The sequence below is a fragment of the Novacetimonas pomaceti genome, assembly GCF_003207955.1.
Classification (GTDB): domain Bacteria; phylum Pseudomonadota; class Alphaproteobacteria; order Acetobacterales; family Acetobacteraceae; genus Novacetimonas; species Novacetimonas pomaceti.
The window spans coordinates 1-57671 of record NZ_NOXG01000016.1; the positions used below are offsets into that span (position 1 = coordinate 1).

General features: G+C 65.3%; 54 protein-coding genes and 1 tRNA gene (1 of these 55 running past the window's edge). 26 read left to right on the forward strand and 29 right to left on the reverse strand.

What is annotated here, in order from left to right; genetic code table 11:
- The first annotated feature begins 292 nt into the window (after positions 1–292).
- Positions 293–628, forward strand: coding sequence for a hypothetical protein (locus tag CFR71_RS11505; protein ID WP_408891849.1), 336 nt, complete (start codon positions 293–295; stop codon positions 626–628).
- A gap of 163 nt (positions 629–791) precedes the next feature.
- On the opposite strand, the gene CFR71_RS11515 is transcribed toward CFR71_RS11505, so the two are convergent.
- Positions 792–1139, reverse strand: a complete 348-nt coding sequence (locus CFR71_RS11515; protein WP_110531247.1) for a DUF3147 family protein — start codon at positions 1137–1139, stop codon at positions 792–794.
- A gap of 97 nt (positions 1140–1236) precedes the next feature.
- On the opposite strand from CFR71_RS11515, the gene CFR71_RS11520 reads away from it, so the two are divergent.
- The gene (locus CFR71_RS11520) at positions 1237–2700 is read left to right on the forward strand and encodes a cryptochrome/photolyase family protein (RefSeq protein ID WP_110531249.1); all 1464 of its coding nucleotides are present in this window, start codon (positions 1237–1239) and stop codon (positions 2698–2700) included.
- Between the two features lie 12 nt (positions 2701–2712).
- On the opposite strand, the gene CFR71_RS11525 is transcribed toward CFR71_RS11520, so the two are convergent.
- Positions 2713–3630 (reverse strand): ion channel, encoded by a 918-nt coding sequence (locus CFR71_RS11525; protein WP_110531340.1) that lies wholly within the window; start codon positions 3628–3630, stop codon positions 2713–2715.
- A gap of 254 nt (positions 3631–3884) precedes the next feature.
- On the reverse strand, positions 3885–4301 hold the full coding sequence (locus tag CFR71_RS11530; RefSeq protein WP_110531251.1) for a hypothetical protein: 417 nt from the start codon (positions 4299–4301) through the stop codon (positions 3885–3887).
- Between the two features lie 490 nt (positions 4302–4791).
- Here CFR71_RS11530 and CFR71_RS11535 point away from each other — a divergent pair, with 490 nt between their 5' ends.
- Positions 4792–5175, forward strand: coding sequence for an SPFH domain-containing protein (locus CFR71_RS11535; protein ID WP_206057813.1), 384 nt, complete (start codon positions 4792–4794; stop codon positions 5173–5175).
- 269 nt (positions 5176–5444) lie between these two features.
- Positions 5445–5654, forward strand: coding sequence for a hypothetical protein (locus CFR71_RS11540; protein ID WP_110531253.1), 210 nt, complete (start codon positions 5445–5447; stop codon positions 5652–5654).
- 3 nt (positions 5655–5657) lie between these two features.
- On the opposite strand, the gene CFR71_RS11545 is transcribed toward CFR71_RS11540, so the two are convergent.
- The 3 genes from CFR71_RS11545 to CFR71_RS11555 form a co-directional block, all read right to left on the reverse strand.
- Positions 5658–6293: a hypothetical protein gene (locus CFR71_RS11545; RefSeq protein WP_110531255.1), complete on the reverse strand. Its 636-nt coding sequence runs from the start codon at positions 6291–6293 to the stop codon at positions 5658–5660.
- Between the two features lie 277 nt (positions 6294–6570).
- Positions 6571–6647, reverse strand: a tRNA-Arg gene (locus CFR71_RS11550).
- A 57-nt stretch (positions 6648–6704) separates the two neighbouring features.
- On the reverse strand, positions 6705–7790 hold the full coding sequence (locus CFR71_RS11555; protein WP_207781380.1) for an alpha/beta fold hydrolase: 1086 nt from the start codon (positions 7788–7790) through the stop codon (positions 6705–6707).
- Positions 7791–7861: 71 nt separating this feature from the next.
- Here CFR71_RS11555 and CFR71_RS11560 point away from each other — a divergent pair, with 71 nt between their 5' ends.
- Genes CFR71_RS11560 through CFR71_RS11575 form a run of 4 tightly spaced genes read left to right on the forward strand, consistent with a single transcriptional unit; the run spans position 7862 to position 13213 of the window.
- The gene (locus CFR71_RS11560; RefSeq protein ID WP_110531257.1) at positions 7862–8089 is read left to right on the forward strand and encodes a zinc-finger domain-containing protein; all 228 of its coding nucleotides are present in this window, start codon (positions 7862–7864) and stop codon (positions 8087–8089) included.
- A 14-nt stretch (positions 8090–8103) separates the two neighbouring features.
- Entirely contained in the window at positions 8104–10890 is a 2787-nt protein-coding gene (gene polA / locus CFR71_RS11565) for a DNA polymerase I (RefSeq protein WP_110531258.1), read from the forward strand.
- Positions 10890–11510, forward strand: a complete 621-nt coding sequence (locus CFR71_RS11570) for an SCO family protein (protein ID WP_110531260.1) — start codon at positions 10890–10892, stop codon at positions 11508–11510. Before polA ends, CFR71_RS11570 begins: the two co-directional genes overlap by 1 nt.
- A complete protein-coding gene (locus tag CFR71_RS11575) occupies positions 11510–13213 on the forward strand; it encodes an ABC transporter substrate-binding protein (protein WP_110531346.1) in 1704 nt (567 codons plus the stop codon). The genes CFR71_RS11570 and CFR71_RS11575 overlap by 1 nt, the downstream gene beginning before the upstream one ends.
- 371 nt (positions 13214–13584) lie before the next feature.
- Here CFR71_RS11575 and CFR71_RS11580 read toward each other — a convergent pair whose 3' ends face one another.
- From CFR71_RS11580 to CFR71_RS16915, 7 genes are all read right to left on the reverse strand, one after another.
- Positions 13585–14034, reverse strand: coding sequence for a DUF2501 domain-containing protein (locus CFR71_RS11580; protein ID WP_110531262.1), 450 nt, complete (start codon positions 14032–14034; stop codon positions 13585–13587).
- 439 nt (positions 14035–14473) lie between these two features.
- Positions 14474–16639, reverse strand: coding sequence for an EAL domain-containing protein (locus CFR71_RS11585; protein ID WP_239020387.1), 2166 nt, complete (start codon positions 16637–16639; stop codon positions 14474–14476).
- 197 nt (positions 16640–16836) lie between these two features.
- Positions 16837–17103, reverse strand: a complete 267-nt coding sequence (locus tag CFR71_RS11590) for a hypothetical protein (RefSeq protein WP_133251141.1) — start codon at positions 17101–17103, stop codon at positions 16837–16839.
- Between the two features lie 10 nt (positions 17104–17113).
- Entirely contained in the window at positions 17114–18085 is a 972-nt protein-coding gene (locus tag CFR71_RS11595; RefSeq protein WP_408891850.1) for a metal ABC transporter substrate-binding protein, read from the reverse strand.
- Positions 18082–18945, reverse strand: coding sequence for a metal ABC transporter permease (locus tag CFR71_RS11600; RefSeq protein WP_110531266.1), 864 nt, complete (start codon positions 18943–18945; stop codon positions 18082–18084). The genes CFR71_RS11595 and CFR71_RS11600 overlap by 4 nt, the downstream gene beginning before the upstream one ends.
- Positions 18942–19757, reverse strand: a complete 816-nt coding sequence (locus CFR71_RS11605; protein ID WP_165832098.1) for a metal ABC transporter ATP-binding protein — start codon at positions 19755–19757, stop codon at positions 18942–18944. The genes CFR71_RS11600 and CFR71_RS11605 overlap by 4 nt, the downstream gene beginning before the upstream one ends.
- Positions 19754–19906: a hypothetical protein gene (locus CFR71_RS16915; protein ID WP_165829154.1), complete on the reverse strand. Its 153-nt coding sequence runs from the start codon at positions 19904–19906 to the stop codon at positions 19754–19756. The genes CFR71_RS11605 and CFR71_RS16915 overlap by 4 nt, the downstream gene beginning before the upstream one ends.
- Before the next feature lie 177 nt (positions 19907–20083).
- Between CFR71_RS16915 and CFR71_RS11610 the strand changes: the two genes are divergently transcribed.
- The 3 genes from CFR71_RS11610 to CFR71_RS11620 all read left to right on the forward strand — a co-directional run bounded on the left by CFR71_RS11610 (position 20084) and on the right by CFR71_RS11620 (position 21558).
- Positions 20084–20272, forward strand: coding sequence for a YqaE/Pmp3 family membrane protein (locus tag CFR71_RS11610; RefSeq protein ID WP_110531270.1), 189 nt, complete (start codon positions 20084–20086; stop codon positions 20270–20272).
- Positions 20273–20442: 170 nt separating this feature from the next.
- A complete protein-coding gene (gene grxB, locus CFR71_RS11615; RefSeq protein ID WP_110531272.1) occupies positions 20443–21087 on the forward strand; it encodes a glutaredoxin 2 in 645 nt (214 codons plus the stop codon).
- 132 nt (positions 21088–21219) lie between these two features.
- The gene (locus CFR71_RS11620; RefSeq protein WP_110531274.1) at positions 21220–21558 is read left to right on the forward strand and encodes a hypothetical protein; all 339 of its coding nucleotides are present in this window, start codon (positions 21220–21222) and stop codon (positions 21556–21558) included.
- 48 nt (positions 21559–21606) lie between these two features.
- Here CFR71_RS11620 and CFR71_RS11625 read toward each other — a convergent pair whose 3' ends face one another.
- Positions 21607–21819 (reverse strand): hypothetical protein, encoded by a 213-nt coding sequence (locus CFR71_RS11625; RefSeq protein WP_110531276.1) that lies wholly within the window; start codon positions 21817–21819, stop codon positions 21607–21609.
- A gap of 174 nt (positions 21820–21993) precedes the next feature.
- On the opposite strand from CFR71_RS11625, the gene CFR71_RS11630 reads away from it, so the two are divergent.
- The gene (locus CFR71_RS11630) at positions 21994–22833 is read left to right on the forward strand and encodes an acid phosphatase (protein WP_110531278.1); all 840 of its coding nucleotides are present in this window, start codon (positions 21994–21996) and stop codon (positions 22831–22833) included.
- Between the two features lie 158 nt (positions 22834–22991).
- Here CFR71_RS11630 and CFR71_RS11635 read toward each other — a convergent pair whose 3' ends face one another.
- A complete protein-coding gene (locus CFR71_RS11635; protein ID WP_239020388.1) occupies positions 22992–25082 on the reverse strand; it encodes an AAA family ATPase in 2091 nt (696 codons plus the stop codon).
- A gap of 41 nt (positions 25083–25123) precedes the next feature.
- On the opposite strand from CFR71_RS11635, the gene CFR71_RS16565 reads away from it, so the two are divergent.
- The gene (locus CFR71_RS16565; RefSeq protein ID WP_165832099.1) at positions 25124–25282 is read left to right on the forward strand and encodes a hypothetical protein; all 159 of its coding nucleotides are present in this window, start codon (positions 25124–25126) and stop codon (positions 25280–25282) included.
- Between the two features lie 665 nt (positions 25283–25947).
- A complete protein-coding gene (locus CFR71_RS11640) occupies positions 25948–26655 on the forward strand; it encodes a preprotein translocase subunit YajC (protein WP_110531280.1) in 708 nt (235 codons plus the stop codon).
- Between the two features lie 96 nt (positions 26656–26751).
- Here CFR71_RS11640 and CFR71_RS11645 read toward each other — a convergent pair whose 3' ends face one another.
- Positions 26752–28002 carry an MFS transporter gene (locus CFR71_RS11645; RefSeq protein ID WP_110531282.1) on the reverse strand — a complete coding sequence of 417 codons (1251 nt, stop codon included), beginning with the start codon at positions 28000–28002 and terminating at the stop codon, positions 26752–26754.
- Between the two features lie 363 nt (positions 28003–28365).
- Between CFR71_RS11645 and CFR71_RS11655 the strand changes: the two genes are divergently transcribed.
- Both CFR71_RS11655 and CFR71_RS11660 read left to right on the forward strand, forming a co-directional pair.
- Entirely contained in the window at positions 28366–29001 is a 636-nt protein-coding gene (locus tag CFR71_RS11655) for a MarC family protein (RefSeq protein WP_110531286.1), read from the forward strand.
- A gap of 161 nt (positions 29002–29162) precedes the next feature.
- Complete coding sequence (locus tag CFR71_RS11660) at positions 29163–30323, forward strand: aminotransferase class I/II-fold pyridoxal phosphate-dependent enzyme (protein ID WP_110531288.1); 1161 nt, start codon at positions 29163–29165, stop codon at positions 30321–30323.
- A gap of 111 nt (positions 30324–30434) precedes the next feature.
- Here CFR71_RS11660 and CFR71_RS11665 read toward each other — a convergent pair whose 3' ends face one another.
- The 3 genes from CFR71_RS11665 to phoU all read right to left on the reverse strand — a co-directional run bounded on the left by CFR71_RS11665 (position 30435) and on the right by phoU (position 33393).
- Complete coding sequence (locus CFR71_RS11665) at positions 30435–31787, reverse strand: sensor histidine kinase (protein ID WP_239020389.1); 1353 nt, start codon at positions 31785–31787, stop codon at positions 30435–30437.
- Positions 31788–31849: 62 nt separating this feature from the next.
- On the reverse strand, positions 31850–32599 hold the full coding sequence (locus tag CFR71_RS11670) for a winged helix-turn-helix domain-containing protein (RefSeq protein WP_110531356.1): 750 nt from the start codon (positions 32597–32599) through the stop codon (positions 31850–31852).
- 65 nt (positions 32600–32664) lie between these two features.
- Entirely contained in the window at positions 32665–33393 is a 729-nt protein-coding gene (phoU, locus tag CFR71_RS11675) for a phosphate signaling complex protein PhoU (protein ID WP_110531358.1), read from the reverse strand.
- 206 nt (positions 33394–33599) lie between these two features.
- Here phoU and CFR71_RS11680 point away from each other — a divergent pair, with 206 nt between their 5' ends.
- On the forward strand, positions 33600–36101 hold the full coding sequence (locus CFR71_RS11680; RefSeq protein WP_110531290.1) for a TonB-dependent receptor: 2502 nt from the start codon (positions 33600–33602) through the stop codon (positions 36099–36101).
- On the opposite strand, the gene CFR71_RS11685 is transcribed toward CFR71_RS11680, so the two are convergent.
- Both CFR71_RS11685 and panB read right to left on the reverse strand, forming a co-directional pair.
- Positions 36050–37510: an MFS transporter gene (locus CFR71_RS11685; protein WP_110531292.1), complete on the reverse strand. Its 1461-nt coding sequence runs from the start codon at positions 37508–37510 to the stop codon at positions 36050–36052. The genes CFR71_RS11680 and CFR71_RS11685 overlap by 52 nt on opposite strands.
- Positions 37511–37578: 68 nt before the next feature.
- Positions 37579–38394: a 3-methyl-2-oxobutanoate hydroxymethyltransferase gene (panB, locus tag CFR71_RS11690; protein ID WP_110531294.1), complete on the reverse strand. Its 816-nt coding sequence runs from the start codon at positions 38392–38394 to the stop codon at positions 37579–37581.
- A 237-nt stretch (positions 38395–38631) separates the two neighbouring features.
- Between panB and CFR71_RS11695 the strand changes: the two genes are divergently transcribed.
- Positions 38632–39801: an acyl-CoA dehydrogenase family protein gene (locus CFR71_RS11695; protein ID WP_110531360.1), complete on the forward strand. Its 1170-nt coding sequence runs from the start codon at positions 38632–38634 to the stop codon at positions 39799–39801.
- 211 nt (positions 39802–40012) lie between these two features.
- Positions 40013–40936, forward strand: a complete 924-nt coding sequence (locus CFR71_RS11705; RefSeq protein WP_110531298.1) for a glucosamine inositolphosphorylceramide transferase family protein — start codon at positions 40013–40015, stop codon at positions 40934–40936.
- Between the two features lie 333 nt (positions 40937–41269).
- On the opposite strand, the gene CFR71_RS11710 is transcribed toward CFR71_RS11705, so the two are convergent.
- Positions 41270–41476, reverse strand: a complete 207-nt coding sequence (locus CFR71_RS11710; protein ID WP_133251142.1) for a hypothetical protein — start codon at positions 41474–41476, stop codon at positions 41270–41272.
- A 78-nt stretch (positions 41477–41554) separates the two neighbouring features.
- Here CFR71_RS11710 and CFR71_RS11715 point away from each other — a divergent pair, with 78 nt between their 5' ends.
- Complete coding sequence (locus CFR71_RS11715; protein ID WP_110531302.1) at positions 41555–42541, forward strand: hypothetical protein; 987 nt, start codon at positions 41555–41557, stop codon at positions 42539–42541.
- 124 nt (positions 42542–42665) lie between these two features.
- Here the strand turns inward: CFR71_RS11715 and CFR71_RS11720 are convergent, their stop codons facing one another.
- Complete coding sequence (locus CFR71_RS11720) at positions 42666–43313, reverse strand: TetR family transcriptional regulator (protein ID WP_110531304.1); 648 nt, start codon at positions 43311–43313, stop codon at positions 42666–42668.
- Between the two features lie 108 nt (positions 43314–43421).
- On the opposite strand from CFR71_RS11720, the gene CFR71_RS11725 reads away from it, so the two are divergent.
- Entirely contained in the window at positions 43422–44108 is a 687-nt protein-coding gene (locus tag CFR71_RS11725; protein ID WP_110531308.1) for an O-methyltransferase, read from the forward strand.
- 172 nt (positions 44109–44280) lie between these two features.
- Here CFR71_RS11725 and CFR71_RS11730 read toward each other — a convergent pair whose 3' ends face one another.
- The 4 genes from CFR71_RS11730 to hmpA form a co-directional block, all read right to left on the reverse strand.
- Positions 44281–45183, reverse strand: coding sequence for a LysR family transcriptional regulator (locus CFR71_RS11730; protein ID WP_110531310.1), 903 nt, complete (start codon positions 45181–45183; stop codon positions 44281–44283).
- A gap of 146 nt (positions 45184–45329) precedes the next feature.
- A complete protein-coding gene (locus CFR71_RS11735) occupies positions 45330–47873 on the reverse strand; it encodes an excinuclease ABC subunit UvrA (protein WP_110531312.1) in 2544 nt (847 codons plus the stop codon).
- 116 nt (positions 47874–47989) lie between these two features.
- Entirely contained in the window at positions 47990–48367 is a 378-nt protein-coding gene (locus tag CFR71_RS11740; RefSeq protein ID WP_110531314.1) for a DUF488 domain-containing protein, read from the reverse strand.
- The gene (gene hmpA, locus CFR71_RS11745; protein WP_110531316.1) at positions 48364–49584 is read right to left on the reverse strand and encodes an NO-inducible flavohemoprotein; all 1221 of its coding nucleotides are present in this window, start codon (positions 49582–49584) and stop codon (positions 48364–48366) included. The genes CFR71_RS11740 and hmpA overlap by 4 nt, the downstream gene beginning before the upstream one ends.
- An 83-nt stretch (positions 49585–49667) precedes the next feature.
- Here hmpA and CFR71_RS11750 point away from each other — a divergent pair, with 83 nt between their 5' ends.
- The gene (locus CFR71_RS11750) at positions 49668–50123 is read left to right on the forward strand and encodes an RrF2 family transcriptional regulator (protein ID WP_110531318.1); all 456 of its coding nucleotides are present in this window, start codon (positions 49668–49670) and stop codon (positions 50121–50123) included.
- Between the two features lie 234 nt (positions 50124–50357).
- On the opposite strand, the gene CFR71_RS11760 is transcribed toward CFR71_RS11750, so the two are convergent.
- Both CFR71_RS11760 and CFR71_RS11765 read right to left on the reverse strand, forming a co-directional pair.
- Positions 50358–50840, reverse strand: a complete 483-nt coding sequence (locus CFR71_RS11760; protein ID WP_110531362.1) for a MucR family transcriptional regulator — start codon at positions 50838–50840, stop codon at positions 50358–50360.
- Between the two features lie 491 nt (positions 50841–51331).
- Positions 51332–52513, reverse strand: coding sequence for an OprO/OprP family phosphate-selective porin (locus tag CFR71_RS11765; protein WP_239019169.1), 1182 nt, complete (start codon positions 52511–52513; stop codon positions 51332–51334).
- 415 nt (positions 52514–52928) lie between these two features.
- On the opposite strand from CFR71_RS11765, the gene CFR71_RS11775 reads away from it, so the two are divergent.
- The 4 genes from CFR71_RS11775 to pstB form a co-directional block, all read left to right on the forward strand.
- Complete coding sequence (locus CFR71_RS11775) at positions 52929–54905, forward strand: FUSC family protein (protein WP_110531324.1); 1977 nt, start codon at positions 52929–52931, stop codon at positions 54903–54905.
- A 302-nt stretch (positions 54906–55207) separates the two neighbouring features.
- The gene (gene pstC, locus CFR71_RS11780) at positions 55208–56185 is read left to right on the forward strand and encodes a phosphate ABC transporter permease subunit PstC (RefSeq protein ID WP_110531326.1); all 978 of its coding nucleotides are present in this window, start codon (positions 55208–55210) and stop codon (positions 56183–56185) included.
- A 16-nt stretch (positions 56186–56201) separates the two neighbouring features.
- The gene (gene pstA / locus CFR71_RS11785) at positions 56202–57122 is read left to right on the forward strand and encodes a phosphate ABC transporter permease PstA (RefSeq protein ID WP_110531328.1); all 921 of its coding nucleotides are present in this window, start codon (positions 56202–56204) and stop codon (positions 57120–57122) included.
- Positions 57122–57671, forward strand: partial view of a phosphate ABC transporter ATP-binding protein PstB gene (pstB, locus tag CFR71_RS11790; protein ID WP_110531330.1) — the 5' portion only. 248 nt of this gene lie beyond the right edge of the window; only the first 550 of its 798 coding nucleotides appear in the window; the start codon lies at positions 57122–57124; the stop codon falls past the right edge of the window. The genes pstA and pstB overlap by 1 nt, the downstream gene beginning before the upstream one ends.

Here is a 57671-nt window from a genome sequence, read left to right on the forward strand (position 1 = left end):
CGCATACAACTGCAAAAGAATGGCACGGCTTCAGGCAGCATAAGCCGGGTCAGCCTCGGCGTTATCAGCCGCAAAATGCCCAACCCGACAGGCTGCTAGGGTTTTCCGTAATAATGACGCAACTTGTCAATGCGTGGCGCGTTACGGCGACAGCCCTTATCCCCGGACTTCCGCCTGTCGGGGAAGTTTTTCGGGCGCGCGATTCCACGCGCCACTGATGGCCACTGACGATGGGTCGTGTCCAGATGCCCTCTGGCACCCATGCCCATCCAGCATGATGGAGGATCGAGAAATGTTGCGTCATTACCGGACCGGACCACACGCCCTGCGCATAATGGCATGCGCGGCCGTCGCGATGGTCGGGGGAATGACGCAGGCCCCCCTGGCCCATGCCGCCGGGCGGGAGGACCAGACCTCGGCCTGCAAGAAGGATGTCTTCCGGCTGTGTTTCATGGATATTCCCAATGAACAGCTGATGGAGGAATGCCTTGAAAGCAAGCTCGACAAGCTGTCCCCGAAATGCCGTGCCATGTTCGAGGAACCCGACAACGCCGCCGACCGGACGCCCGCGCCGCAGGAAACGCGCAATGCCACGTCCGATCCCGCGCCCAGCCCGCCGGCGCGGTAACTGCTGGCAGTTTGAAAATAATAAGAGTTTTTGGTGAAGCTTTTTGCAAAAAGCTTCATGAAGACGTCACCTTTTTAAAAAAGGGCGACACCCAAAAACTTTTATCATCATTTATAAATAACTTATTTTCATGCCGTCTTTACATACGATCGGGTGAGTGCGCTCACAGGTTGATGCCCATGCGCGCCGCGCACCATGTCATGAGCAGGTAAAGTGCCGCCGTCAGCACGCATCCCGCCAGCAGGGCCGGGTAAAAGCCGACGCCGTGGCGCATCAGGTACGGGATCAGCAGGAACATCGGCAGGGAAGGGATCACGTACCAGAACGTGGCTTCCACATGGGTTTCCATGCGTACCGGATCCTTCGTTTCCGCCCACAGCCACAGCATCCCGAACACCGAAATCAGCGGGAGCGAGGCCACAAGCGCCCCGAACGCCGGATATCGCCGGGCGATGGTCGAGACGAGGGCGATGATCAGTCCGGACAGGACGGTCTTGATGATAAAGAACATTCAGGTGCGACGTTCATTCAGTGGGGGAAGGTTTCGCTTGCAACGGTTCATGGCGGTATAGCACATCAGGGGGCCCCGCCATCAGTCTGGAACAGATATGCCCCCATCGTCTTCGTCCCCCGCTTCGGCTTCTGCCTCCGCGTCCGGCGCCGCGCCGGTCATCGTCTGGTTTCGCGATGACCTGCGGCTGGCCGACCATCCGGCCCTGTCGCATGCCGTGGCGTCGGGGGCGCCGGTCCTGTGCCTGTTCGTGCATGACCCGCGCACGGCCCCGTCCGGCGCGGCGCAATGGTGGCTTCATGGCGGGTTGTGCGCCCTGCGTGACGACCTGTCGCGCATGGGGGCGACGCTGCATGTCGCGCACGGGGATGCGACGGTCCTTGTCCCGCGCCTTGCGCAACAGGCGCATGCGGCGCAGGTGGTGTGGAACCGGCGTTACGATCCGCAGGGGCGTGAAACCGACACCACGATCAAGGCGGCCCTGAAACAGGATGGCGTTGCGGCGCACAGCTTTGCCGCCAGCGTCATGCATGAACCCTGGACGGTCCGCACGCGCGCGGGCGATGCGTTCCGGGTCTATACCGCATGGTGGCGCGCCGCACGTGCGATGGGGGACCCGCCGCCGCCCCTGCCCGCGCCTCGGCGGATCGGGGACGCCGGGATGCCTGACGGCTGGCGGGCGGAATGCGTGGGGATCGATGCGCTCGGCCTTCTGCCGGTTGCGCCGGACTGGGCTGGGGGTCTGCGCGCGACGTGGCATCCGGGCGAGGCCGCGGCGCGCGCGCGCCTGCGCGAGTTCGTGCAGGACGACATGGCGGGATACGCTACCGCGCGCGACAGGCCGGACCTGCCGGCGACATCGATGCTGTCGCCCGCCCTGCGTTTTGGCCACATCTCGCCTCGGCAGGCATGGCATGCGGTGGCGTGTGATGGCGCGGCGGGGGCGGAGGATCGCGCGAAATTCCTTGCCGAGCTGGGATGGCGGGATTTCGCGGTGTCGCTGCTTTATGAGCAGCCGGAACTGGTGCGCAGCAATTTCCGGACGGAATTCGACGCCATGCCGTGGCGCGACGATGCGCGCGACCTGCATGCGTGGCAGCAGGGGCGCACGGGGTATCCCATCGTGGATGCGGGCATGCGGCAGCTGTGGCAGACGGGGTGGATGCATAACCGGGTCCGCATGATCGTGGCGTCCTTCCTGACGAAGCATCTGCTGATGGACTGGCGCGTGGGGGAGGGCTGGTTTCGCGATACGCTGGTGGATGCCGACATCGCCAGCAACGTCGTCAACTGGCAATGGGTCGCGGGATGCGGTGTGGATGCCGCGCCCTATTTCCGCGTGTTCAATCCTGTCCTGCAGGGGAAGAAATTCGATCCCGATGGCACGTATGTGCGGCGATGGGTGCCGGAACTGGCGCATCTGCCCGCATCGCGCATCCATTGTCCATGGACCTGCGCCCCGGCGGAGGTCCCGCGCGGGTATCCGGCCCCGATTGTCGGGCTGGACGAAGGCCGGGCGCGTGCCCTTTCGGCATGGCGGGGCCTGTCGGGTGCGACGTAAGGGCCGGGTGGCTCAGGGCTGTTTTTCCATCTGGTCGAACCGGGTGTAATCGACCGTGATGCTGCCGTCGGGATTTGTGTTGATGATATCGACGAAATGGTGGTCGTACAGCATGCGGTCGAACCCGTAGGCCGTGCGGGCAAAGACCGTCTGCCCCGATGCCTCGTCCGTGCCGGTGATCGTGACGATGATTTCCGCCTCCTCCGATTTCAGCATGTCCAGCGTGACGCCATGCAGGGGACTGTTTTCATCGATGACATGCACCGGCAGGCACGCGAAACGCAGCACCGGCATGTGCGACTGACGCAGCGGGAGGGAATCGAACTGCCGCGTGACATGCCCGTCGGGCTGCGGGATCAGGCGGGCGAGGGAAAATTCGATATCCGCGCTCAGGATCGGGCTGCGCCGGCAGTTGGCGATGCGGACGTCCAGGTGGGGCTGCGCCTGATTCTTTACGATGACGGCGCGCTTGCTGAACATGATGCGGGCGCGGGGACGCGAAAACCGCGCAAAGACCAGGCCCGTCGCGACGGCGTTGATCATCATGCCGCCCAGAACCTCTGTCGTCGCCAGCAGGTTCGCCACCCGCCCCACGGGGGCCATGACGCCGTATCCCACGGTGGACAGGGTCTGCACGCTGAAGAAGAAGTAATCGAGGAAATCGCCCGGCCGCGCGCCTGACACCTGCGTCCCCACCACCATGTAGGCCAGCGCGAAGACAACGTTGATGACGATGTAGAACGCGATCGACCAGTAGAAGAAGACGCCCCATGGCGCGATCAGGGCATGGTGATAGAAATCGGACCAGATGCGGTCCGCCTGTCCCACGCGCACGACGGCATCGTGTCCCTTGTCCTCCAGCACATGGGGATGGCGCAGGATCGGGGGGGCGGGTGCCTCGGCAGGGAGGGGGCGGGATGGCTGGGGCATGGGATGGGTTACCGTGACAGGAATATTACGTAATGTGTCATGCCTGTCAGCATCATGCCAGCCAGCGTCGATGCCGGGGTCCCATGCAAATATTGCGGTACGGATCCGTCCTGCCGTAGTCCCCGGGGGGAAGACAATCAGGAGTTTTTTGGAAAAAGCATCGCCAGGAACGTCTTCGACGGGATGTCTCGGGGCAGCCTGCCGCATATCCTGCCCGATGCCCGTGATGTCCAATCGTTCCCGCATGGCGGGGATCATGTAGCGGAGGCTGCCTTTTTCCTGATCTGCTGGCACAGTTCGCGCCGTTGCGGGATGTCGAGGTCCGTCAGGCGCGGGCTGTTCCGGCTTTCGGGATGAAGGAGGCCCACCGTGCCATAAACGTAATCCATGTTGCCCGTATGATCCTTCGACACCGCATTTGTCTGCGCGATGAGATGGTCGAGCACGGGGGTCGCGTCCTCATGTGGCAGCAGGTGATTGCCAATGCAGAAATTCAGATACCCGGCAAGGCGCGCGCCCGGCGCACCCTCGATGGCGGCCGCCGTCGTCGATGTCGCCGGCATTGCGGGCGGCGGCGGGGCGGCGCGTGTCTGCGCCATGGCCGCCAGCAGGAAACCGGCCGATACTGTCAGAACCATTGGCGGGACCAGCCGTAGCGAAGGTGAGCGCATTGTTCTTCATCCTTCCGGGGGATATCAGCTTTGTCATGCCGGATTTTCGTGGCCATCCGGGGGATGTTTTTCCCGCTTTCCCAAGTGCATGCGCGAGGGGAAGTTGCATGGATGCGGACGTGAAATTTCAGTGGTGGTGCCGCTGCCGGCGCGACGGGTGGTACAGGCCCCGCCCATGAAGCATCCCGCATGCTGCAAGGATGTTTCCGGGAAGGCTTTCGCTGCCATGGGGTCAGGGGGATTTGAAAAGATAGGCCCGACAATGTCCTGAAATTTTAGAAGTTTTTGGGTGTCGCCTTTTTTCAAAAAGGCGGCGTTCTTCGAAGCTTTTTGGAAAAAGCTTCACCAAAAACTTTTATTGTTTTTTATCAATGGGTTGTTTTCAAACAATCTCCCACGTGGTCCGGTCCTGATCGTGTTCGCCAATATGGCTTGCGGGCAATATGTTTCGGTTTCAATATGATTGCGCCATCACCATGGAGATCAGGCAGTGAAGACGGGTTTCTCGACGAAAGAACTCCTGGCGATCGGGATCGTCGCTGTCACCCTTATCGGGGTGGCCGCCTATGCCCTTCCGCAATATCAGGTCTATTCCGCCAGGATGCATGGCGAAGCCGAACTGGCGCGCGCCACGCAGAACCGGCAGGTGCTTGTGCAGACCGCGCAGGCCGAACGCGATGCGGAAATCCTGCGCGCCGAAGGCACGGCCAAGGCCAACAAGATCATCGGTGAAAGCCTGAAGGAAAACTCGGAATACCTGCGTTGGCTCTGGATTAGCAAGCTGGATAACCAGACCAACAAGACGGTGGTTTACGTGCCAACCGACGGCATGGTTCCCCAACTTGAAACAGGACGCATCGGGGAGGAGAAATGACCGGACCTGTTTCTGGTATCCGTGCCCTTTGGGGGCATGGTCAGGTAAATACGTTGCATGACGAGTGGCGGAGGTTGGTTACACCCCCTGCCAGATTGCAGCCATTATGGACATGGACCACTGTCGGAACAGGCCCGGTACACACGGACACGGGCGGCACATCTGGTTTTTTTCTAATCGGGCAGGAAGGTGAATTGCGCTATAAACGGCTCTAACTTTCTTAGTATTGGCGAAAGGGTATGATTCGCTGTTTATAACAGGAGAAGATCATGGCGACTTATCAACAGGTGCAGGACTGGATCAGGGCAAGAGATGGCTTTGCCGCCAAAAGCTGCTGGATCGCTCATATCCTATCAGATCACGGCAAAACACGACGGCAGGCGAATAATCGAATTGATCCCAACCAGAGAAAGCACCCGTGTCCACCAGAAAAGCGGCCAGTTATCGAAGCCGCCTTGCGTCACTTCAAAATGATCTGAGGATTAATGCCTTGACCTTGTGGAGTCTGTCAGAAAGGTCTGGATAACGGGATGCCAGTAAGACGCGTTCTGGTGGAACTTTGTCCACGCACTTGGATGATACAGAGCAATGCAACTGACAGCGAACGACAGTTCATCGGAAGCGTAGAAATAGGTTTCTGCCAGCTTGCCATCTGGGCATGGGACTGACTTTTCTGGTTCATGGCGAGTGATGGCAGGAAGGTTGTGCGTATACCTCCATGCGCGCTTGGAAAACAGCAGCAATTTTCTTGGTTTCAGCAGAGACAGAATGGTAGGCAAAGCCTGTTCACCTGCCTGCAACATCTGAGTTGATGCATCGGATAAGGGCATCCCTTCTTCGCGAATAACCGCTCCTTGGCAGAAATTGGCGAAAGCGAACCTGTTCCAGAATTCTTCAGAGGATGTCCCCTCGGATGCATCGCCAAGTATGGCATCCTTGATGTCGTCAAAGAATGATGACTGAAGCATGCCTTTTTGGGCGTCCCGGACCGTACGAAGCGTCAGGTCGTAGGAGAATTCGTCAGCAGGATCACAATGGTGGCTTTCACCCATGATGAGAATGCGGGTTTCATCGTATCGCGGTCCGACCCACGGCAGTCGGATGGGGTGATCATTCATGACATATCCTGCATCTGGCCTCTGTTACCGATTAAGATGCCTGATGCACATAATTGAGCAAGGTAGGTAAAAGCATACGGGCCGTGTCCCGTTGTGCATGAGCGTTCCCTGATGCTGGAGCGCTAGCATGAAGGGATCGTCAAGGCCAAAGAGAGATGGCAAATACAAGGGCGTATCGGCCGACAGCGATGGAAAAATCTGCCCAAGTGCAAGCACGCAAGGCTGAACCCAGACATGACGCCAAAAAAGACAGATTTTATTGATAATTTTAGGGGAATGGCGGACTCGAAAGGATTCGAACCTTCGACCTTCGCCTTCGGAGGGCGACGCTCTATCCAGCTGAGCTACGAGTCCACAGCCGCCTGCATACCCTGTCACGGGCGCAAACGCTACCCCTGAAATGATGCAATCTTACTTGCGCACCAGGCTGTCCATCTGCGCGGGCAGGAAGAAGGGCACCTTCATCTCCCCCGCCGGCGCGTCGTTCCATGTGGCCGCGGCGATATCCCCGCCGGAGGGGAGGAAGGCATCGGGCTGTTCAATCCACGAGATGATGTCGCGCGTGACCTTCTCCGCCTCCCGCCCGCGCAGCAGCAGATGGTATCCGGCGGGGATGAAATCGCGTCGCGCGCCCTGCGGCAGGTGGCGCCATGCCCGCGTCATGGCGCGCGCGGGCACCAGCTGGTCCCGGCCGCCATAGACCGCCAGCACCGGACCATGCATGCGCCCGACCTCGTGCGCCGCGCGGTGCATCAGTTCCGCCAGTCCCGCCAGCGCCGGCATGCGCGTGGCACGCAGCGTCAGCGGGTCGTAATACAGTCGCGCCAGCGCCAGCAGGTCGTCGGACGCCGTGACATGCACCGGCAGTTCGCGGCCCGTCACCCGCCACTGGGGCGCGATGGCGGCCATGGCGTTAAGGGTCGCATCCGTGCCCGCGCCCAGGTCCCATACGGCGGGCGCCAGCAGGATATAGCCCGCGACATCGGGCATGCCGCCTTCGGCCGACATGCAGACCGCCAGCGCGCCGCCCATGCTTTCGCCCATGACGTATAACGGGACGCCGGGATTTTCATCGTGGATCATCGTGGCCTCCGCCCGCGCGGCGGCGACCATGGCGTCCGTCCCGCGCCAGCCGCCCCTGTCGGGCATCGCGCCGAATCCCGGCTGGTCCGGGGCGTAAACGGTAATGCCATGCGCCGCCAGCACGGGGCCGGGGCGTTCCCACGCGTCGCGGCTGTCGTTGAAGCCATGCAGCGCAAGCACGACTGCCTTCTGCCCGCCCGCCGGCGCTCGCCACACGCGCATGGGCACCGGGCCGGTGCCGGGCACGTCCATCACCCGGTCGGGCGGGACAACGCGGCCGAGTCCGGCATGGCGTGGCGGCGGGACGGGGGTGGGGGCGTCATGTGTCGCGCATCCGGCCAGAAGCATGAGGAACGCCGGATAAAGCAGGCGTGACAGGCGAAGGTTTGAAAGCACGGCAATCCTGCGTATCATCATCATTCGACGCCACGGGTCCGCCGGGGCATCGCAATCCATGCCGGACAACAAGCCCGAGGTTTACCGAAATGCAAGCCCTGACCAAGAACCCGACAAATCCGACGCCCCATCCCGTCCTTGGCCTGGTCGAGACGATCGTCGTCGATTCGCGTGTCCTGTCATGCGACGGCGGGCTGGGCGCGCTGGGCCATCCGCGCGTTTTCCTGCGCATCCGTGATCACCAGACATTCTGCCCCTACTGCTCGCGGCTGTTCGTGCTCAACCCCGAGGCCTCATCCCACGGTGACGCGCACTGAAACCCTAAATCCCGATGCACACCGACGCGCAGGTCCGCCTGATCCTCGTGGATGGGTCCGGTTTCATTTTCCGTGCCTTCCACGCCCTGCCCCCCATGACCAGCCCGGACGGAACGCCCGTCAATGCGGTATTCGGATTTACCAACATGCTTGCGCGGCTGCTGCGCGAACATGCGGGAACCCATCTGGCGGTCATCTTCGACGCGGGACGCCACACGTTCCGCAACGATCTGTATGACCAGTACAAGGCCCACCGCCCCGAACCGCCGGAGGACCTGCGCCCGCAGTTCGCGCTGGTGCGCGACGCGACCGCAGCCTTCAGCGTGCCCGCGATCGAGGAAGCCGGGTGGGAGGCCGATGACCTGATCGCCGCCTATGCCCGGCAGGCGACGGACGCGGGGGGGACATGCACCATCATCTCTTCCGACAAGGACCTGATGCAGCTGGTCCGTCCGGGGGTGCAGATGATGGACCCGATCAAGCAGAAGCCCATTGGCGAGGCGGAGGTCATGGCCAAGTTCGGCGTCGCCCCCGTCCACGTGGCCGAGGTGCAGGCCCTGATCGGCGATCCGGTGGACAACGTGCCCGGCGTGCCGGGAATCGGGCCGAAGACGGCGGCGGCCCTGATGGCGGAATACGGCTCGCTTGACGCGATCCTTGACGCGGCACAGGGAATGAAGCCGTCAAAGCGGCGTGACAACCTGATCGCCCATGCCGACATGGCCCGCCTGTCGCACACGCTTGTCACCCTGCGGGAGGACGCGCCGTGTCCCGTGCCGCTGGCGGAACTGGCCTGCTGCGACGTGGATGAGGCGCGACTCGGCCTCTGGCTGGAGGAGATGGGCTTCCGTTCCCTGCTGCAGCGCATCGGCATGAAGGCCGCCGCGACCCCGCGCCGCCCGACGCCGCCCCTGCCCGGCGCGGGCACGGCCGCAGCGCCGACGGAACAGGCCCCGGCCATGGCCGTCCCCGACGCCGCCTATGGCCCCTATGAAACCGTCAGCGACGTCGATGCGCTGCGCGCCTGGGTGGCGGAGGCCCGGGCCGCGGGCGTGTGCGCGGTGGACACGGAAACCGATGGCCTTGACCCGCTGCGCGCGGGGCTGGTGGGGATGTCGCTTGCGACCGGGCCGGGCCGCGCCTGCTACATCCCGCTGGCGCATGAGGGCGACCTGATGGACAGCGCGTCGGTGGCGCAGATGGATGTCGGCGTGGCGCTGGAATGCCTGTCGGACCTGCTGGTGGACCCGTCGGTGCTCAAGGTGTTCCAGAACGCCAAGTTCGACCTGGAGGTACTGGTGCGCGCGGGCGCGCCACAGCCCACGCCCATCGACGACACGATGCTGATTTCCTATGCCCAGTTCGCGGGCAAGCATACGCAGGGCATGGATGAACTGTCGCGCCTGTATCTGGACCATACCCCCATCCCCTATGACGAGGTGACGGGCACCGGGCGCAACCGCGTGCCCTTCGCGCGGGTCGATATCGCGCGCGCCACCGCCTATGCGGCCGAGGACGCGGATGTGACCCTGCGGCTGTGGCAGGTGCTGCGCCCGCAGCTGCGCCCCAACCATGCGCTGGCGCTGTATGAGGAGCTGGAGCGTCCGCTGGTGGGCATACTGGCGGACATGGAACGCGAGGGCATCGCCGTCGACGCGGACGACCTGCGGGCGATATCGGTGGAATTCGCCGGGCGCATGTCCACGATCGAGGCACGCATCCACGCCCTTGCGGGGCGGGAGTTCAATGTCGGCTCCCCCAAGCAGCTGGGCGAGATCCTGTTCGACGAAATGGGCATCGCCGGGGGCAAGCGCATGAAATCCGGCGCATGGGGGACGGATTCGTCCGTGCTGCAGGACCTTGCGGACAAGGGGCACGACCTTCCGGCCGAAGTGCTGGCGTGGCGGCAGCTCGCCAAGCTCAAGAGCACCTATGCCGACGCCCTGGTCAACCAGGTCGATCCCGCGACGGGACGGGTGCATACCTCGTTCCAGATGGCGGTGACGACCACGGGCCGCCTGTCGTCCAACGACCCCAACCTGCAGAACATCCCCGTCCGGACGGAAGAGGGCGGGCGGATCCGCCGCGCGTTCATCGCGCCGCCGGGGCGGCTGCTGCTGTCGGCGGATTATTCCCAGATCGAGCTGCGGCTGCTGGCGCACGTGGCGGACATCCCCGCGCTGAAGGAAGCATTCGCGCTGGGGCAGGACATCCACGCCCGCACGGCGTCCGAAGTGTTCGGCATCCCGATCGAGGGCATGGACCCCCTGACGCGCCGCCGGGCCAAGGCGATCAATTTCGGCATCATCTATGGCATCAGCGCCTTCGGGCTGGGACGCCAGCTTGGCATCCCGCCGGGGGAGGCGCGGGGCTATATCGATGCCTATTTCGCGCGGTATCCCGGCATCCGCGATTACATGGAGCGCATGCGCGAACAGGCCCGCGCGCACGGATACGTCGTCACGCCGTTCGGGCGGCGGTGCTGGGTGCCCGAAATCGGCGGGCGCAACGCCGCGCGGCGCAATTACGCGGAACGCCAGGCCATCAACGCCCCCCTGCAGGGGGGGGCGGCCGACATCATCAAGCGCGCGATGGTGCGGATTCCTCACGAAATGCGTGAGGCAGGGCTTGACGGACGCATGCTGCTTCAGGTCCATGACGAACTTCTGTTCGAGGTGCGGCATGAAGAGGCGGATCGTCTCGCCGCCCTTGTAAAGCAGGTCATGGAATCCGCAGCGACCCTTTCCGTGCCGCTGGTCGTGGAGACCGGGACCGGAACGAATTGGGCGGACGCACACTGATGCTGAGTAAACGCGACAGGTTCATCCTTATCGTCACGCTGGTGATCGTGGTGATTTCATCGTTGGTGGGATATGTGGGGTACCGGATTTTTGACCGGATGGCCCCGCCGCTGACCACCTATGGCAACGAGGTCGGCGGGTCCTTCCGGCTGGTCAACGGCGCGGACGGGTCGGTGCTCGACAGCGACTTCCGGGGCCGGTGGATGCTGGTCTATTTCGGGTCGACCCATTGCCCCGACACGCTGTGCGGCGCGACGATGGAATCGATGGCCAAGGCGATGGACATCCTCGGCCGGGCCAAGGCGCGCTATGTCGCGCCCATCTTCATCTCGGTCGATCCGATGCGCGATACGTCCGATGTCCTGCGCACCTATACCCTGCGTTTCGGACCGCGACTGTTCAGCATGACGGGTTCGCCCAAGATGGTGGAGGCCGTGGCGCATGAATATCATGCCCCTTATGTCCGCAAACCGCTGGAGAACGGGGATTACATGATGGAGCCCGCGTCGCAGATCGTCATCATGTCGCCGACCGAACGCTATGTCGGCACCATCCCGGCCTCCGCCTCGGCGCAGGAAATCGCCGATCGCATCGAACAGCTGATGGCGGAACAAAAATGATGCCACGCGCGTCGTGGCCTGTGCTTGTCGCGGTGGGGATGACATGCCTGCCCGGCCTGCGGCACGATGCGCGCGCGGCGGACCCGATTGCGGATCCGGTGGCGGACCATGCGGTGGACCACCGTGGGGGGACATTGCGGCTGACGGCCCATGTCTCCGCAGGGACGCTCGATCCGCAGATCGACTATACCACCATGTACATGCAGCTTTTCAGCGTGGTCTATGACGGGCTGCTGAATTTTCGCAAGGCCGAGGGGGCGGCGGGCAACGAACTGGTGTCCGACCTTGCCGAATCCCTGCCGCAGACGCCCGACGGGGGGCGGACATGGATATTCACCCTGCGGCGCGGCGTCCGGTTTTCCAATGGCGCGGAGGTGGGGCTGGATGACGTCGTGGCGTCGCTGCGGCGGATTTTCATCGTCGGCAGTCCCACCGCCGGGTCGTTCTATGGTGGGATCCTGGGCGCGGATGAATGCCTGCGCGATGCGGCGCACTGCACGTTGTCCGACGGGGTGCAGGTCGATCCCGCGACGCGGCGCATCACCATCCGGCTGAAGGAACCGGACGCCGAATTCCCGCAGAAGATCGCCTTTCCCCATGCCTCCATCCTGCCGGCGGATACGCCCGCGCATGACGTGGGCAACACCCCCATTGCCGCGACCGGCCCCTATCGCATCGTGTCGTACGATCCGCAGCGCCATATGCGGCTGGAACGCAATCCCTATTTCCATGTCTGGAATGCCGAGGCACAGCCCGACGGCTATGTCGATGCCATTTCCTATGATTTCGGCCTGTCGGACGAGGACGCGGTGACGGCGGTCGAAAACGGGCAGTACGACTGGGCGTTCGGGAACAAGCCACTGGACCGGCTGGGGGAACTGGGCGCGCGCTATACCGCGCAGGTGCATGTGCAGCCGCTGTACGGGCTGTATTTCCTGCCGATGAACGTCAATATCGCCCCGTTCAGCAACCTGCAGGCGCGACAGGCGGTCAATTACGCGCTCGACCGCCGCGCCATGACGATCCTTGCGGGCGGCAGCGCGCTGGCGTCGCCATTATGCACCATGGTGCCGCCCGGCCTTCTGCCCGATGACGGGCGGTGCGCCTATACCCGCGATGCGACGCCGGACCACCCCGCGCCCGCGTGGCGTGGCGCGGATCTGGATCGCGCGCGCCAGCTTGTGCGCGACAGCGGCACGGCGGGGCAGGACGTGACGCTGGTGGTCGCGGCCAATGCCGTGGATATCAGCATGGGCACCTATGTGCGCGGCATATTGCAGTCCATCGGGTACCAGGCGCACCTGCGCACCGTGTCGCAGACCATCCATCCCGGATATATCGAAAATACCGACAACCATGTGCAGATCAGCATGCGTGAATGGTATGCCGATTACCCGTCGCCCTCGAACTTCCTCGACACCCTGTTCGGGTGCGAGAATTTTCATCCGCATTCCGACAGTTCGATCAATATCTCGGGCTTCTGCGACGCCAGCATCCAGCAGGTGATGGACCGCGCGCGCCAGGATGTCGACCCGCAGTCCGCCCGCATGCTGTGGGCGCAGGCCAGCGACATGATCACCCGCCAGTCCCCCGCCGTGCCGATGATCCATATGAGCTATGTCGACGTGGTGTCCAAACGGCTGGGACATTATTTCTATACCAGCCTGTATCACATGATTTTCTCACAGGTCTGGGTGCGGTAGCAGGCCCTGATCCTTTGAGATATCCTTTAAATCGTGAAGAAGTTTTTGGTGAAGCTTTTTGCAAAAAGCTTCAGGGAACGTCGCCTTTTTGAAAAAAGGCGACACCCAAAAACTTTTATTCCTTTTTATCAGCGGGCCGTTTGCAGGCAATCTCCCACGCATGAAGACCGCATGGTCGTGCTGCGTTACTGTCTAACGGCAGTATTTTCAGCCATATTCCCCATTCCCGGGAAATCCGCGCCTGCTGGCGTGCCGCCTTTTGCCATGAAAAAACCCCGGCCAGGGCCGGGGTCTGGTCCTGCGTCCGCCGCGATATCAGGCCACGGAAGCAGGTCATGCACGGGCGGACCCATGCACGGGAATGGACGCGATCAGAGCATCGACTTGGCGCGTGCCTCGACCTTCGCGCAGGCGGCGCGGCGGATGTCGGTGGACGCATCTTCCAGCGAGATCGGCGCCTTGCCACCCACCTTCAGCAGGCCGGTCGAGCCATCGGCATAGGACATGTTGCCCTTGCTGTTGGACGGGACGTCGTTGGTCTTCTTGTTCAGGGCCGCAAGCACGGGCCATGCCTCGGACGCGGTCAGGTAGTTGGACTGGATGCAGTAATTGAGGATGCCACCCAGATCAGCGGGCTTGGCCGAGGCCACGGCCGACATCACCGTCTTTTCCGACAGCGATCCCATCTTGATCTGTTCGACCTGATTCGCAACGCCTGCGCCCGTCGGGGGGGAGGTTTCGGCATGCGCCAGCACGGGTGCGGCGGCCAGCAGGGTGGTAACGGCACCGGCGGAAAGGATACGACCGAGACACGAGATCATTTTGTTCACCTTTATTCAATTATTGCGCGACCAGACGCAACGGCGTGCCTGGCTTGCGTATTTCAGTTTGTGTCATGCTATCATGGCTTGTCCGCCCCGGCTCATTGCAGGGCATATGCCAGACATTCGTCTTTTGGATATATGGCAGTAATGCCGCAGGCGCAGGTCACGCGGCCCGGCCCCGGGGCGCGGGAAAGTTCCTGTCGGGGTCAGGACTTTTCCCATGGCAGGTGCCGCAAGGCCCCCGCCGCGCCGCCGTGGGGCCGGGAATGGGGTAGCAAGTTCAACATTATGTGACGAGCGCGGGCCGTCGACGGTCCACGGACCCGGCGGTAGTCCCCGAAAGTATATTTTCAGTAAATACAGGCGACCGGGCGGTCCGGACGGCCATTTCCGCACGCAGGGGCGATGGCCCGGCCCGGGACCGGGCGGGGCGTTGTCAGGATCGCGCGCGGATCCATTTTTCCAGCTCGTCCGCGGGCAGGGGCCTTGCGAACAGGTAGCCCTGCATCACGTCGCACTTCAGGTCCTCCAGCAGCTGGCGCTGCTGCTCGGTCTCCACCCCTTCGGTCACGACCGTCATGCCCAGCCGGTTGCCGATGCCGATGACCGCCGTCGTCACCGCCTGCGCGTTGGTGTCATGTTCGAAATCGTTGATGAAGCTGCGGTCGATCTTGATTTCCGTCAGCGGCAGGCGCGTCAGGCGCGACAGCGAGGAATAGCCCGTGCCGAAATCATCCATCGACAGGCCGACGCCAAGGTCGCGGATGGCCTGCAGCACGTCATGCGTGGTCTGGCCGCTTTCCATCATGACGTTTTCGGTGATTTCCACCGTCAGGCGATCGGGCGTCAGGTCGTATGTGCGCAACAGCCCCGCGATGTATTCGGGCACGCTGTGGTCGCCGAAATGCGCGGCCGACAGGTTGACCGCCACGGTGGGAACGTGGATGCCGTCGCGGTCCCACTGTCCCATCTGGCGGCATGCCTCGCGCAGGGACCACCGGCCGATGGCCGCGATCTGCCCGGTTTCCTCCGCCACCGCGATGAAGCGCGAGGGGAAGATGTTGCCCAGGTGCGGATGGTGCCACCGCGCCAGTGCCTCCACCCCGTACAGCGCGCCCGTCATCGTGTCGATCTGGGGCTGGTAATTCAGATGCAGCTGTCCCTTGGACACGGTTTCATGCAGCGCGCTGCCCAGCAGCAGGCGGTCCTGCGCCAGGCGGTTCTTGTTCGAATCCGCGAATTTGTAGGTGCCGCGCCCTTCGCTCTTGGCCTGCTGGAGGGCGAGATCGGCATGGCCAAGCAGGGATTCCCCGTCCGGCCCGTCATCGGGATAGCACGCGATCCCGATCGACACCGACAGCGTGATGGTGCTGTCGTTGACTTCGATGGGGTCGGCAACGGCGCGGATGATCCGCGTGGCCTGGTTCATCGCCAGCGCGCGCGGGCAGTCGGGGATAAGGACGATGAACTCGTCGCCGCTGCTGCGGCTGATGATGAAATGTCCCGCCGACAGTGCCTCCAGGCGTTTCGCCACCACGCGCAGGAAATTGTCGGCGTGGATGTGGCCCAGCGCGTTGTTGATGTCGCGGAAGCTGTCGATATTGAGGACCATGACCGTGAACGCGGCGTCCTGGCGGTCCGATGCCATTTCCACGATATAGCGGTTGAGCGAGGAGCGGTTCAGCAGCCCCGTCAGGGTGTCGCGTTCCGACAGTTCGGAAATGCGCTGCCGCGCCGCGTCGCGGCCCAGCGCCAGCGTGCAGAACGGAAGGGCCGCCTTCACCACCGCGCGGGCCCATTCCATCTGGCCTGCGTCACGCAGGTAGATCGCAAGGATGCCCGCCGGGGTGCCGTCATGGGTGGCGACGGGTACCGCCTCGCACCCGATGAAGCCGAACGCGCGCGCCAGCGCGGTATGGCGCGTCCATGCAAGGTCCAGCGCCATGGCCGGGTTGTCCTTCATGGCGGCGATTTCGGCGGGGCCGGGCACGCAGGCCGCCAGCGCATTGCGCATGCGCCGCGGCAGCGTGGCGGTGGCGGTGATGTCCACCCGCCCGTCATGCCCGCCCGGATGCAGCAGCACCGCGCAGCAGTCGGTAATGGTGTTTTCGATCCTGCGGCACAGGAACTCCCCGCTCTGGTCAAGGGGCAGCTTTTCGGACACCAGGCTGCGCAGCAGGTCATTGCGGAGCTGCAGGATGCTTTCGGCAAGGTAATCCTGCGTCACGTCGGCCATGATGCCCATGTAGAAGGTGCCCGCCTGCCCCGGGCGCACCACCTGCGACAGCGACAGCCGCCCGCGCCGTGTCTCCCCGCCCGCAGTGACGAACTCCACGTCGCGGGTGGTGCCGACGGTGTGGTCCTTGCCGGACTGCCGGTGGCGGGCGATGAAATCGTCGTGGTCGGCGCGATAGGGCGGCGGCACGAGGCAGCGGACATTCTTTCCCATGACCTCCGCCCGTGGGATGCCCCAGAGCGTCTGGGCCGCGTCATTATAGAAAACGATGTCGTTGCGATCGTTGATCAGGACCACCGCCTCGGGGACATGCTGGAGGACGAGGTCGGAATGCTGCAGGACCGGAGAATGCGTATAGGCTGTCATATCATCGTTTTTCTTCTGCAATCCGCTACCGGCGCGAAAACGTCCGGGCCAGAAACAGCAATGACCACCCTGTCCCGCAATGGCGCCCGCAGCAGGCGTCATGGGCATCTGCGTCACACAGGGTCATTCAGCCGGTTCCCTATTCCCCGTTTATCCCCTTGGCGGTATTCATACAAGAATGCAACAACCCTTGCGTGTCATGGCGACGGGCGGCATCCTGCATGATCGATGGCGCGGGGCGGTCTGTCGCGGTTTTCGCGCCCGTTTTCACGCCCGCGTGAACCGCCTGTCACGGCGTGCTTTTTCCCGTCGGGCGATCCGGATTTCCACAGGCCGTGTTTCCCCGGACCATGCTTCCCGGACCATATTTCCCGGGTCATGTCGCCATCGGCGATGCGGGGATGCCCGTTCTTCGCCGGATGGCGCGCGGGGGAGGGCATCTGCTGGCGCCGCCCTGCGCGCAAGGCGCCTTTCCTATGGTGGGGGCGCCTGTCGCGACGCCATCATCGCCGGGACCATCAGGTCCACGTCATGGCGGATCATCGACAGGTAATCGGGTGCCGGCCCCCCGGGGGGGGAGAGGGATTCCACGTACATCGTGCCGCCCGGACGCGTGTCCGTCGCGCGGGCGACCTGCTGCACCAGCCGTGGGTCCGCCGTGTTTTCCACGAAATAGGTGCTGACGCCCAGTGCGCGGATCTGGCGGATCAGGGCGGCGATGTCGGCGGCGGCGGGTTCGGTTTCGGTCGACAGGCCCTGCGGCGCGATGAACGTCACGCCGTATTCACGCCCGAAATAGCCAAAGCCGGTATGCCCCGTCAGCACCCGGCGGCGGTCGGGCGGGACGGTGGCGATCCGTTCGCGCACGTAACGGTCCAGCGCCTGCAGGCGCCCCAGATAGGCATCGGCGCTGGCGCGGAAGGCATCGGCATCGTCCGGGTCCGCGCGGACCAGCGCATCGCGGATGTTGCGCGTCCAGATTTCCACGTTGGGCACGCTGTTCCACACATGCGGGTCGGTCACGTCGCGCCCGTTCTCGCGCATGTCGCGCGTCACGATCCCGTCGGACACGGTGACGGGCGCGCCATGGTATCCCGCCGCGCGGGCCAGCCGGACGAACCATGTCTCCAGCCCGTCGCCGCTGAGGAAGATGAGGTCCGCGTCCTGCAGCCTGCGCGCGTCGGCGGGGGCGGGTTCGAATTCGTGCGGGTCGCCATCGGGCGGCACCAGGGATGTCACATCCACGTGCGCGCCGCCCACCTGCCGCACCACGTCGGCCAGCACGGTGAAACTGGCGACGGCGCGCAGCGTGCGGGCCGCGGCGGGGAAGGTGCAGCCCATGACGGCAAGGCACGCGCAGCACGCGACAAGGGGCAGCAGGCGGGATTTCACCGCGTGGCGGCGGGACCTGTGCCGGGGAAAAGGCATCCCGGGAAAAGGCGTCATGGCCGTGACGCCAGCAGACGCCGCGCCACCCCGGCCGGGCCCAGCAGCAGCGACAGGATGTAGAACAGGCTGCATGTCAGGATGATCGTCGGCCCCGACGCCATGCGGTAATGGAACGACACCAGCAGCCCGCCCAGCCCCGACAGCGTCGCCACGGCCGAGGCCATGCCCATCATCGTCCACAGCCGCCGCGTCCACAGGCGCGCCGTGGCGGCGGGCAGCATCATCATCCCCACCGCCATCAGCGTGCCCAGCGCCTCGAACCCGGAGACGAGGTTGATGACCACCAGGAACAGGAACAGCATGTGGCACGCCGCGCCATGTCCCCCCACCAGCCGCATGTAGCCCGGATCGACGCATTCCATCACCAGCGGCCGCCACACGACCGCAAGCACGCACAGCGTCAGCGTCGTCACCCCGCCCATCAGGCACAGGGTCGGCGTGTCGATCGCAAGGATGGTGCCGAACAATACATGCAGAAGGTCGATGTTCGACCCGTGGGAAGAGACGATCAGCACCCCCAGCGCGAGGGAGGTGAGGTAGAAGCTGGCGAAGCTGGCATCTTCCGACAGGCGGGTATGGCGGCTGACCAGGCCCGACAGCAGCGCCACGCCAAGGCCCGCGACAATGCCGCCCAGCCCCATCGCCATCATCGACAGGCCACCGGCCAGCAGGAAGCCGATGGCCGCCCCCGGCAGGATCGCGTGGCTCATCGCGTCGCCCACAAGGCTCATCCGGCGCAGCTGCAGCAGCACGCCGACCGGCCCCGCCCCCAGCCCCAGCGCGGCGGACGCCACAAGCGCGCGGCGCATGAACCCGAAATCCGCGAACGGGGCGATGAACAGGTCGTACGGGTTCATGCCCACGCGTCCGCCGCGGCACCGTCGGGGCGCGTCCCGTCGTCCGGGCCCATGGGACAGGCAAACATCGCATTCGCGCCATAGGCCTGTTCCAGCAGGGCCGGCGTCAGGATGTCACGCGTCGGCCCCCAGTGCGCGGCCCCCCGCGCCAGCAGGACGACGCTGGGGAAATGCTGCGTGATCTGGCGCAGGTCATGCAGCACCGCGATGACGGTCCGTCCCTCGTCACGCCAGTGATCGACAAGGTGCAGCAGGTCGCGCGTCGTGGGCGCGTCCAGCGCGGTAAAGGGTTCGTCCAGAATGATGACCCGCGCGTCCTGCATCAGCAGCCGCGCGAACAGCAGGCGCTGGAACTGCCCGGCCGACAGGTCGCCGATGGCGCGTTCCTCCATCCCCGACAGGCGCACATGCTTCAGGCACCGCGCCGCGCGTTCGCGCAGGGCGACGTCCACCGCCCCGAACGCCCCGGTCACGCGCCACGCGCCCGACAGGACAAGGTCCGCCACGCACATGGGAAACCCGCGATCGATGTCGCGCGCCTGCGGCAGATAGCCAAAGTCGCGGGGCCGCTGTCCGCCGTAATCGATATGCCCTGCGCGCAGCGGCACCTCGCCCAGCAGGGCGCGCACCAGCGTGGACTTGCCCGCCCCGTTCGCCCCGGCTATCGCCGTCAGGCTGCCGGGGGCGAAGCTGCCGCTGACATGCTGCCACACCGCCGCGCGGCCATAGCCCGCGGCGATGTCATGCAGCCGGATCGGCCCGGCGCGGCCCGCCGCGCATGCGGCGTCGGGTGTGGCGTCGGTGCCGGTCATGGCAGGCGCGCCGCCCAGAGGATCGCCAGCCACAGCAGGCCGACGGGCACCCCCATCCATGCCAGGCGCCATGCCCATGACCGGGCCATCCAGGTCTGCAACGCGGGCGCTGGTGGGGACGGGGGCCGCGCCCCGGACTGTCGTGTCATGGCCTGTTTCATGCCGCGCGGGGGCGCGCGATCCATAATGTTGTTATATTATAACGTTTCCTCATTATACCCCCTGCCTTCCCCCGGTCAAGGCGCCCGCGCCCCTGCGAAGTCCTGTGGCATGCGCGACGCGCCCGCGCTAGGATCATGTTTCCCACAGTCACAGGAGGCGTGAAAATGCGCCTTGTCCTTGCGTTGCTGCTGCCATGGCTGCAGTTCTTTACCATCGGGCGTCCCTTTGCGGGGATCGCGTGCCTCGTGCTCCAGCTGACGGTGATCGGCTGGCTTCCCGCCGCGATATGGTCGGTCTATGCGCTGGGACAGTACAAGACGGACCGCAAGATCGCGCGCATGGCCGGCCGATGAAATGACGCAGGCCGCGCGGTCAGGAACTGCGTTCCATGATAACGCATTGATGGAAATAACAGAAGTTTCCGGATGCCCCCTGCCCCGAAAAGGGGCGTTTTTAGGAACATCCCCATGATGCGCGGGATGCGCCATGGGCAAGGTCAGCAACAGGCTTCAGAAAGGCAAGGATGCGACTCTACAGCTACGACCACTGTCCCTTCTGCGTGAAGGCGCGGATGATTTTCGGACTGAAGGACATTCCGGTGGAGGTTGTCACGCTGCTCAATGACGACGTGGCGACGCCCACGCGCATGATCGGCGCCAAGATGGTGCCCATTCTGGAACAGGACGGGCGGTTCATGGGCGAAAGCATGGATATCGTCGACCATGTGGACGCCATGGATGGCCATCGCATCCTGACCGGCGCGGCCAGACCGGAGGTCGGCGCATGGATCGGCAATGCCGGCGCGGTGGCCTTCCGGCTGATCCTGCCGCGCGTCGCGGCCGCCCCGCTGGAGGAATTCGCCACGACCGGGGCGCGGGCCTATTTCATCCGCAACAAGGAAAAGATGGTCGGCCCCTTTGGCGCGCTTCTCGACGACAGCGCCGGGATGATCGCGCGGATCGATGCGCTGCTGCGTGAACTCGCGCCGCTGGTCCGCAGCCCGCGCGCCGTCAATGGCGAACTCTCCAGCGACGATATCCACCTGTTCGCCCTGCTGCGCAGCCTGAGCATCGTGGCCGGCATCGACTGGCCCGCCCCGGTCGATGCCTACTGCCGGACGATGGCGCGGGCATCGGGGGTGCCGCTGCTTGATGGCGTCAGCGCATAGGCGCCCTGCGTGGCAAAGTGACCCATGTCATTGAACCGTCATGCGTGGCGGGGGTTTGTGGGTATGTCACGACCCCCGCCGCAGCATGGCCGCATCGGTCGGGGGCAGTCACCGAACAGGCAGGAGGCCGCGATGTCGCGTTTCACGAATGATGACGACCGTCCCGATGACGCGGGGGCGGGCAGGCATGCCACCGCCCGCAGCCTGGCGGAGGCGGGAATCCGCGCTGAACAGGCCGGCGATCAGGCGCGTGCCGACGCGCTGTTCGATCAGGCCGAACGCACCGACCCCGAGGCGCTGGAAAACGTGCTGATGGAAAATCCCGCCCCGCGCAGGCGCGTGTCCGGCCGGGGTTTTGGCGATGACGCCGCCGTCGCCCGCGCCACGCGGGAGGTGGAACCCGGATCCGACGCCCCGTCGCGCGCGGGCATTACCGACAACGGCAGCGGGGCCGATTCCGAACGCCGCTGACCCCATGGCTGACCCCATGACGGGCGGCGGGGACTGGCGGGGCGGGGGTTACAGCGATGGCCCCCACATGCCCAGCAGGAACAGGATCGCGCCCAGCGCCATCATGACGATGTGGAACATCACGTCGCCGGGCATCGCCGTCAGCGGGTTCATGTGCAGCGACCGCACGAACTGCGCCACCACCAGGATCGCGCCACCGACGCACAGGGCGATTCGAAGGGGGCTGATATTCCCCGGCAGCAGCGATGGTTTGCGGTTCATGTCGTATCCATTTGGGAAATGTCAGTCCCATCATGCCATAGAAAATCCCGTCTTTGAACCGGTTGCAACGACATGGCCGCATGCGCGCGCGTGACGGGGCGGATTTCATGCGACCTGTTATTGAGAATATGAAATAAAGTCCGCTCGTCGATTCTGAAGGAATGATGGAACAGCATGGGCAGGGGATTTCCGCATGGGCGCGCGTGGCGCGGCGGTACACGCGGCATCGTGGGCGCGTGTGTTCTGATGGGGGGTATCGCGGCGGGCGCGTCGCCGGGATGGGCGCACCGCGCGGCGCCACCACCACCAGGTCCCGCCCTGCCGGACGGCCGCATTTTCCTGCCGCCCCCGCCGCCCGCCGAAACCGCCGGCAGCGCTGCCGACGCCAGCATCTTTGCCGATACGCGCGTGCTGGAAAACAGCGAACGGTGGAAACTGGCGCAGCGTGACGCCCGCCATGGGGTGGGCCACATGCTGGCGGCCTTTTCCTGCGCCGCCGGATTTACGCTGACGCCCGCCCACCTGCCCCATCTGGAGGCATTGCTGAGCCGCATGGAGGCACGGGTCGAGCCCGTGATCGAACAGGAAAAGGCGCAGTGGAACCGCCCGCGCCCCTATTCCGCGATCGAACTGCCCCTGTGCGTGGCCGAACGGGGGGAGGTGGCGCGAACGCCGTCCTACCCTTCCGCCTATGCCACGCTGGGCTGGATCACGGGATCGGTGCTGTCGGACATCCTGCCCGAGCGCACGGCGCAGATCATGCAGCGCGCCCGTGTCTATGGTGAAAGCCGGGTGATCTGTGGCGTCCACTGGCGCAGCGATGTCACGGCGGGATGGATGAACGGGGCGGTGCTGTACACCGCCATGCGGCAGGAGGCGGATTTCGCCCGCGAACTCGACGCCGCGCGGACGGAGGTCACGAACCTGCGCGATCACCCGCCCGCCCATGTCACGCCGCCCGATCGGGGCGAATGCGCGCAGGAAGAGGACGCCGCCGCCCACACGCCCCAGTAACGATAGCCTTTGACCGACAAAAGTTTTTGGTGAAGCTTTTTTCAAAAAGCTTCGAAGAACACCGCCTTTTTGAAAAAAGGCGGCACCCAAAAACTTTTCATTATTATTGCGGCTTTCCCTGCGAACGACTTCTGGACCCGGCCGCCCGGGACGGGGGCTTACATGGAAAAGCCGATGGTCTGGCTGCCCTCGCGCCCCTGGCATTCCGCCGCCAGCAGGTCGAGCATCGCCTGCGGGGTGGCGGGCGTGTCCAGCAGCGCGCGCCTGCGCACCACAAGGGCAAAGTCCGAAGGCGTCAGCGTGCGCAGCCGGTTCAGCCCCTCGGGCGCGGGCAGGTCGAAAAACCGTTCGAACGCGTGCCGTGCCTGCGGGGCCGTCAGGTAATCGAACCGCGCGCGCAGCAGGAAGCGCCGCATGCTGGCGGGGTCAAGGCGCGCGGCCAGGTTGGTGGTGCACACGAACGGCAGCGGGTGGCTTTCCATCCATGTCAGCATCTCGTTCACCTGGCTGACCTCCCAGTTGCGTTCGGCCGCGCGGCGATCGCCCAGCAGGCTGTCCACCTCGTCGAAAATCAGGAAGGAGCCGGTATCGCGTGCCTCGGCAAAGGCGGCGGCGATCTGCTGTTCGCTCTGCCCGACATATTTGTCCAGCAGGTCGGAGGCGCGTTTCTGCAGCACCGGCAGTTCCATCATGTCCGCAAGATAACGGGCATAGGCGCTTTTGCCCGTGCCCGGCGGCCCCGACAGCAGCAGCGATACGGCCTGTGGCGCGCCCGGACGCGACAGGCGCGTCGCCAGCGCCGCAAGGTCGCAGTCGGCATTGACCAGCCCCGCGTCATAACGCGCATCGCCACCGGCGGGCGGCACGACGACCCGGCCGGCCGACGCGGCCTGCGTGATGCCGGTCGCGATGGTGCAGACCATCGACGAATCGCCCCCCGCCAGCCGCGCCGAACGCAGCGCGTTGCGCAGGATCGCGGGCGGCGCCGGGATGGCGCGCGCCAGCGTCGCCGCCGCGTCGGGGGTCAGGGGCACCTTTTCCTCGCGCGCCATGTCCTGCCACAGGCGCGTGCGCACCGCGACGCCGGGCTGGCGCATCTCGATGCACAGGGCCATGCGGCGTGCGATGGCCGGGCCAAGCATGTCGAGGTCGTTGGCCGTCCAGATCACCGGCGTTCCCCCCTGTTCAAGCAGGCGGTGGAAGAAGACGCGGCTGTAGGATTGCGGGGCCTCGAACAGGCCGGTGGTGAACAGGTCCTCCGCCTCGTCAAACAGCAGGACGGAAGAGGTGTTGCGCAGGAGGCGCGTGCTGCACCGCAGGTCCGCCAGCCGTTCATGGCGCGATGGCTCGTCGCCGCTGCTGTCGGCCTCCCCCACGGGATAGAGCGTCGCGCCGACATGTGCTGCAAGGGTCGCGGCGAATTCGGTCTTGCCCGTGCCCGGCGGCCCGTACAGCAGGATGTTGATGCCGCTGGCATGGTCGCGCACGGCGGCGGTCAGGATCTTCGCCGCGATTTCCGCCTGTTCGCCCATATGGGCAAAGGCGTCCCACGGCAGGGTCGCCGCGCGCGGCTGCCCCAGCAGGAGGGAGCGGATGTCCCCCACCACGCGCGCGCGCCGGTTCATCAGCGCCATCAGGCGCGGCAGCAGCGTGATGTCGCCATCCTCGTCCACGCTCATCAGCCCGCTCATGCGCAGCTGCCCTTCGGGGGCGAGGGCGGCCGCGATCTCCACCTCCGGCCGGCCCAGAAGCATGTGCAGCAGCGAGATATCCTCGCACAGGAATGGCCCGCGGGACCTGTTTTCGCACAGGTCGTCCCACAGCTGCTCGAAATGGCCATTGAGGCGATAGCACATCGCAAGGCCAAGGATGTCGGTCGCCGCGTCATCCAGCCCCGTCGCGCGGCGCAGTTCCGACAGCCACGCGTCGAGATAGCCGCCACCCTGTCCCGCCTGCGTGTCGCGCGCCTCCTCCAGCGCGTGGCCGAGGCGTTTCCATTCGGTGGCGGTGGGCGGGGTGTCGCCGTCGCGGCGGCTGAGCGCCGGCAGCGCCTTGTCCGGCAGGCCAAGGTCGGGCTGCGCCTGCACCGCGCAGCGCACCAGCGATCCCGCGTCGCGCGCGCCACGGTGGATGGATCCATGCAGCGCGCACAGCATGTCCAGCAGCCGGCGCATGTCCCCCTTGACCCGTGACGGGCGCGGGGCGGGCACGCGGTGATGGGCCGGACGTCTGCTTCGGGCAAGCGGCATCGGGTCGGGTCTCCTGCTGTTGGGGGAAGAATATACGGACCGTGGCGGCAAATGTCGTGGGAAAAGGTGGCGGCTTTATCCCCGATGGCGCGGCCCGTCGTGGCGGGGCGGGGGATGGCCGATGGAAAATCGCGTGGGTCGACAGGGGCTTGGCCGGCCGTTTCCTTCGCCTGTGCATGATCCCGCGCAAGATACGTTGATCCGGTCGGCCCATTTCCCCGCGTCGCCGCATGGCCGGGGGAGGGGCCGGGACGAAAGGGGATCCATGCCGGTGGGGCCGCCATGTCGCCGCCACGTCCATATCCGATATGGGGGTGGCATGGGATCAGGAAAAGGGCCGCCAGCCATGAAACCGGCGGCCCCGTCCGCAGGCGGGCTGGATGTTGCGTGGCCGCCCTGCCTGTCGCGGACATGTCCCTGCGGTCGATCCGCAAGGGATGTCGCGGGCCACATCGTCATGCATGACCCGGCCATGACCCGGCCGATATCGTGAAAAGACATCCGGGCGGGAAGGATGCTGTCGTGGTAGCCGGAGCATGCTGACGCGCGCGGCATCCGCACCCGCGACAGCGCAGGCAGGGCCCTGTCATGGACGAATTGCCCAACAAATTGCCCGGCGCGCGCGTGAACTGATCGGTATTGCCATCCTGTCGCGGGCGGCGGAGATGACCGGCCACGGCCGCCCGTGTGGCGAACCTTCCGCCATGCGTGGCGTTTTTGACGCAGGAGGAGGAAAAAACCACGCCCGACACTGTTTGTCTCGATTGTCGCGCCCGGGCGATACGATACTGGCGCAGGCCCTTCCCCCGACTGGGAAAGGCGGCATGTACCAATCTGGATATTATTTGGACGGAAAAGATTCGATATGAAAATCAAGACCCCGGCGGCCCTGCGTTTCGTGCCGTCCGTCTTTGTTCCCGGCCTTGCGGCATTATCGCTTGGCGCGATGACGATGGCGATGACGGTGGGCGCGCCGCACGCCGCCCGCGCCGACACGTCGGTCATCATGGGCAACCAGGTTTCCTCGGCCACGGTCGAAACCGTCGATCATGAGGCCGGCACGGTCCTGCTGCGCGATCATACCGGTGACCTCGTGACCGTGCGGATCCCGCCAGAAGCCCGCAACGTGCCCCGCCTGCAGGCGGGCGACAAAATCAACATCCGTTTTTTCAAGACGATGGACGCAACGATCGTACCCCCCGGTACGCAGCCGCCCGTCTCGACCGTAACGTCAGCCAAGGGATATGCCGGGCTGCATCCGCACGGCATGCTGGTATCGAACCGCCGCGAACGCGTGCATGTGCTGGCGGTCGATCCGGCGCACAATATCATTACCTTTGACGACCCGGACGAAATCACGCGCACGGAGGTCATTCATGACAAGGCGATGCAGCCCCTGCTGGGCACCGTAAAGGTGGGGGATTACGTGGATGTCACCGTAACCGACGCCGTGTCGTTCGAGGTGACGAACCGCGTCATCGCCCCGTCCGCCACCGTGCAGCAGGCCCCCGGCCAGAAAGGCGATGTCCAGAAAGGGGACGCCCCGCCAGCCAGCGCCCCGTCCGCCCCGTAAGGCAGCGCCATGGCGGAATGGCCGCGCCGGGCGGGATTCGCCATCCCGCCCGGGATATTCCCCCGGGATCATTCCCCCGGGATTATTCCTCCGGGGTCATTCCGCCATGCTGGCGGCGTCGCGCATGTCGCGCCGGCACAGCAGCAGCACGGTGAACAGCCACACGCATCCCGCCCCAAGCCACAATGTGCCCGAAACGCCGAGCATCAGCGCCAGCGGGCCGGATATCGCATAGCCAAGCGGCAGCAGGCAGAACGAGCCGAACGCGTCATAGGCCGAAACGCGCGACAGGCGGTCCGGCGGGATCGCGCGCTGCAGCGCTCCCTCCCATATGACATTGACATTCGCCATCTGCATCCCGCCCAGCAGGAAACACGCCCCCTGCATCCAGTAGGGCAGGGACACGGCAATGCTGACCGGCCCCAGCGGATAAACCAGGAACCATAACAGCACGGCGCGGATCGGCCGGGCCGGGCGCACCCGCAGGGCGATGCCCCCGCCAATCAGCGCCCCCAGCCCCATCAGCGCCAGCAGCCCGCCCCAGTGTGGCGCGCCACCCGGCCGGTGGGCGAAGACAAGCGCGCCCAGCACTTCCGTCGGGCCCCATGACAGCATGTGTATCAGCCCGAACAGGCAGACCATGAGCCACACCCACGGCCTGCGCACGAACTCGCCCCAACCCTCGCGCAGTGCGCGCGGCAGGGGGAGGTCGGCATCCGTCCGCGTCTGTGCCTCCTGCCGCGTGACAGGCCGCAGGCACAACAGCAGCATGGCGCTGATGAGATAGCTCAGCGCGTCAAGCGCGATGGCCCAGCCCGCGCCCATGCCCGCCACCAGCACGCCGCCCACGGCCGGGCCCAGCAGCACCGCAAGCGAGGTCGCGATCATCACGACGCTGTTGGCCGCCGCCAGCCGGTCGGGCGCGACGATCTGGGTCAGCAGCCGGTTGCGTCCGGGCGTGTCGAACGCCGTTCCCGTCCCGACCAGCGCCGCCAGGACAAGGAGTGCGATGAAAGAGGGGTTGCCTGCAATCAGCAGCGTGGCCAGCACGCCCTGCGCCCCCGCGCGCAGCAGGTCGGCCGCCATCATGATGCGCCGTGGCGCAAGGCGATCCGCCACGACCCCGCCCACCAGCATGAAAAGCGCCATCGGCAGGGCCTCCGCCGTCAGTACCGCGCTGACCCGTCCCGCCCCGGCACCCCTGGCGAACAGGGCGAAGGAGAGTGCTACCGGCACCATCATGCTTCCGAGGACGGAGATGAAAGTCCTTGCCGCATACAGGGCAAGGTCCCGTTGCATGCGCGGGCCGGTCCCGGCCTGCGCGGTGCGTCGCGTGCGTTCCGTCATGCCGCCATTTGGACGGGACGCCCCATCACCGTCAAGGCACGGCCCGACACGCCTGTTTCCGCAAGGGGAAGGATTTTTTCAACAATGTGACGTTCCCTGAAGCTTTTGAAAAAGTCTTCGCCACAAACCTTTTCATGATGGGAATGCGATGCAGGCGTGCCATAAGCACGTCCGGTCCCCGGCTTCCGTCGCGAAGGCGTCATCAGGGCCGGGATCCCAATTCCTTGAACTGGAAAACGCGACCGGCTGCGATATGAAAGGCGCGGCCCCGCCGGGGAAAAGGTTGGCAGGCGCGCGTCATGACAGTATTGGATATTTCATTTTCCCCTGACATGCGCGGCATAATACGAAAGACATCGACCATTGGACCACACGGAAATCGTCAAGGCGCTGGGCACGTTTCTCGCCATCATGAACCCTTTCCTCAGCCTGCCTGTCTTTCTGGCGATGACATCGGGATTCTCGGTGGCCCAGCAGCGCGTGCTGGCCATCAAGGTGACGGTGTTTTCGGCCATCATGTGCCTGGTCATCCTGCTTGCGGGGCAGAAGATCATCGGTTTCTTCGGCATTACCATTGACCAGTTCCGCGTGGCGGGCGGTATCGTCCTGGCCCGGATTTCGTGGTCGATGCTCAATGGCAGCAGCATCCCCTCCCACCAGGGCAGCCATCAGGAACAGGCGCAGCTGCAGAACCTTTCCGGACTGGCGTTCTATCCCCTTACCTTTCCCATGCTGATCGGCCCGGGCACGATCGCGACCATCATCATCTATACCGGCCATGGCAGTTCGCTGGCTGACCTGGTGGAAATAGGCGGCATCATCGCGGGGATACTCCTTGTCCTGTTCGCCACCCTGTTCTTTGCCTCCGAGATCGGCAGGGTCATGAGCGAGACCATGCGCACCATCACCACGCGGCTGATGGGCATGATCCTGCTGGCCATTTCCGTCGGCATGGTGATTGCGGGGATCAAGGCGGTGCTGCCTGGCCTGTCCCATTAACACGCTGGAATCATGAAAAGTTTTTGGTGAAGCTTTTTTCAAAAAGCTTCGAAAGATGTCGCCTTTTCCGATAAAAGGCGATACCCGAAAACCTTTGTCATTCTATCAGCAGGTTATTTCCAGACAGCCTCCAGGGCTGTTTTCCCCGTCCCGAGGTTGCCATGCCCGTTCCGTCGATCGATCCCTTCCACGCGCTGTCCATCAGTGCGCTGGCGCATGAACTGGCGGCACAGGGACGCAGCATCATCCATATGGAATTTGGCCAACCTTCCACCGGCGCGCCGCGCGCCGCGCTCGAACGCGCCCGGCACGTGCTGGCCACCGACCCCATGGGGTATTGGGAAAGCCAGCCGCTGAAGGAACGGATCGCCCTTCATTACCATGAAACCTATGGCGTTTCGGTCCAGCCCGCGCAGGTCATCCTGACATGTGGCGCATCGCCGGCCCTGGTGCTGGCGCTCATGACCAGCTTCGTGCCCGGGGCGCGTGTGGCCATGGCGCGACCGGGTTATGTGGCCTATCGCAATGTGGTGCGCGCGCTCCATATGACGCCGGTTGAAATCCCGTGCGGGGAGGAAGAGCGTTTCCAGCTGGGCGCCCGCGCCATCGCCGCGCTGGACCCCGCGCCGGAAGGCCTGATCCTCGCCAGTCCCGCCAACCCGACCGGGACCATCGTGCCGGCTGATGAAATGCAGGCCATTGCCGACCTCTGCCGCGCGCGCGGAATTTGCGTCATATCGGATGAAATCTATCATGGCCTGAGTTTTGGCGCACGCGCGCGCAGCATTCTGGAATACGATCCCGACGCGCTGGTGGTGAACAGTTTTTCCAAATACTTCAGCATGGCGCCGTGGCGGCTTGGGTGGCTGGTCGTGCCGCCAGCGAAGATAGAGGCCGCCCGGGCGCGGATGGGCAACCTGTTCCTGCCGCCCGCCGCCCTCAGCCAGCATGCGGCCCTTGCCGCCTTCGACTGCCGCGATGAACTTGACGGGCATATGAAGACCTACCGGCGCAATCGCGACCTGCTGCTGCGTGCCCTGCCGGAAATGGGCCTGCGCCATATCGCCCCGCCGGACGGCGCGTTCTACATCTATGCCGATATCCGCCACCTGACGGATGACAGCATGGCGTTCTGCAGGCGCCTGCTGCTGGATACGGGCGTTACGACGGCGCCCGGCGTCGATTTCGACCCCGTGGACGGGAAGCATTTCATACGTTTCAGTTTCGCCGTGGCGACGGACCTGATTGAAGAGGCCATCCGCCGCATGGTCCCGTGGTTTCGCCAGCAGGCGGACCTTACGTCCGGTGGCGTCCCGGTTTAGATGCGTTGCGCCTGCGAAAAAGGATCAGGCACGGCCCGGTCGGTCTCTGTCCACGCGCGCGGCATCCGGGAATAACATGTTGATGAAAAATTCCGGAAGCTTCCCTTCCCGTCAGGAGGCTTCCGCACCCATATCGCCCGATGCGACATCGGCAGGGAGCACATCGGCGGGCGGCAGCCACAGCATGCAGCGCGTGCCCTGTCCTTCGGTGCTTTCGATCAGCAGGCGGCCCCCGTGGCGGTCCACGATATGCTTGACGATCGCAAGGCCCAGCCCCGTGCCCTGCTGCGCCTGTCCCGGCACGCGATAGAACTGTTCCGTCACGCGCGGCAGGTAACGCGCGGGAATGCCGGGGCCGTTGTCCGATACCGTTACCACCACGCCGCCCCCGGCGGGCCACGGCGCATGCGGGCCGCCATCGCGGCCGGGCGCGTTGGCCACGCCGATATCGACATGGGCCTTGCGTCCCGGCACGCCGGGGGCGTACCGGATGGCGTTGCCCACGAGGTTGAGCATCACCTGCACGATCTGGTCGCCATCGGCCATGACGGGCACGACCCCCGGCGCGACATTGAGGGCACAGGTGATGTCCGCCCCCTCCAGCAGGGGACGCGCCTCGTCCATCGCGCGGGCGATGACGGCGGCGATATCGACGCGCGTGCGCGGGCGCTGGTGTTCGACCATCTGCACCCGCGACAGGTAGGACAGGCGTTCGATCAGCCGCAGCATCCGTTCCGCCTGTCCCGCCATGATGCCCAGGAAGCGCGCGCGCGCGGGCGCGTCGTTGGCGGCAGGCCCCCGCAGGGTTTCGATGAACCCCGACAGGGCCGCCAGCGGCGTGCGCAGTTCGTGGCTGGCATGGGCGACGAAATCGCCCCGCATGCGATCCAGCGCGTCCTGTCCCGTCCGGTCCTCCAGCAGGGCGACCACGACGCCGCGCGGGTGGGCGTTGCGGCCGGACGGCGTGGCAATCCGGCGCATCAGCACGCGCACCACCCGACGCACCGGCACATCGAGCGCGACGGTCGTTTCCGCCGTGGTGGACAGATGTTCCAGAAGCTGCTGGGTCGCGGGATGCCGCACGATCGCGCCCAGCGTATCGCCGAACATGTCCCGCGCGGAGGAGGAGGCATAGGCAAGATCCCCGCGCGGGCCAAAGATGATGCACGCGCCGGGCAGCAGGTCGAGCATGTGCGGCAGCGCCGCGACCGGGTCGGCCATGGTGGCCGCGTCCCTGCCCGCGCCGGGCTGGCCGCCATCCCCCCGGCTTCCACTGCCACGGGCCACGTCGTCCCGCGTCGCCTCGCCCCGCGCCGGGGCCACGCGCGCCTGTTCGCGGGCGGCGTCATCGTCGCGATGGCGCGGGCGACGGATACGCGTCACCACGGCATGGAGCAGCGCATACCCCCCGCCACCGGCCACGAGACCCGCCAGCAGGTCATGCATGCAGGCGCGCCGCCCCACGCGGCATCGTCACGATGCCCCCACGGAACAATGAACCCGCGCTCCCGGCCCCATGGCCGCCATCAGGGCGTCACGTGGCCGGATACGTCGTCAAGGGCGTACCCGCTGGCGCGGACGGTGCGGATCAGGTCCGGCAGCCCCCCTTCGTTCAGGACGCGGCGCAGGCGGCGGATATGCACGTCCACCGTGCGCGATTCCACATGTACCCCGCGTTCCCAGACCGAACGCAGCAGATCCTCGCGCGAGAAGACGCGGTTGGGGTTGCGCATGAAGAATTCCAGCAGGCGGTATTCCGTCGGGCCAAGCGAAAGCACGCGCCCCGCGCGCGTCACGCGATGGCTGACGGGATCGAGCACGATATCGACGAAACGCAGGACCGCCGTCGCATCGTCCTGCACGATGGGGGGGGCCGTCCCGCCCGTGGACGCCACGCTGCGCCGCAGCAGCGCGCGGACGCGGGCATTGAGGGTTTCCATCCCGCACGGCTTGGTCAGGTAATCATCCGCGCCGGTATCAAGGGCGTGGATGCTGTCATTTTCCGCCGTGCGCGCCGTCAGCATCAGCACCGGCACGTCGGACATGTTACCGCCGCGCGCGCGCAGCCTGCGGCACAGGTCCACCCCCGACAGTCCCGGCAGCATCCAGTCCAGCACCAGCAGGTTGGGCTGCCACGATCCCACCTGTTCCAGCGCGTCCAGCCCATCGGCCACGGCCCGCACCTCGTATCCCGCGGCCTCCAGGTTATAGGTGACAAGGACCGAAAGCGCCTCGTCATCCTCGGCGACGAGGATGCGGGCGCGGCGATCGGGCAGCGCGCGCTCCGGCGGGCCATCGGCGGCGGCGGGGGAAACGGACGGCGGCGTCACGGATGGGGACGTCACTGCGCGTCATCCCCCGGCGGGGGCGCCGCTGCGGCGGAAAAACCGCCACGCGGCCGCACGACCGGCAGGATGTCGCCCGTTACGGTGTAATAGACGCGCTCGGCAATGTTGGTGGCGTGGTCGCCGATGCGCTCCAGGTTCTTGGCGATGAACAGCAGATGGGTGCAGGGCCCGATATTGCGCGGGTCCTCCATCATGTAGGTCACGAGTTCGCGGAACATCGCGGTATAGAGTTCATCGACCGCCGTGTCGGACTGCCATACCTCGTACGCCTTTTCGGGGTCGCGCTGGGTCATGGCGTCGATCGCGCGGCGCAGGTTGTCCTGTACCAGCCGTCCCATGCCCCGCAGCCCGCTGAGCGAGACGCGCGTGCCCAGCAGTTCCGTGCGCAGCGAACGCCGCGCGATGGAGGCCGCGCAGTCGCCGATGCGTTCCATGTCGCCCGTGATCTTGAGGGCGGAGACCACCTCGCGCAGGTCGCCCGCCACGGGGGAACGCAGGGCGAGGATGCGGATCACCATCGCCTCCACATCGCGTTCGAGGACATCGACCTGCGGGTCGAGTTCCGGGGCGGCGGCGGCGGCGTTCTCGTCATGGTCGACAACGGCGGCGACCGCCTGCGACGTCTGGCGTTCCACCAGCCCGCCCATGCGAACCATCATAGCGCGCAGCCGTTCAAGTTCCTGCTCGAAACTGCTGACGATATGCGTGGATTCCTGTCCCATCTGCCCCCGTTCCATTCCCGTGTCCGCCCCGCGCCCGGCCGTGGGGCGCGCATTTCACCTTGTTTTCAGGGCTTATCGACGTGCCTTTGGGTATATTATATCGGCCGGATGTTTCTTCAAGACACAAAGCCCCTGTCCGCGACATTGTCATCTTTCTGAAACATAACTGTTTTTTCAGACCTTTTCCGTAAGGATTTCCCGAACCGATGCCCCTTCGCGTCCCTCCATCGCGCCGCCTGGCGGATACCCGCGCGGCATCGCGTCCCGTACTGGTCGCCGTGATGGTGGCCATCGGGGGGACGAACGGCGTGGCATGGGCGGCCGCCAGCGCCCCGTCGGACGCCGCCACGCACGCGGGGCCGGCAACGGGACCAGGAACGCGCGCGCGCGCAGGGCAGGCGCACGGATCGCAGGCGCATGGATCGCAGGCGCACGGGCAACAGACACACGGGCAACAGGCGAATCCCCCCGCGCCCGCCACGACGCACGAACATATTTCCGTCACCGGCATGCACCCCCACGGCCACCAGCCCGGCGGCGGCCTGCTGCGTGAGGAAAAGGCGGCAAAGTCCCTCAGCACCATCGGCACCGATTTCATGGACAAGCAGGCCCCCTCGGCCACGGCGTTCGACATGGTCGCGATGCTGCCCGGCGCGAATGTCGCGACCTCCGACCCGCTGGGCTTTTCGCCGGAAACCAACATCAACGTGCGCGGCATGGGCGGGGATTCGATCGGATACCTGCTGGAGGGGATGCCGCTTAATGACATCGCCTATTACAATGGCTATCCGGGGCAGTTCGCGGATACGGAAAATTACGAGACCGTATCGCTGGCGCAGGGATCGGCGGATCTGGACGCGCCGGTACTCAACGCGGCCGGCGGCCTGATGGAAATGACGTTCCGCGACCCGTCCGAACATGCCGGCGGTTTTGCCGACGTGTCGTACGGGTCTTACAACACCAATCGCGAATTCCTGCGGCTGGAGACCGGGAACATCGGGCATACCGGCATCCGGGGCTTCGTCTCCTACTCCCACGGCTATACCGACAACTGGCGCGGGCCGGGGCATGACGAACGCCAGCATATCGATTTCAAGTTCCTGCGCGAATGGGGCGACGACAACCGCATTTCCGTCATCGGCACGTGGAACAGCATGGTCGCCAGCTATTACCCGCTGGTGGACAAGGCGGACTGGGGCCGCGCGGGGCCGTTCGGGGCGGCGGACAACCTTGCGCGCACCTATGACACCAATGACGCGGCGGGCGGCGCGGATTACTGGAAGCTCTATCGCCAGCCCGAACGCATCTTCTATGTCGCGGCCCCCGCGCGCTTCAACCTGACGCACGGGCTGCGGCTGAAGATGACGCCCTATGCGCAGTGGAGCTATGGCAACGACCCGTCGGGCACCACGCTGGCGGACGCGGGCATGTATGCCGAAGGGCAGGCAACGCCGCGCGGCGTGCCGGGCGTGGACGACATCGTGCGCGCCAACTGGACGCAGAACAGCTATCGCGCCGGGGTGAACGCCACGCTGGACTGGCATATCGCGAACCACGACCTCGTCCTCGGCGCGTGGTACGACTATTCCGATGATAATGAAAAGCAGCCCTTTACCGCCGTCAACGCGCAGGGGGATGCCGCCGACATCTGGGTCGACCGCATCAGCCGCACCATCCTGACCCCCGACGGGCGGCAGCTGCAGGCGGGGGGATTCCATTCCATCGCGCAGACCAATGCCCTGTACGTGGGCGACCGGATGACGTTCCTGCACAAGCGCCTGCATCTGGAGGTGGGGTTCAAGGACGTGATGCTCGACCGGCACGGCAGTACCACGGATGCGGCGTGGGACCAGACCAACGTGGGCACCAACACCTCCATCCCGCTGCCGCGCATGGCCATCAGTTACCAGATCACCCCGCGCCACCAGGTGTTCTTCAACACCACCACCAGTTTCCGCACCCCCGATGAATCGGCGCTGTTCACCACCTACAGCCCCATTACCGGGTCGCTGGACCCCAACCGGGTGAAAAACCAGTATTCCGTGTCGGAGGAACTGGGTTACCGCTATTCCGGGACGTGGCTGATGGGCGGGGTCACGCTGTTCAACTATGACTTCACCAACCGTGAAATCCAGACCACCATAGACGTGAACAACGCGACCGTGGCCTCCACCCTCAATGGCGGGGGGCAGACATCGCGCGGGGTGGACGTGGAAATCGGCACCCGCCCCTGGCATCACTGGAGCCCCTATCTTTCGGGCGAATACCTGCACGCCACCATCGACGACGACATTTCCGTGGGCGGCGACCTGCTGGCGACGCGGGGGCGGACCGCGGTCAACAGCCCGACGCTGCAGGCCTCTGCCGGGATCAGCTATGACGACGGGCATTTCTTTGGCATGGCGAGCGTCAAGTATGTCGGCCACCAGTACGCGACCTTCACCAATGACGAACGGCTGTCGGACCACGCCACGGGCAACCTTGCGTTCGGATACCGCATGGACAGCCACTATTTCCTGTCGCGGCCGGAATTTCGCATGAACTTCATCAACATCACCAACCAGCATTACCTGTCCGGCGTGGCCGCCCCCACCTTCAACGCCCATGACACGACCGGCGTGCATGGCACCACCATCGCGGGACAGGCCCCGACCTATTACGTGGGCGGCGGGCTTGCGGTGCTGTTCACGGCATCCACCGGGTTCTGAGGCGCAGGGGTCTGACACGCAGGCGGCGCGGCCCCGGATGTGGCCCCGGATGCTGGCCCGGACGCGACCACGGGCGCGCGACACAGCAGCAGCACCATCGCCCCGGCCCCAAGGAAGGCACAGGCCGGGATGGCAAGGAACCCGGCGCCGATGCCCGCGCGCGCGGCCGCCGCCTGCGCATGGTCGCCCGCCACCAGTCCCGATCCCGCCAGCAGCCACGCCAGCATGCTGCCCCCGCCGTCAAAGGCGAGCTTCGACGCGGTGGAATTGAGCGCCCACGCCAGCCCCGCCGTGCGCACGCCGCTGCGCCGCGCGCCATCTTCGACATAATCCGCCAGCAGGGCGAAGCAGGCCGGGTTGCACACCCCCATGCACGCGCCGAACAGGCACGTCGCGGCGATCGTCACCCCCCAGCCCGGCGGGGCCAGCCACGCCAGCGCCAGCCACGTCCCGCACAGGCATGTCCCCACCCCCATGACGCCGCGGTTGCCCCACCGCCGCGCCAGCGCGCCGCTCGACAGGCTGCCGCACAGGCCCAGCACGTTCATCGCGCCCAGCATCCATCCCGCGTCATGGTCGCTGCCGCGCAGCACGAAACGGACGTAATAGACCAGCGCGCCGAACATGAAGGTCGAGCCGAGCATGACAAGGATCATCGCCCCCGTCAGGCGCAGCCACCCGCCATTGCGCAGCAGGGCGCGCGCCAGCACGCGCACCGGCTGGCGGCCGGGATGCGCGCCGACGCGTTCATGGCACAGCCGCGCGACAAGCCCCAGCAGGGCGGCGACCACCACGGCCACGCCCATCATGAACAGCATGAAGCCACGCCGCCTGTCGCCATGGCCCAGCCAGTCCACGCAGGGCATCGTCATGACCGCGATCAGCAGGGCGCCAAGTCCCGCGCCCACCATGCGCGCGCTGGCAAGGCGCAGGCGGATTTCGGGCCGCGCGGAAATCAGGCTGGTCAGCGCGCCATAGGCGGTGTTGGTCACGCTGTAGGCCACGCACAGGCCCATATACGTCACGCAGGCCCAGACATACCGCCCGGCCCCGGTGGCCGCGTCGCCGCCGACGGGCACGAAGGCCAGCACGATCATGACGGCGAACGGCACAATCCCCATCCGCAGCAGCGGCAGCGCCTGCCGCCCCGCCGGGCGCCGGTCGATCACCATGCCGACCAGCGGGTCGGTCACGATGCTGAGCGCGCGCGCACACAACAGGATCAGCGCGACGCAGGCGGGCGGAAACAGGCAGATATCGGTATAGAAATATTCCAGGTAGCTGAGCATCAGCCCCCAGATGATGTTGAACGCAAGGTCCCCCGCCCCGAACGCCAGCAGTTCGCGCCGCCCGAAGGGGGGCGGCGGCGCGTCGGCCATTACAGGGGAAAGGGGAAGGATCCGCACCACGCCATCACTGCCGTATCAGGAAGGGATCAGCATGCCATGATTTTCCCGCCCGCGTCCCGTTTCATTCCCTAGCGGCCGGTTCCGAAACACTGCGCGTCGGTGGGGAAGCGGCGGTGGCGCACGTCATCGGCGTAACGCGCGACGGCATCGTCGATCATCGCCCCCACCTCGGCATAACGACGGACAAAGCGGGGCGTGAAATCGCCGAAGGCGCCGATCAGGTCATCGACCACCAGCACCTGCCCGTCGCAGGCGACGGACGCGCCGATCCCGATGGTCGGCACGGACAGCGATGTCGTAATCTCACGCGCCACGGGTTCGACCGTGCCCTCGATCACGACGGCAAAGGCGCCCGCCTCGGCAATGGCGTGGGCGTCGGCGCGGACCTTCGCCGCCTGCTGCGCGTCGCGGCCCTGCGTGCGGAAACCGCCGGTCGTGTTGACCGCCTGCGGCATCAGGCCGACATGCCCGCACACCGGCACGCCACGCTGCGTCAGGAAACGCACCGTTTCGGCCATTTCCGTCCCGCCCTCCAGCTTGACCGCGCCGCAGCCGGTTTCCGCCATGATGCGCGCGGCATTGCGAAAGGCCTGCGCCGGGGATTCCTGGTAGGAGCCGAACGGCATGTCCACCACCACCAGCGCGCGGTGCGAGGCACGGACAACCGCCGCGCCATGGGCGATCATCATGTCCATCGTGACGCCCACCGTGCTGGGCAGGCCATAGACCACCATGCCCAGCGAATCCCCCACCAGCATGACATCCACATGCGGGTCGAGCCGCTGCGCCACGGGGGCGGTATAGGCCGTCAGCCATACGCCCGGCACGTCGCCCTTGGCCACGTCACGGATGGTGCGGCGACGCGTCTGTGTGGTGGTGCTCAATCAATCCTCCCGGCATGCGGGCGCGAAAAATCCACTCAGGACGTCGCGCCATTCTCCCTTTTCCGATATCGCAGCACGCATGTCCTTGTAAATGCACACCCGCGCTACGGGCGTGTCGCGCCGTGCCGGCCCTCCATGATCCGGCCCTGCGACGCATCACGTGCAATGCGCCGCATGCAATCCGGGCGGACATGCCATAGGATGGGCCCCGTCCCCCACCACCGCAGGACAATGACGATGCAGCATCCCTCCACGCTGGACGCTTCCACGCTGGCCCGCCTGCGCCAGCTTGCGGCGCGTTTCGCCACGCGTGCCCCCGCCCATGACCGCAGCGGCGACATCGCGACCGAAAACCTGGCGGAACTGCACCAGGCCGGGCTGCTGGGGCTGAGCGTTCCCGTCGGCCATGGCGGGCGTGGGGCGCCGTTGCGCGATCTTGTCACCGTCGTGGCGACGCTGGCGGGTGGCGACCCGTCGACGGCCCTGATCGTGGCGATGCAGTACCTGCAGCACGCCGCCATCGCCGCTGCCGCCACATGGCCGGAGGACCTGCGCCGCAGGGTCGGGGAAAGTGCTGTGCGCGAGGGCGCGCTGCTCAACGCCCTGCGGGTGGAGCCCGACCTTGGCACGCCATCGCGCGGCGGGCGGCCCGCGACGCGCCTGCGGCGGGAGGCGGGGCGGTGGCGGCTGGACGGGACCAAGATCTATTCCACCGGCTCGACCGCCCTGCGCTGGGGGCTGGCATGGGTCAGCACGGACGAAGATCCCTTCCGCACCGGGCAGGTGCTGGTGGACATGCGCGCGCCGGGCATCCGGATCGAGCCGACATGGCACCAGATGGGCATGCGCGCGACCGGCAGCAACACGGTCATCTTCGACAACGTCACCGTGCCCGACGACGCGATCGTGGACCTGCGGCCGCCGGATGCGTGGAAGGACGGCGACAGCTTCACCGCGCGATGGCACGCCATCCTTGTCGCAGCGCTGTATGACGCGGTGGCGCGGTCGGGACGCGACTGGCTGGTGTCGTTCCTGCATGAACGCGTGCCCTCCGCCCTGGGCCGCCCGCTGGCGACGCTGCCGCGTTTCGAGATGCTGCTGGGTGAAATCGACTCGCTGCTGATGTCGAACGCGGCCGTCCTGTCGCATGCCCTGTCGCGGGAGGAGGGCGGGACGCTCGACCTTGCCGACGCGAACCTGGCCAAATACGTCATGACCGAAAACGCGATCCGTGCCACCGAACGTGCCATCGCGGCCATCGGCAACCCGGGGCTGAGCCAGGATAATCCGCTGGAACGGCATTACCGCGATGTGCTGTGCGGACGCATTCACACGCCGCAGTCCGATACGGCGCTGATGCTGTCGGGACGCAAGGCGTTAAATGAACGTCTGAAAACAGGTGCCTGACGTAAAGACAGCAAAAAGTTTCGGGGTGCTGCATTTTTCACAAAGGCAGCGTTCTTCTGAAGCTTTTTGAAAAAAGCTTCACCAAAAACTTCCATCTGATTCAGGGGATGTTTCAAAATGGTCCCGGCCATGGTCCCGCGCGCCATCCGTGATAGAATCCCGCATCACCAGCAGGCCATCGCGGCGCGGACAGACGAAAGAGGAGACAGCCATGGGACTTGGACGGACGGATATCTGGCGCACCGGCATTGTCCACGCCCCGATGGCGCAGATCCTGCGCGATGGCGGCGTGGCGGGGCATGAGGTCACGTGGCTGGACAATCCGGGGCGGTTCCGTTTCATCGCCGATCCGTTTGGCGTGTGGCGCGACGGGCGCCTGTACCTCTTTGCCGAGGCCTATGATTACCGCGTCAAGGTCGGGCGCATCGACGTGTTCGTGTTCGACCGCGACCTGACGCTGCTTGAACACTGCCCGGTCCTGAACGAACCATGGCATCTGTCCTATCCGGTGATGGTGCATGATACGGACGGCACGCTTTACATGATGCCGGAATCGGGAAAATCGGGGCAGCAGCATCTGTACCGCGCCATCGACTTTCCCTATCGCTGGGAACGCGTGGCCGATTTTTGCTTCCCCGGCGCCATTGTCGATGCGTCGCCCATATTCCATGACGGGCGATGGTGGCTGTTTTACGCCCCGTGGGGGCAGTGTGCGACCGACCGCATCAGCCTGCTGCATGTCGCGTGGGCCGAACGCCTGACGGGACCGTGGCACCCGCATCCGGGCAACCCGGTGCGCCGCGACATCCGCAGCACGCGCCCCGGCGGCACGCCCATCGTGACCGAAACCGGGCTGGTGCTGCCGACGCAGGACTGCGCCCGGACCTATGGCGGGGCGATCACGCCGCTGCATGTCACGCTGCTGACCCCTGATCGCTTCGGGGCGGAGGCAGGGCCGCCCCTGACGCCACCACCCGCGTTCGCCCCATATGACGACGGGATGCACACGCTGTCGGCGGCGGGGGATGTCACGCTGATTGACGTCAAGCATACCGATCCGTCCGTGGCGGGACGCGCCATCGTGGAACTTGACCGTCTGGTCCTGCGCCGGGCGCGACGGGCGGTGGGGCTGTGACAGGCCCCGCCCAAGTAATATTGTGTAAGTTTCCGTGACATTCAGGGAATGGTGACGAATTCCCCTGTATAATGGTATATATTTTTTCACAAATGCGCATGACGAGACGCAACATCCCCAAAAATATTTATGAATTTGCGGATTTATATATGGTTTCGGCATAAGCGGCAGGCAGGCCACCCTGCCCGCGAGGGGCGGAATCGCGCATATCCATCATGAAATTTCCTGTTCCCCGCCCCGATGTCGGACAGGCATGCCCCGATGCGCCGCCATTTTTGGGCATGTAGAAAAAACGGACCTGTCCGATTTTTAACTTGCTGTTGAGAACTGTTATCAATAAACGATAAGGGACATCATTGCCCGGACATCCCCCATCGCGGTAGCCCCGGCGGCACGGCGAAGGGCGAAGAACCAGATGCCCGGGACGATGATGCGACCGCGACGCCACGTGGCGCGCGCCCACGCCTGTCCCTTTCCTGCCACCGGGAAGGACGCATCAGCCACGCCATACCCGCCCCGCATGTCCGGGGGCCACATCAACCGTTATGTCCCGTACTTCCGCCTGCTGACCCTCCCTGCCCGACGGACCTGCCGCCAGGGGCCAAGAAGGATCTTACGATGCGCGAAACCCACAGCACCCGCGACACCTGGCACCTGACGCATTCCCGCCCGGACGTTCTGGTTGACTATTTCAATCCGTGGACGCCGATGACCCGCCAGATCAGCCAGCTGACGCACCGCTTCGGCATGGTCTCGGCCCTGTGCGAACAGGTCAGCGTGGATGAAAAACTGCTGGAACTGCGCAACGCGCTGGCGTTTCACCTGCTGCGGGCAGCCACGTGGTGGCGGATGGATTTCGCCGCCCCGCGCGTCGCGGGCATGCCGACGACGCGCTTCATGGCCCATATCCACGCCCATATCGACCGCGTCGCCACGGATGAAACCCTGTTCGACGTGCTGACATGGCAGCACCACATGCGCCGCGACGATCCGTCGCACGTCATGGTGCTGGGCACGGACCCGCTGTGCCGGGGGGGCACGCCGATCCTGTACGGCCTCGACGGGCAGCGGCGCTTCCGCTTTGCCCTGCACGCCGCCGATACGCCACACATGGCGGAATGGGACGATGCCGGGCACCCTGATTTCGTGTCCGCATGCCTGGCCGCGCGGGCGCGTCACGGCATGGTCGAAACCGGGCGCGAGCCGCTGGGCGAATGGCACGACGCGCGCCTTGAACATGCGCGCGCGGCGAAATACCACACGCTGTATTTCCGTCAGGACACCACGCGGCCGGTCATCGACCGATATATCGAGGTACTGGGCGAAATGACGCGCTGCCGCTCGCGCTTCGGGCAGTTCGAATTCGGCAACATCCTGAACCACGTTGCCTTTCAGCTGGTGCGCACGGCCCATGAACGCCAGGTATCCATCGCAGATGTCCTGCGCGAAGGCACGACGCAGCCCATCAACCTGCGCGTGGCCAACAGCATCAAGAAACGCGCCCGCGCCCATGTCGCCCATGGGGTCGATCCCCTGCTGCGGGAGGGACTGGACGCCATGCTCGACAATGTCGTGGCGGGTTATTCCCTGTCCGATCAGTTTTAGGGGCGAAATACCCTGTTGCTGAAAAGTCCAAAAGTTTCCGGGTGTCGTCTTTTTTCAAAAAGGCGACGTCTTTCAAAGCTTTTTGAAAAAAGCTTTACCAAAAACTTTTGGACTTGATGACCTGTCAGGGGCGGGGTTCCATTCCCTTGGCGAGGCGCGTCAGGTACGCCGTGAACATGTCGGCCATGGCGTCGGCATAAGCCGTGATCTGCGCATCGGTACGGGGCGTTTGGGAAAACTCCCGCCCCACCGCGCCGAATGTCGTCGCGATCAGTTCCCCCGCCAGGTCGCGCGTGGCATCCGGCACGTCGGGAAGGGCCTCGCGCATGAAACGCGCGATGATGCAATCCGCCGCCTGTCGCACCCCGGCCGCCTCCGGCGCATCACGATAGAGCGGGGCGGCGTCGCTGAGCGCCATGCGGACCGATGCCTCCGCGCATTCCGAACGGATGAAGGCATGGACCAGCCTGCGCAGGCGCTGCAGGGGCGGATGGCGACCATCTTCGAGGATATCGCGCAGCATCCCGGTCGTCTCCCGCCATTCATCGGTCTGGAGGCGGAACAGGATCGCGGCCTTGTTCGGAAAATACTGATAGAGCGAGCCGATGCTGACGCCAGCCCTTTCGGCCACGCGCGCCGTCGTGAAACGCGCGGCGCCTTCTTTTGCCAGAACGTGAACCGCCGCGTCGAGAATCGCGGCGACCAGCCCGGCGGAACGCGCCTGACTGGGCTGTTTGCGAACGGAAATCCGCGGGGCGGGGCGACCGGTCATGGCGTTTCCGGGAATGCGAATAGGAAACGCGATGGATTAATCGTATTTTCAGGGACACGCAAGACCGGCGGACATTCCCCGCATCCGACATTGAGCAAGGATCACGTCATGACCCCTGACACGCCCCCGACCGATACCGCCCCGACCCTGCTTGCCGCACCCGTCGCGCCATTGCTGGCGCGCCTGTTCGTCGAGGCGGATGAGGCATCAAGCCCTGTCCTGTCCGAACTGCCGCGCGAGGAACTGCGGCGCCTGGTCGGCAGCAGGGCCGATTACCTGAAATTCTATGGTCTGGCGAAGGATCTCTGGCTTCCCGTCTCGCGCGGGACGGGGACGCTGCTTTACATGCTGGCGCGCGCCATGCAGGCGCGAAACATTGTCGAATTCGGAACATCCTTCGGCATTTCGGCCATCCATCTTGCCGCCGCCCTGCGCGACAATGGCGGCGGCAGGCTGATTACCACCGAATTCGAACCTTCCAAGATCGCACGCGCCCGCCAGCACCTTGCCGAGGCGGGGCTGGCCGACCTTGTGGAAGTCCGCGCGGGGGATGCGCTGGACACGCTTGCCACCGACCTGCCGGACAGCATCGACCTCGTGCTGCTTGACGGGGCAAAGCCGCTCTATCCCGATATCCTCGCCCTGCTGGAAGGCAGGCTGCGCCCCGGCGCCATGGTCGTCGCGGATAATGCCGATTACAGCCCCGAATACCTGGCGCGCGTGCGATGCGCGTCCGCGGGCTATCTTTCGTTGCCTTTTGACGGAGATGTCGAATTGTCCCTGAAACTTTCCTGAATCCCGATGATTTTTCCGGGGCATCCACGACACATCCGCCATCATGAAAAAAGTTTGGGGCTGGCATGGGTAAGCATTGTCCGGGACGGTTCACGTGGGCAGTTTAGCCCATTGAGTGTGGATTTTCAGGAGTTCTGCAGGTGAGTGGATGGTGTTTTCCTGAAACGTCTTTTCAGACGTGGAAGATGTCGTCCGCGCGCAGGTGGGTGCAGACCTCCCATATCCGTGCCAGCACGGCGGAGGGATTGGGCTGGCGCAGGCGCACGACGCCCACCTGTGGCGCGGGGCAGGGCACGATGGGACAGGTCCGCAGCCCCGCGCCGCCCACCGTTTCGGGCAGGGCGGCGACTGGCAGGATGCTGCACAGCCGTCCGGCGCGCAGTTCGGAATGCAGCAGGCTGATGGAATCCGTTTCCACCATGATGGTGGGCGTTACGCCCGCGTCGCGGAAACCGGCGTCAATGATCTGCCGGCAGCGCAGGTTGCGCGTGAAAAGGCACAGCGGGATGGACGCGACCTCCGCCCAGCCACAATGCTTGCCGGTCGGGACGGGGGCGGACGTCGCGCCGGCCAGCACGTACTGTTCGGCGTAAAGGGGGCGTACCTCGAACGCATCGCCCGGGGGGATCTGGTCCAGATAGGTGACGCCCAGATGCACCTGATGTTCACGCAGCATCCGCGCGATGTCACCCGCCGCGGCCGAGCGCACTTCCTGATGCAGGCTGGGGATGGCGGCGCGGAAGCTTTCCATTAGCAGCGGGATGCCAAGCAGCGCGGGCGGCATCACCCCGATCGACAGTGACCCGCCCGACACGTCCTGCGCGAACGCGGCCTCCTGCTTCAGGCCGTCAAGGGCGGCGAGCGTCTGCTTGGCCCATGCCAGAACGCGCTGTCCCTCTGCCGTCAGGCCGAGGAAACGGCGGTTGCGCTGGATGACCGATACGCCGAGTTCGTTTTCAAGCTGCCGGATCCCCGCCGACAGCGCGGGCTGCGAGACGCCGCAATGTTCCGCCGCCCGCGAAAAATGGCGGAAGCGGTCAAGGGCGATCAGGTAGGTCAGCTGGCGCAGGAACACGGCATGTCAGTCAGGTCAGGAAAAGGCGGGAAACATTCCACACCATAAAGGGTTAAAGAAGTTTTTGGTGAAGCTTTTTGCAAAAAGCTTCAGGAAACGCTGCCCTTTTGAAAAAAGGCGATGCCAGAAAACTTTTTATCAAATGTCTATCCAACATATTGCGCAAGAAACGGGGCCGTGGCGCTGCCGGGGGCATGCGCCACGTCACGCGGCGTCCCGGCGGCGACGATCCTGCCGCCGTCTTCCCCCGCGCCGGGTCCCATGTCGATCACCCAGTCGCCGCCCGCGACCATGCGCATGTCATGTTCGGCCACGATCACCGTATTCCCCTGGTCCACCAGTTCATGCAGGTGGGCCGCCAGACGGTCCACGTCCGCCGGGTGCAGCCCGGTCGTCGGTTCGTCCAGCACGTACAGCGTATGGCCCCTGCGCTGCCTGTGCAGTTCGGTGGCAAGCTTGATCCGCTGTGCCTCGCCCCCCGACAGTTCGGTCGCGGGCTGGCCCAGCCGCAGGTGGCCCAGCCCGCTGCGCTGCAGGGTGGACAGGGCGGCCGTGGCGGCGGGCACGTCGGCAAGGAATTCCAGCGCCTGATCGACATTCATCGCCAGCAGGTCGGCGATGGAGCGGTCGTGGTACGTGACTTCCAGCACCTCCGGCCGGTAACGCGCGCCGTGGCAGGTGGGGCACGGGGCATGGACGCTGGGCAGGAACAGCAGTTCGACCATCACCGACCCCGCCCCCTGGCAGCGCGGACAGCGTCCCTTGGCAAGGTTGAAGGAAAACCACCCGGCATCGTACCTGCGCGCGCGGGCAAGGTCGGTGCGGGCATAAAGCCTGCGCACGGTGTCGAACAGGCCGGTATAGGTCGCAAGGTTGGAACGCGGGGTGCGGCCGATGGGCTTCTGGTCGATCACCACCAGCCGGCCGATCCCCTCCAGCCCGGACACCACGCGTCCCTCGGGCTGGCGGATTTCGGCCTGCGGGGCAGGCGGCGCGTCCGCGTCCTCCTCCTCGTCCGCCACGGGCAGGGCCTGGCCCAGCGCGCGCGCCACGATGAGCGTCAGCGCGTGGCTGACCAGCGACGACTTGCCCGATCCCGATATCCCGGTGACGGAGGTGAACGCCCCCAGCGGAAAGGCCACGTCCAGCCCGTCGAGGTTGTTCCACCGCACATCATCCAGCCGCAGCCACCCCTGTGGCGCACGCGGCGTGCGGGTAATGGCCCGCGACGTGGCGAACAGGTATCCGCGCGTGCGCGACGCCGCGACATCGCGCAGTCCCGCCGGCGGTCCGCAATACACGATTTCCCCGCCACGTTCCCCCGCGTCCGGCCCGACATCGACGATCCATGCGGCATGGCGGATGACGTCGAGGTTGTGTTCGACAAGGAACAGCGAATTGCCCGCCGCGCACAGCTTCTCCAGCGCGGCAAGCAGCGCCTGCGTATCCGCCGGGTGCAGCCCCGATGACGGTTCGTCCAGAACATAGACCACGCCGAACAGGCTGGAATGGATCTGCGTGCCAAGGCGCAGTCGCTGGTATTCGCCGGGCGAGAGGGTCTGCACCCCGCGATCCATCTGCAGGTATCCCAGCCCCAGCCGCGCCAGCACGTCGATGCGCGCGATCATGTCGGCGGCGATGCGCCGCGCGGCGATCGCGATGGCGTCGTCGTCGGGGGTGCCGGGTGCGTCCGCCACCGCCGACAGCACCCCGGCGATCCGGCCCAGCGGCAGCGCGCCCATGGTCGCGATGTTCATTCCCGCGAAGGTGACGCGCAGGGCGTCGGGGTTCAGGCGCTGTCCATGGCAGACGGGACAGTCGGTGGAAATCATGAACGACGCCGCCCGGTTGCGCATGTTGGTACTCTGCGAATTGGCGAATGTCTGGGTGACGTAACGCCGCGCGCCGGTGAACGTCCCCTGATAGGCGGGTTCCACCCCGCTGGCGATCGCGGCCTGCACCTGCGCATGCGTCAGGCCGGGATAGACCGGGACGGTGGGGGTTTCGTCGGTGAACAGGATCCAGTCGCGTGTCTTGCGCGGCAGGTCGCGCCATGGGCAGTCCACGTCGATGCCCATGGTGATCAGGATGTCGCGCAGGTTCTGTCCCTGCCACGCGGTGGGCCATGCGGCGACGGCGCGTTCGCGGATCGACAGGCTGTCGTCGGGAACCATCGTGGCCTCGGTCGCCTCGTGCACGCGGCCCAGCCCGTGGCATCGCGGGCATGCCCCCATGGGCGTGTTGGGGGAGAAGGATTCCGCCTCCAGCCGCGCAAGGCCGGGGGGATAGGTCCCGGCCCGCGAATACAGCATCCGCAGCAGGTTCGACAGCGTGGTGATGCTGCCGACCGACGAACGCCCCGAACTGCCGCCGCGCTGCTGTTGCAGGGCGATGGCGGGGGGCAGGCCATCGACCGTATCGACATCGGGCACCGGCATCTGCTGGAACAGCCGCCGGGCATAGGGGGAGACGGATTCAAGGTAGCGGCGCTGCGCCTCCGCATACAGCGTGCCGAACGCCAGCGAGGACTTGCCCGATCCCGACACGCCGGTGAACACGACCATGGTGTTGCGCGGCACGTCGATGCTGACATCGCGCAGGTTGTGTTCCCGCGCCCCGCGCACCCGCACGAAATCGGCCTGCGTGAAATCTGACCGCGTGAATGTTGGCGGGACGGGGGGCTTTGGCATCAGGCGAACTCCGGCAGGGACGCGCGCATGATCCCATTGTCGTTACCCGCAGACAACCCCGCCGGTCCGGGCGTCCCGCCCGCGTGACAGGCATGCATGGGCAGCGCGCGACGTCATCATGGCGTCCCCGTGCCTTCCAGCCCGCGCAGGTAATCCGCCAGGACGACCGCCTCGTTATGGCGGGTGTCGCGCGCGCCATACAGCAGGGTGATCGGCCCCCGCCCGGGCAGGGAGAGGATCTGGCGCACGGCGTCGGGACTGGCGCGCAGTTCCGCGACATAGCGGGCGCGGAATTCCTCCCACCGGGCCGGGTCGTGGCCAAACCATTTGCGCAGTTCCGTGCTGGGCGCGATGTCCTTCAGCCACAGCGTCAGGTCCGCGCGTTCATGGCTGATGCCACGCGGCCACAGGCGATCGACCAGCACGCGCCGGCCGTCGTCGGGACCGGGCGGGTCGTAAACCCGCCTGGTCCGTATCACGGGCGCATCCGTCATCCCGCCAGCGCCGCGTCGGCGGCGGGGCCGAAGAATTCGTACCGGATCCGTGCCTCGGGCACGCCGGCTTCCTTCAGCGTGGCGATCATGTCGCGCATGAAGCCGTCGGGGCCGCATATGTAACAGGTCGCGCGCGGATCGATCTGGCCCTTCAGCCATTGCGGCGTGATGCGCCCGTCATGCCACGTCACGCCCGCCGGGGCCGATCCCGCCTGCGGGGCCTCGCGGCTGTAGAAGATGTCCGCGCGGATCCGCCCGCGCGCGGCAAGGTCGCGGATATAATCGCCAAATGTCTCCGCCTTCGGGCCGCGCGTGCCGTGGATGTAGCGCACTGGCGTCGCCGCCCCCGTCGTTCCCGCCGCGTCCAGCGCGCCAAGCATGGAAATGAACGGCGTCAGGCCCACGCCCGCGCTGAGGAAGACGATCGGATCCTGTGGCGGGCTGTCCAGCGTGAAATCGCCCGCCGGGGCGGAAACCTGCACGACGGTTCCCACTGCCACGCTGTCATGCAGCCAGTCGGAGACGACGCCCTTGTCGATGCGGCGCACGCTGATGCGGTAATGCCGGTCATCGGGCGCGGAAGAGATGCTGTAATTGCGGCATTCCTCCCCCGTTCCCGGCACGTCGAGGCGAAAGCCGAGATACTGCCCCGGCACGTGGCGCATCACCGGGCCGCCATCCTGCGGCACCAGTTCGAAGGAGGTCACGTCCGCGCTTTCGGCCCGGCGGGCGCTGACGCGGAACGCGCGCCAGCCGACCCATCCGCCGGGGGCCGCCGCGTGGGCGACGTAAATCTGTTCCTCCCGCCCGATCAGGATTTCGGCCAGGAACCAGTAAGCCTTGCCCCATGCCTCCATGATCTCGGGCGTTGCGGCGTCGCCCAGCACGTGCGCGATCGCGCCCAGCAGGGCCTCGGCCACATAGGGGTAATGCTGCGGCAGGATGTTCAGGCCGGCATGCTTTTGCGCGATCCGTTCCACCATGGCCGACAGCGCGCCGGGATTGTCGATGTTGCGCGCATAGGCCAGCACCGCCAGCGCCAGCGCGCGTGGCTGTTCCCCGTCGCGCTGGTGCGACATGTTGAACAGGCCGCGAATGTCCGCATTGGACAGCAGGCGGCGATACATTTCCGTCGTGATGGCAAGGCCATGGGCCTGCAGCGCAGGGACGCAGGCGCTGATGATCGCGCGGGTCCTGTCATCAAGTGGGCTTGCCATGCGGAACTCCGTTTTAAGATGTGTAATCCGCACATCTTTTATATCGCTGGCAAAGGATGTCAATCTTGGGATACCTACCGCGGATGCGTCTGACCCTGCATACCGACTATGCCCTTAGAACAATGATTTATCTGGGGCTCCATACGGACCGCCTGACCTCCATCCACGAGATCGCGCAGGCCTATGGCATTTCGGAAAACCATCTGGTGAAGATCATCCACCGGCTGGGGCGCGGCGGCTTTATCGAGACCAGTCGCGGGCGCAAGGGGGGATTGCGCCTTGGCCGCCCGGCGGCGGAAATCCGGCTGGGCGACATCGTGCGCTATACCGAGGAAGATATCGGCCTTGTCGCCTGCATGCAGCCCCCGCCGGCGGACGGGTCAAAACCATGCCTGCTGGTCGGTGGCTGTTTCCTGCGCGGGGTGCTGGACGAGGCACTGGGCAATTTCATGGCGGTGCTGGATCATTACACGCTGGCCGATGCCCTGACGGAGCATGAGCGCAGGCTTCTGGGCGGGCAGCTGTTCCCGGCCCCCTGAGCGGAAGAGGCCCTGCCGGGGATCCTTTGCGCGCATGGCGCGAAAACAGGGCAGGCATGGGATGCGGACAGGATGCGCGTGCATGCGACCGGGCGAATGCGATGCCTTGGCGCGACCGCTGTCCATGCGGCCCGGGCCGCTGCCATTTCCCGCCGCAATTTTTCCCCCTGTCATGCCTTTTCGCCGCGCGCTGGCGTCATCGTGGCCCGCGCGGCGACGCGGCGGGGGATGGTCTCAGTCCTGCGCGTTTTTCCTGCGGCGGCCACGTGATTTCGACTTCGGTTCCTCGCTTTTCTCCACGGGGCTTTTCTCCACGGGGCTTTTTTCCATGGGCGCGGTCCTGGCGGTAATGTTGCGCCCCAGACCGCTCTGCTGCGCAAGGGCGGAACGTTTCGCGGCGTAATTGGGGGCCGTCATCGGATAATGGGGCGGCAGTCCCCACTTTTCACGATACTGGTCCGGGGTCATGCCATAGGCGCGGTCCAGATGCCGCTTGAGCATCTTGAGCTTCTTTCCGTCCTCAAGGCAGATGATGTAGTCAGGAAAGACGGATTTCTTGATCGGCACGGCGGGCTGCGGGGGTTCGGCCTTTTCCCCGGCGGTGGTGCCGGTGCGGCCCAGCGCGTCAAAGACATTGCGGATCAGTTCCGGCACGCGTTCGGGCGGCAGGCTGTTATTGGCCATGTACGCTGAAACGATATCGGTTGTCATCGACATGATTTCAGAGTTCTGAATGATTTTTTTGTCCAATTTTTCACCATTCACATAAAAGATATAGAAAAACTTCAACCGTTACGGTGATAATAATGCCAGGTGCCGCAATACGCAATTACTGAATGCACGGCCGGGATTTCGTGATGTCTTTGGTTTCCTGTCATGACTGTACATCAATACAGGGCTGTTACATACCATTACACTATGGACACTATCTGGGCGTATATGCCACATTTTTGGAAACATCCCGGCCTGACACATCTTATGTATTCATCGCGGTGGATACCTGAAAAGTTTCCCCGTTATTATTTTATCCACATGCATGTGAACCTCGCCATGCCTGTAATGGGAACATGACGTTTTACCTGTTCATCCCGCGTCATCAGGGTAATCGCAAAAGCCCACGCGCCGGGACATGGCGCCGGGCCGCGAAACGTCATTTCGAAAGATCGTGCCCCCGTCATACGATTTCCCGGAACGCGATGCGGGAATGGTCAGAATTTGACCTGGAACAGCGACATGACGCCATGGAAATGTTCCGGGTCCCGCCCGCCCGCGATGCGCCCGTATTCGTATTGCAGCGTCATGCGGATGATGTCGGTGGGCCACCAGTTGACCCCCAGCGACACGGTTTTCTGGTCGCCGCCATAAACGGGCGCGGATTGCAGGTCCGCCTGCGAATACCGTGCCGCGACCTCCAGCACGCCGTACCCGTGGCACAGCACATGCTGCGTCGTGTCGCATGAAGGCGAGGAGAACGCCGCCGAACGTCCCTTCCACGCGCGCGGACGCCCGTTGATGGTATAGGCAAGATCGCCGTACCAGCCATGGAAGTCCAGCTGCCGCCCGTAACCCGCGCCGTTCGCGCGGCTGTTGACGTGGATGTCGTATCCTTCCCCCTGGAACAGCAGCCTTTTCCACGCCACGGCGGCCTCCGCCCCGAAGGCCCCGGCGCTGTCGGCGCGGACCTGCCCGGTATGGAGGTACTGCGACACGGTGCCGGGATTGATTTCGGGACTGTCGCCAAAGGACAGTGCCGGGCTTTCGCCGGGGACGGAGGCCGGGCGGAACACCCATTCCCCCGAAATGCCCAGATGCACCAGCAGGGAACGCGTCCTGACCGGCAGGCCCACCAGGCGGAACGCCATGCCGCGCTGGTTGCCGTTATCGCCGGGACCTGCCGTGCCCGCCGTGGCCGAAATGGCGAAATGGTAACGCCTGCCATAGGTTTCGGCCTGCACGGCCTGACGTTCGATGCCCGTCGCCAGATTACGCGTTATCGTGGAAATGCTGGAACGTTCGACAAAGATCGTGTCGCCCTGCGCCTGCATGGATTCAAGGCCGAAGCTGGGTTTGAAAATCCCCGCCGTAAAGACGAAATGTTTAAGCCCCACATACGATACCTGTCCCTCGAACAGGCGCATCTGCCCGTTGGGGGCGGGGCCGAAATCCCATATCGCGCCGATTTCCACCTGATTGTGGATCGTGACCCGCACGCCGTTGCGCAGGCGCGCGCCACGCGCCCCCGTGCCCATAGGCGTGGGGGCCGACCCGGCAAATCCGCCCACGTCCAGCTGGTCCGTGGCATAGGGCCGGATTACCACGCCGGACAGGTTCACGCTGGGGACGCTCTGCGCGGAAAGGGGGGAACAGGCCAGGACAGGGAGCGCGAACACCGCGAACGTAACCCGCAACCAACAGGACAAAGGACTTTACTTTCCACGTGCCATCACTGCCGCCATCCGTAACATCGCGCGCCGGACGCGGATCATCACATCTTCGCATCGCGCCAGTCCGCAAGCGTGCCCGAAAACAACTTATTGATGGTAATAAAAGTTTTTGGGTGCAGCCTTTTTTCAAAAAGGATGCATCTTCCGAAGCTTCCTGCAAGAACCTCCACCAGAAACTTCCCCGGAATTTTCAGGACATCCCGGAAAAAGCACCCTGACCGGGGTGCCCCCATCCCATCCCGTCATAAACGGCCTTTATCACGTCATCAGAACAAACGATTGGACCCGCGCGGGGGTGCTTCGCATGGTCGGGGCCGTGATGACAGCGCACGCCCGCCCACATGACGCCACGCCCCCCGCCATGCCGCATGTGCTGCGGCGGCTTTCGTGGCTGTACGCGCCGACGCTGGCGGATTTCGCCTTTGCGGTGCGCACCGCGCTGGCGGCGATCCTTTCGCTGCTGATCGCCATGTGGATGGAACTCGACTCCCCCCAGTGGGCGCCGCTGACGGTGTGGGTGGTGGCGCAGTCCTCGCGCGGGGAAAGCCTGGCGAAGGCGCGCTGGCGCGTGGCGGGCACGCTGCTGGGATCGGTCGCGGCCATGACGCTGATCGCGGCGTTCCCGCAGGCGTCGGGCCTGTTTTTCTGCGCGCTGGCGATCTGGATCGGGCTGTGCTGCGCCGGGGCGACGCTGCTGGACAATTACCGTGCCTATGGCCTTGTGCTGACGGGGTTTACCTCGGCCATCATCGCGACGGGCGCGATCCTTGAACCCGACCATGTGTTCGACATCAGCGTCGCGCGCACCAGCTACATCATCCTTGGCGTGGTGTGCGAGGCGACGCTGGCGGTGATGTTCATGCCCTCCGTCGCGCCGCATGCGCGCCAGCTTCTGCATGCGCGGCTGATGCGGGCGTTTCGTGACACGGCCGCGCGGGTGGCCGACCTGCTGGAGGGCGAGGTGCCGTCCGCCGTGATGGGCCGCACGCTGGGCGAACTGGTGGCGTTCAACAGCCAGGTCGAATTCAGCGAGCTGGAGCTTGAACCCGGCAGCAGGACCGGCGACCATGCCCGCGCCGCCCTTGCGGCGATGCTGGTCATGCTGGCGCGGGCGCGGGGGCTGTCGATATTGCTGGGCGCGCGTGCCCATGCGCCGGGGATGCGTCCGTATGTGCGCGAACTTGGCGCGTTGCTGCGTGATGGGGCGGCGGAGCCCGCGATGCTGCGCGCGCGGGTGGATGGCCTGCGGCGGGCATGGCGCGACCGGCAGGCGGTGGCGGCCGATCCGGCCATGGCCGCCCTGTTCGCCGAACTGCTGGAGGAGGTGGGAAACGCCCTGTCGCGGATCCTTGCCAGCGACAATCCGGTACGCCACGACCATTTCCGCTTTCGCGTCATCTCACGCCGCCACGCGCTGGAGGCGGTGGAGAACGGGGCGCGGGCGTGCTGCGCGATCATTGGCGCGTGGCTGGTGTGGGAGGTAACGGCCTGGCCGCAGGGACCGGCCTTCATTTCCTTCCTCGCGCTGGTGTACGGCCTTCTGGCCACGCGCGAAAACCCGGTCATCGCGGGCATGCCCTTTTTCAAGGGGGCGTTGTGGTGTGCCATGATCGCGACCGCGATGGCGTTCTGGGTCATTCCCGCCATCACCGCGCCGGAAATGCTGGTGATGGCGCTGCTGGTGCCCATGACCATCGGTGGCCTTGCGGCGCGCAACGCGACGACGGCGGGATATGCATTTTCGTTCAACATGTTCCTGCCGGTGCTGATCGGGCCGATGAACCAGGGACGCATTGACGAGGTGGCGTTCCTGAACGGGACGATGGCCTTCTTGTGCAGCATCCTGTTCGCGATCCTGACCTATCGCGCCATCGTGCCTTTCCGCGTTGATTCCCACATGCGGCGCACGGCGGCATGGACGGCGCGGCGGCTGCGTGACCTGGGCGGCGCGCGGGCGCGCACGTCGCCGCACCAGTGGCTGGCGGCCTGCGCGGGCAGCCTTGTGCGCATATTGCGCAATTCCGCCGGCATCCCGCCCGACAGGGTGGAGGCATACATGCGCGCGCAGCTGCGCGCGATGACGCTGGGGCTGAGTGTCATCGTCCTGCGCGATATCGCCCGCCGCGACCGGATACCACCCGCCGCCCGGCAGGCGCTGGCGGTGTTCCTGCATCGGTGGGGCCGTGGCGACGTGCGCGCGCATGACACGCTGGCGCTTGTCGAACGCCGGATGGCGCACGCGCGGGCGATGGACCCCGCCCCGCAGGCGGCATCCGACATGCAGGCCGCGATGTCGTGCCTGTATCTCGTGCGTGCGCTGCTTGACGCGCCGGGCTGAGGCATCATTCATTTACTGAAAAAGTTTTTGGTGAAGCTTTTTTCAAAAAGCTTTGAAAGAACGCATACTTTTTGGAAAAAGTCTGCACCCAAAAACTTTTATTACTTTTCCGACAGCGGGTTATTTCAGGCCGGGATGGCATGTCCGTCATGTCGCGGGTGGTGGGAAATAAATGAAGTTTTTATGACAGTAAAAATGCGTCCTGTCATAAAAACTTCACACATGCATTTCCGGATTATTATTGATCCTGTGGCCTGATGTTGTCTAACCCTGACCCTGCGTTACGCATATCAGGAAAAGACATGGCGCAATACATGCCCCCACTGACAGCTTCGGATACTCCCGCGCGCGACAGGGTCGTGCCCGGTGGCCGGGGCGATGTCGTGTTCCGCCTGCTGGCGCGCATGGCGGGATGGTCCATCCTTCTGGTGATGGCGGGGATCGTGATCGTCCTTGTCGCGGGGGGATGGCGCGCGCTCGCCAGTTTCGGGCCGGGCTTCCTCACCAGCACGGCATGGAACCCCGTTTCGCAGCATTTCGGCGCCGCGACCTCCATCTTCGGCACGCTGGTGACCACGCTGGTCGCCCTTGTCTTTGCCGTGCCGTTCGCGTTTGGCGTGGCCTTCTGGCTGGTGGAAATGGCGCCCCCGGCGCTGGCGCGGGTGATCGAAACCGCCGTGCAGCTTCTTGCCGCCGTGCCGTCAATCATCTTTGGCATGTGGGGCTTTTTCATCGTCGTGCCGTTCATGGCGCACCATGTCGAACCCGCGACAAAGCACCTGCTGGGCCATGTGCCGGGGATCGGGCTGCTGTTCAGTGGCGCGCCCTATGGCACCGGGCTGCTGACGGGGGGCGTGGTGCTGGCGCTGATGGTGACGCCGTTCATCTGTTCGGTGATGACGGATGTCTTCGTCTCCATCCCCGCCGTGCTGAAGGAAAGCGCCTTCGGACTGGGCGCGACCCGGTGGGAGGTCATGCGCAAGGTGGTGATGCCATGGTCGCGACAGGCGGTCATGGGCGGCATCATGCTGGGCACCGGCCGCGCGCTGGGCGAGACGATGGCCGTCACCTTCGTCATCGGCAACGCCAACCACATGGGATGGTCGCTGTTCGCGCCGGGCAACACGATCGCGTCGCTGATCGCGCTGGAATTCCCCGAAAGCCCCGCCGGAAGCCTCAAGCTGTCGGCGCTGCTGGCGCTGGGCGCGATCCTGATGATCATCTCGTTCATCACGCTGGCCTGCTCGCGCATTTTCCTGCGGCGCGGCGCGGCGGAATAAGGAAAGGGCACGGCCAATGCCGGCTGAAACATCCCTCCCCGGAGTGGCTGCGGCGGGTCCGGCCGCCATGCCCGCCAACGGCTGGCAGCGTGGCGGCGCGCAGGCGATCCGTCGCCGCGTGGTCGACCGCGCCGTCGGCATCGCGTGCGGCGGGGCGACCATCGTGGTCCTGTACCTGCTGTTTTCCATCCTGTGGACGCTGGTCGCGCGCGGCGTGGGGGGGCTGTCGCTGCCCACCTTCCTGCACAGTACGGCAGCCCCCGGCACCGGCGGCGGCCTTGCGAACGCCATTGTCGGCAGTCTGGAACAGACCGGGCTGGCCGCGCTGATCGGCACGCCGGTCGGCATGATGGCCGGCGTCTACCTGGCGGAGTTTTCGCGCGACGGGCGCATCGTCCCGCTGGTCCGGTTCGTGTCGGACATGATGCTTTCGGTGCCCTCCATCCTTGTCGGCCTGTTCGTCTACCTGATCTTTGTCGAACCTGCCGGGCATTTTTCGGGATGGGCGGGCGTGTTCGCCCTTGCCATCCTGTTCATCCCCGTCGTCGTGCGCACGACCGAGGACATGCTGCGCCTTGTCCCGCGCGCGATGCGCGAGGCGGCCTATGCGCTGGGCGCGCCGGGATGGCGGGTGATCGCCAGCATCTGCCTGCGCGCGGCGCGGGGCGGCATCATGACCGGCATCCTGCTGGCGCTGGCGCGCATTTCCGGGGAAACCGCGCCCCTGCTGTTTACCTCCCTCGGCAACCTGAACTGGTCCACCAGCCTGAACGCCCCGATGGCAAGCCTTCCCGTCACGATCTACCAGTACGCGGGATCGGCCTATGACGACTGGGTGCAGATGGCGTGGACCGGCGCGCTGCTGATTACCGCTGCTGTTCTTGCGACCAGCATCCTCGCCCGCTGGTGGCTTCTGCGTAATGGATCTGCACGATAATGAACATGACTGTCATCGCGGACGTTGCCCCAAAGGTCACGGCCGACCCCGCCCTGTCCATACGCGACCTCGATTTCTGGTATGGCGCGAATCATGCGCTCAAGGGGATCTCGCTGGATTTTCCCGTCCGCCAGGTCACGGGCATGATCGGCCCGTCGGGCTGCGGCAAATCGACGCTGCTGCGGGTGCTCAACCGCATGTATGACCTCTATCCGGGGCAGCGCGCCACGGGGGAGGTCATTTTCGACGGGCGCAACATCATCGCGCCGGGCGTGGACGTGAATGTCCTGCGTTCGCGCGTCGGCATGGTGTTCCAGAAACCGACGCCGTTTCCGATGTCCATATACGACAACATCGCCTTTGGCGTGCGGCTGCATGAACGCATCTCCCGCGCGGAAATGGACCAGCGGGTGGAGGACGTGCTGCGCCGCGTCGCCCTGTGGCCGGAGGTCAAGGACCGCCTTGGCGCGTCGGCCGGCGCCCTGTCGGGCGGGCAGCAGCAGCGCCTGTGCATCGCGCGCACCATCGCCACCCGGCCGGAGGTCATCC

Coding starts and splice junctions, on each gene's coding strand:
- CFR71_RS11595 (WP_408891850.1), bottom strand. CDS start 18,085: ATGACGCCTTTTCCCGGGATGCCTTTTCCCCGGCACAGGTCCCGCCGC.
- CFR71_RS11760 (WP_110531362.1), bottom strand. CDS start 50,840: ATGTCGATGACAACCGATATCGTTTCAGCGTACATGGCCAATAACAGC.
- CFR71_RS11505 (WP_408891849.1), top strand. CDS start 293: ATGTTGCGTCATTACCGGACCGGACCACACGCCCTGCGCATAATGGCA.
- CFR71_RS11525 (WP_110531340.1), bottom strand. CDS start 3,630: ATGCCCCAGCCATCCCGCCCCCTCCCTGCCGAGGCACCCGCCCCCCCG.
- CFR71_RS11705 (WP_110531298.1), top strand. CDS start 40,013: ATGGGACTTGGACGGACGGATATCTGGCGCACCGGCATTGTCCACGCC.
- CFR71_RS11630 (WP_110531278.1), top strand. CDS start 21,994: ATGGGCAGGGGATTTCCGCATGGGCGCGCGTGGCGCGGCGGTACACGC.
- CFR71_RS11645 (WP_110531282.1), bottom strand. CDS start 28,002: ATGACGGAACGCACGCGACGCACCGCGCAGGCCGGGACCGGCCCGCGC.
- CFR71_RS11775 (WP_110531324.1), top strand. CDS start 52,929: ATGCCGCATGTGCTGCGGCGGCTTTCGTGGCTGTACGCGCCGACGCTG.
- pstA (WP_110531328.1), top strand. CDS start 56,202: ATGCCGGCTGAAACATCCCTCCCCGGAGTGGCTGCGGCGGGTCCGGCC.
- CFR71_RS11725 (WP_110531308.1), top strand. CDS start 43,422: ATGACCCCTGACACGCCCCCGACCGATACCGCCCCGACCCTGCTTGCC.
- CFR71_RS11515 (WP_110531247.1), bottom strand. CDS start 1,139: ATGTTCTTTATCATCAAGACCGTCCTGTCCGGACTGATCATCGCCCTC.
- CFR71_RS11605 (WP_165832098.1), bottom strand. CDS start 19,757: ATGACCGGCACCGACGCCACACCCGACGCCGCATGCGCGGCGGGCCGC.
- CFR71_RS11555 (WP_207781380.1), bottom strand. CDS start 7,790: ATGATACGCAGGATTGCCGTGCTTTCAAACCTTCGCCTGTCACGCCTG.
- CFR71_RS11545 (WP_110531255.1), bottom strand. CDS start 6,293: ATGAATGATCACCCCATCCGACTGCCGTGGGTCGGACCGCGATACGAT.
- CFR71_RS11560 (WP_110531257.1), top strand. CDS start 7,862: ATGCAAGCCCTGACCAAGAACCCGACAAATCCGACGCCCCATCCCGTC.
- CFR71_RS11640 (WP_110531280.1), top strand. CDS start 25,948: ATGAAAATCAAGACCCCGGCGGCCCTGCGTTTCGTGCCGTCCGTCTTT.
- phoU (WP_110531358.1), bottom strand. CDS start 33,393: ATGGGACAGGAATCCACGCATATCGTCAGCAGTTTCGAGCAGGAACTT.
- CFR71_RS16915 (WP_165829154.1), bottom strand. CDS start 19,906: ATGACACGACAGTCCGGGGCGCGGCCCCCGTCCCCACCAGCGCCCGCG.
- CFR71_RS11520 (WP_110531249.1), top strand. CDS start 1,237: ATGCCCCCATCGTCTTCGTCCCCCGCTTCGGCTTCTGCCTCCGCGTCC.
- CFR71_RS11740 (WP_110531314.1), bottom strand. CDS start 48,367: ATGACGGATGCGCCCGTGATACGGACCAGGCGGGTTTACGACCCGCCC.
- CFR71_RS11680 (WP_110531290.1), top strand. CDS start 33,600: ATGCCCCTTCGCGTCCCTCCATCGCGCCGCCTGGCGGATACCCGCGCG.
- CFR71_RS11720 (WP_110531304.1), bottom strand. CDS start 43,313: ATGACCGGTCGCCCCGCCCCGCGGATTTCCGTTCGCAAACAGCCCAGT.
- CFR71_RS11695 (WP_110531360.1), top strand. CDS start 38,632: ATGCAGCATCCCTCCACGCTGGACGCTTCCACGCTGGCCCGCCTGCGC.
- CFR71_RS11610 (WP_110531270.1), top strand. CDS start 20,084: ATGCGCCTTGTCCTTGCGTTGCTGCTGCCATGGCTGCAGTTCTTTACC.
- CFR71_RS11660 (WP_110531288.1), top strand. CDS start 29,163: ATGCCCGTTCCGTCGATCGATCCCTTCCACGCGCTGTCCATCAGTGCG.
- CFR71_RS11620 (WP_110531274.1), top strand. CDS start 21,220: ATGTCGCGTTTCACGAATGATGACGACCGTCCCGATGACGCGGGGGCG.
- pstC (WP_110531326.1), top strand. CDS start 55,208: ATGGCGCAATACATGCCCCCACTGACAGCTTCGGATACTCCCGCGCGC.
- CFR71_RS11530 (WP_110531251.1), bottom strand. CDS start 4,301: ATGCGCTCACCTTCGCTACGGCTGGTCCCGCCAATGGTTCTGACAGTA.
- CFR71_RS11635 (WP_239020388.1), bottom strand. CDS start 25,082: ATGCCGCTTGCCCGAAGCAGACGTCCGGCCCATCACCGCGTGCCCGCC.
- hmpA (WP_110531316.1), bottom strand. CDS start 49,584: ATGGCAAGCCCACTTGATGACAGGACCCGCGCGATCATCAGCGCCTGC.
- CFR71_RS11715 (WP_110531302.1), top strand. CDS start 41,555: ATGCGCGAAACCCACAGCACCCGCGACACCTGGCACCTGACGCATTCC.
- CFR71_RS11625 (WP_110531276.1), bottom strand. CDS start 21,819: ATGAACCGCAAACCATCGCTGCTGCCGGGGAATATCAGCCCCCTTCGA.
- CFR71_RS11580 (WP_110531262.1), bottom strand. CDS start 14,034: ATGATCTCGTGTCTCGGTCGTATCCTTTCCGCCGGTGCCGTTACCACC.
- CFR71_RS11600 (WP_110531266.1), bottom strand. CDS start 18,945: ATGAACCCGTACGACCTGTTCATCGCCCCGTTCGCGGATTTCGGGTTC.
- CFR71_RS11575 (WP_110531346.1), top strand. CDS start 11,510: ATGCCACGCGCGTCGTGGCCTGTGCTTGTCGCGGTGGGGATGACATGC.
- grxB (WP_110531272.1), top strand. CDS start 20,443: ATGCGACTCTACAGCTACGACCACTGTCCCTTCTGCGTGAAGGCGCGG.
- CFR71_RS11570 (WP_110531260.1), top strand. CDS start 10,890: ATGCTGAGTAAACGCGACAGGTTCATCCTTATCGTCACGCTGGTGATC.
- polA (WP_110531258.1), top strand. CDS start 8,104: ATGCACACCGACGCGCAGGTCCGCCTGATCCTCGTGGATGGGTCCGGT.
- CFR71_RS11735 (WP_110531312.1), bottom strand. CDS start 47,873: ATGCCAAAGCCCCCCGTCCCGCCAACATTCACGCGGTCAGATTTCACG.
- CFR71_RS11540 (WP_110531253.1), top strand. CDS start 5,445: ATGGCGACTTATCAACAGGTGCAGGACTGGATCAGGGCAAGAGATGGC.
- CFR71_RS11750 (WP_110531318.1), top strand. CDS start 49,668: ATGCGTCTGACCCTGCATACCGACTATGCCCTTAGAACAATGATTTAT.
- CFR71_RS11585 (WP_239020387.1), bottom strand. CDS start 16,639: ATGACAGCCTATACGCATTCTCCGGTCCTGCAGCATTCCGACCTCGTC.